At 67.6% G+C, this 57671-nt stretch carries 44 protein-coding genes, 3 tRNA genes, 1 other RNA gene and 1 pseudogene (1 of these 49 running past the window's edge); 23 read left to right on the forward strand and 26 right to left on the reverse strand.

The annotated features are described in order from the left end of the window. Positions 1 to 106: 106 nt before the first annotated feature. Together recR and ACFWPH_RS12475 are read right to left on the reverse strand one after the other, a co-directional pair. Entirely contained in the window at positions 107 to 715 is a 609-nt protein-coding gene (gene recR / locus ACFWPH_RS12470; RefSeq protein ID WP_033243904.1) for a recombination mediator RecR, read from the reverse strand. 19 nt (positions 716 to 734) lie between these two features. Next, entirely contained in the window at positions 735 to 1067 is a 333-nt protein-coding gene (locus tag ACFWPH_RS12475; RefSeq protein ID WP_378750276.1) for a YbaB/EbfC family nucleoid-associated protein, read from the reverse strand. Positions 1068 to 1358: 291 nt separating this feature from the next. Between ACFWPH_RS12475 and ACFWPH_RS12480 the strand changes: the two genes are divergently transcribed. Next, on the forward strand, positions 1359 to 1712 hold the full coding sequence (locus ACFWPH_RS12480) for a VOC family protein (protein ID WP_378750278.1): 354 nt from the start codon (positions 1359 to 1361) through the stop codon (positions 1710 to 1712). A 162-nt stretch (positions 1713 to 1874) separates the two neighbouring features. Here the strand turns inward: ACFWPH_RS12480 and ACFWPH_RS12485 are convergent, their stop codons facing one another. Beyond that, positions 1875 to 2309 carry an SRPBCC family protein gene (locus tag ACFWPH_RS12485; RefSeq protein WP_068046139.1) on the reverse strand — a complete coding sequence of 145 codons (435 nt, stop codon included), beginning with the start codon at positions 2307 to 2309 and terminating at the stop codon, positions 1875 to 1877. A 300-nt stretch (positions 2310 to 2609) separates the two neighbouring features. Here ACFWPH_RS12485 and ACFWPH_RS12490 point away from each other — a divergent pair, with 300 nt between their 5' ends. Next, the gene (locus ACFWPH_RS12490; protein ID WP_378750721.1) at positions 2610 to 4046 is read left to right on the forward strand and encodes an FAD-binding oxidoreductase; all 1437 of its coding nucleotides are present in this window, start codon (positions 2610 to 2612) and stop codon (positions 4044 to 4046) included. Beyond that, positions 4043 to 5359, forward strand: a complete 1317-nt coding sequence (locus tag ACFWPH_RS12495) for a class I SAM-dependent methyltransferase (RefSeq protein ID WP_378750280.1) — start codon at positions 4043 to 4045, stop codon at positions 5357 to 5359. The genes ACFWPH_RS12490 and ACFWPH_RS12495 overlap by 4 nt, the downstream gene beginning before the upstream one ends. Positions 5360 to 5446: 87 nt before the next feature. On the opposite strand, the gene ACFWPH_RS12500 is transcribed toward ACFWPH_RS12495, so the two are convergent. Next, positions 5447 to 6043: a TetR/AcrR family transcriptional regulator gene (locus tag ACFWPH_RS12500; protein ID WP_378750282.1), complete on the reverse strand. Its 597-nt coding sequence runs from the start codon at positions 6041 to 6043 to the stop codon at positions 5447 to 5449. Positions 6044 to 6150: 107 nt separating this feature from the next. Between ACFWPH_RS12500 and ACFWPH_RS12505 the strand changes: the two genes are divergently transcribed. Further along, positions 6151 to 6609, forward strand: a complete 459-nt coding sequence (locus ACFWPH_RS12505; protein WP_378750284.1) for a hypothetical protein — start codon at positions 6151 to 6153, stop codon at positions 6607 to 6609. A 51-nt stretch (positions 6610 to 6660) separates the two neighbouring features. On the opposite strand, the gene ACFWPH_RS12510 is transcribed toward ACFWPH_RS12505, so the two are convergent. From ACFWPH_RS12510 to ACFWPH_RS12525, 4 genes and pseudogenes are all read right to left on the reverse strand, one after another. Next, positions 6661 to 10539 carry a protein kinase gene (locus ACFWPH_RS12510; RefSeq protein WP_378750286.1) on the reverse strand — a complete coding sequence of 1293 codons (3879 nt, stop codon included), beginning with the start codon at positions 10537 to 10539 and terminating at the stop codon, positions 6661 to 6663. A gap of 747 nt (positions 10540 to 11286) precedes the next feature. After that, positions 11287 to 13437 carry a 3-hydroxyacyl-CoA dehydrogenase NAD-binding domain-containing protein gene (locus ACFWPH_RS12515; protein WP_378750288.1) on the reverse strand — a complete coding sequence of 717 codons (2151 nt, stop codon included), beginning with the start codon at positions 13435 to 13437 and terminating at the stop codon, positions 11287 to 11289. 40 nt (positions 13438 to 13477) lie between these two features. Then, positions 13478 to 14689, reverse strand: coding sequence for an acetyl-CoA C-acetyltransferase (locus ACFWPH_RS12520; RefSeq protein ID WP_378750290.1), 1212 nt, complete (start codon positions 14687 to 14689; stop codon positions 13478 to 13480). A 1905-nt stretch (positions 14690 to 16594) separates the two neighbouring features. Beyond that, a pseudogene (locus ACFWPH_RS12525) lies at positions 16595 to 18178 on the reverse strand (DNA polymerase III subunit gamma and tau); the annotation flags it as partial. A gap of 136 nt (positions 18179 to 18314) precedes the next feature. On the opposite strand from ACFWPH_RS12525, the gene ACFWPH_RS12530 reads away from it, so the two are divergent. Together ACFWPH_RS12530 and ACFWPH_RS12535 are read left to right on the forward strand one after the other, a co-directional pair. Continuing rightward, entirely contained in the window at positions 18315 to 20591 is a 2277-nt protein-coding gene (locus tag ACFWPH_RS12530) for an MMPL family transporter (RefSeq protein WP_378750292.1), read from the forward strand. Next, positions 20588 to 21283, forward strand: coding sequence for a TetR/AcrR family transcriptional regulator (locus tag ACFWPH_RS12535; RefSeq protein ID WP_378750294.1), 696 nt, complete (start codon positions 20588 to 20590; stop codon positions 21281 to 21283). The genes ACFWPH_RS12530 and ACFWPH_RS12535 overlap by 4 nt, the downstream gene beginning before the upstream one ends. 1 nt (position 21284) lies before the next feature. Here ACFWPH_RS12535 and ACFWPH_RS12540 read toward each other — a convergent pair whose 3' ends face one another. After that, positions 21285 to 22196, reverse strand: coding sequence for a neutral zinc metallopeptidase (locus ACFWPH_RS12540; protein WP_378750296.1), 912 nt, complete (start codon positions 22194 to 22196; stop codon positions 21285 to 21287). 320 nt (positions 22197 to 22516) lie between these two features. Between ACFWPH_RS12540 and ACFWPH_RS12545 the strand changes: the two genes are divergently transcribed. Further along, positions 22517 to 24115, forward strand: coding sequence for a DUF2207 family protein (locus ACFWPH_RS12545; protein WP_378750298.1), 1599 nt, complete (start codon positions 22517 to 22519; stop codon positions 24113 to 24115). A 319-nt stretch (positions 24116 to 24434) separates the two neighbouring features. Here ACFWPH_RS12545 and ACFWPH_RS12550 read toward each other — a convergent pair whose 3' ends face one another. Further along, positions 24435 to 25715, reverse strand: coding sequence for an ROK family protein (locus ACFWPH_RS12550; protein ID WP_378750300.1), 1281 nt, complete (start codon positions 25713 to 25715; stop codon positions 24435 to 24437). 650 nt (positions 25716 to 26365) lie between these two features. Between ACFWPH_RS12550 and ACFWPH_RS12555 the strand changes: the two genes are divergently transcribed. The 3 genes from ACFWPH_RS12555 to ACFWPH_RS12565 all read left to right on the forward strand — a co-directional run bounded on the left by ACFWPH_RS12555 (position 26366) and on the right by ACFWPH_RS12565 (position 29254). After that, positions 26366 to 26740 (forward strand): hypothetical protein, encoded by a 375-nt coding sequence (locus tag ACFWPH_RS12555; protein ID WP_378750302.1) that lies wholly within the window; start codon positions 26366 to 26368, stop codon positions 26738 to 26740. A 103-nt stretch (positions 26741 to 26843) separates the two neighbouring features. After that, complete coding sequence (locus ACFWPH_RS12560) at positions 26844 to 28538, forward strand: hypothetical protein (RefSeq protein ID WP_378750304.1); 1695 nt, start codon at positions 26844 to 26846, stop codon at positions 28536 to 28538. Then, on the forward strand, positions 28538 to 29254 hold the full coding sequence (locus tag ACFWPH_RS12565; protein WP_378750306.1) for an ESX secretion-associated protein EspG: 717 nt from the start codon (positions 28538 to 28540) through the stop codon (positions 29252 to 29254). The genes ACFWPH_RS12560 and ACFWPH_RS12565 overlap by 1 nt, the downstream gene beginning before the upstream one ends. 119 nt (positions 29255 to 29373) lie before the next feature. Here ACFWPH_RS12565 and ACFWPH_RS12570 read toward each other — a convergent pair whose 3' ends face one another. Beyond that, positions 29374 to 29946 (reverse strand): HhH-GPD-type base excision DNA repair protein, encoded by a 573-nt coding sequence (locus tag ACFWPH_RS12570; protein WP_378750308.1) that lies wholly within the window; start codon positions 29944 to 29946, stop codon positions 29374 to 29376. A 255-nt stretch (positions 29947 to 30201) separates the two neighbouring features. Here ACFWPH_RS12570 and ACFWPH_RS12575 point away from each other — a divergent pair, with 255 nt between their 5' ends. Further along, complete coding sequence (locus ACFWPH_RS12575; protein WP_378750310.1) at positions 30202 to 31008, forward strand: methyltransferase domain-containing protein; 807 nt, start codon at positions 30202 to 30204, stop codon at positions 31006 to 31008. 4 nt (positions 31009 to 31012) lie between these two features. Here the strand turns inward: ACFWPH_RS12575 and ACFWPH_RS12580 are convergent, their stop codons facing one another. From ACFWPH_RS12580 to ACFWPH_RS12590, 3 genes are all read right to left on the reverse strand, one after another. Then, on the reverse strand, positions 31013 to 32299 hold the full coding sequence (locus tag ACFWPH_RS12580; protein ID WP_378750312.1) for an aminotransferase class I/II-fold pyridoxal phosphate-dependent enzyme: 1287 nt from the start codon (positions 32297 to 32299) through the stop codon (positions 31013 to 31015). Positions 32300 to 32482: 183 nt separating this feature from the next. Beyond that, positions 32483 to 32577, reverse strand: an RNA gene (gene ffs, locus ACFWPH_RS12585) — signal recognition particle sRNA small type. 129 nt (positions 32578 to 32706) lie between these two features. Then, a tRNA-Ser gene (locus ACFWPH_RS12590) sits at positions 32707 to 32792 on the reverse strand. Between the two features lie 216 nt (positions 32793 to 33008). Here ACFWPH_RS12590 and ACFWPH_RS12595 point away from each other — a divergent pair. Next, entirely contained in the window at positions 33009 to 33686 is a 678-nt protein-coding gene (locus tag ACFWPH_RS12595) for a hypothetical protein (protein WP_378750314.1), read from the forward strand. A gap of 60 nt (positions 33687 to 33746) precedes the next feature. Here ACFWPH_RS12595 and ACFWPH_RS12600 read toward each other — a convergent pair whose 3' ends face one another. Then, a complete protein-coding gene (locus tag ACFWPH_RS12600) occupies positions 33747 to 35249 on the reverse strand; it encodes a wax ester/triacylglycerol synthase domain-containing protein (protein ID WP_378750316.1) in 1503 nt (500 codons plus the stop codon). A gap of 115 nt (positions 35250 to 35364) precedes the next feature. Then, entirely contained in the window at positions 35365 to 35562 is a 198-nt protein-coding gene (locus ACFWPH_RS12605; RefSeq protein ID WP_280414180.1) for a DUF397 domain-containing protein, read from the reverse strand. Between the two features lie 474 nt (positions 35563 to 36036). On the opposite strand from ACFWPH_RS12605, the gene ACFWPH_RS12610 reads away from it, so the two are divergent. Genes ACFWPH_RS12610 through ACFWPH_RS12620 form a run of 3 tightly spaced genes read left to right on the forward strand, consistent with a single transcriptional unit; the run spans position 36037 to position 38252 of the window. Further along, complete coding sequence (locus tag ACFWPH_RS12610) at positions 36037 to 36570, forward strand: DUF309 domain-containing protein (protein ID WP_280414174.1); 534 nt, start codon at positions 36037 to 36039, stop codon at positions 36568 to 36570. Beyond that, positions 36567 to 37517, forward strand: coding sequence for a tRNA glutamyl-Q(34) synthetase GluQRS (gene gluQRS / locus ACFWPH_RS12615; RefSeq protein ID WP_378750318.1), 951 nt, complete (start codon positions 36567 to 36569; stop codon positions 37515 to 37517). Before ACFWPH_RS12610 ends, gluQRS begins: the two co-directional genes overlap by 4 nt. 33 nt (positions 37518 to 37550) lie before the next feature. After that, positions 37551 to 38252: an RDD family protein gene (locus ACFWPH_RS12620; protein WP_378750320.1), complete on the forward strand. Its 702-nt coding sequence runs from the start codon at positions 37551 to 37553 to the stop codon at positions 38250 to 38252. 9 nt (positions 38253 to 38261) lie between these two features. Here the strand turns inward: ACFWPH_RS12620 and ACFWPH_RS12625 are convergent, their stop codons facing one another. Next, complete coding sequence (locus ACFWPH_RS12625) at positions 38262 to 38816, reverse strand: DUF4190 domain-containing protein (protein WP_378750322.1); 555 nt, start codon at positions 38814 to 38816, stop codon at positions 38262 to 38264. A gap of 37 nt (positions 38817 to 38853) precedes the next feature. Between ACFWPH_RS12625 and ACFWPH_RS12630 the strand changes: the two genes are divergently transcribed. Further along, entirely contained in the window at positions 38854 to 39627 is a 774-nt protein-coding gene (locus tag ACFWPH_RS12630) for a queuosine precursor transporter (protein WP_378750324.1), read from the forward strand. A 111-nt stretch (positions 39628 to 39738) separates the two neighbouring features. Here ACFWPH_RS12630 and tgt read toward each other — a convergent pair whose 3' ends face one another. From tgt to ACFWPH_RS12655, 5 genes are all read right to left on the reverse strand, one after another. Continuing rightward, positions 39739 to 40983, reverse strand: a complete 1245-nt coding sequence (gene tgt / locus ACFWPH_RS12635; RefSeq protein WP_378750326.1) for a tRNA guanosine(34) transglycosylase Tgt — start codon at positions 40981 to 40983, stop codon at positions 39739 to 39741. A 93-nt stretch (positions 40984 to 41076) separates the two neighbouring features. Further along, a complete protein-coding gene (locus tag ACFWPH_RS12640; RefSeq protein ID WP_378750328.1) occupies positions 41077 to 42984 on the reverse strand; it encodes an ABC transporter ATP-binding protein in 1908 nt (635 codons plus the stop codon). Next, entirely contained in the window at positions 42981 to 44714 is a 1734-nt protein-coding gene (locus ACFWPH_RS12645) for an ABC transporter ATP-binding protein (RefSeq protein ID WP_378750330.1), read from the reverse strand. Before ACFWPH_RS12645 ends, ACFWPH_RS12640 begins: the two co-directional genes overlap by 4 nt. After that, positions 44708 to 45250, reverse strand: coding sequence for an RrF2 family transcriptional regulator (locus ACFWPH_RS12650; protein WP_378750332.1), 543 nt, complete (start codon positions 45248 to 45250; stop codon positions 44708 to 44710). Before ACFWPH_RS12650 ends, ACFWPH_RS12645 begins: the two co-directional genes overlap by 7 nt. 15 nt (positions 45251 to 45265) lie before the next feature. Then, a complete protein-coding gene (locus tag ACFWPH_RS12655) occupies positions 45266 to 45850 on the reverse strand; it encodes a TetR/AcrR family transcriptional regulator (protein WP_378750334.1) in 585 nt (194 codons plus the stop codon). Between the two features lie 266 nt (positions 45851 to 46116). On the opposite strand from ACFWPH_RS12655, the gene ACFWPH_RS12660 reads away from it, so the two are divergent. Continuing rightward, positions 46117 to 48501 (forward strand): MMPL family transporter, encoded by a 2385-nt coding sequence (locus ACFWPH_RS12660; protein ID WP_378750336.1) that lies wholly within the window; start codon positions 46117 to 46119, stop codon positions 48499 to 48501. Between the two features lie 67 nt (positions 48502 to 48568). Here ACFWPH_RS12660 and ACFWPH_RS12665 read toward each other — a convergent pair whose 3' ends face one another. The 3 genes from ACFWPH_RS12665 to ACFWPH_RS12675 all read right to left on the reverse strand — a co-directional run bounded on the left by ACFWPH_RS12665 (position 48569) and on the right by ACFWPH_RS12675 (position 51075). Then, a complete protein-coding gene (locus ACFWPH_RS12665) occupies positions 48569 to 49288 on the reverse strand; it encodes a maleylpyruvate isomerase family mycothiol-dependent enzyme (protein ID WP_378750338.1) in 720 nt (239 codons plus the stop codon). 225 nt (positions 49289 to 49513) lie between these two features. Then, positions 49514 to 49945 carry a very short patch repair endonuclease gene (locus tag ACFWPH_RS12670; protein ID WP_378750340.1) on the reverse strand — a complete coding sequence of 144 codons (432 nt, stop codon included), beginning with the start codon at positions 49943 to 49945 and terminating at the stop codon, positions 49514 to 49516. Next, a complete protein-coding gene (locus ACFWPH_RS12675) occupies positions 49942 to 51075 on the reverse strand; it encodes a DNA cytosine methyltransferase (protein WP_378750723.1) in 1134 nt (377 codons plus the stop codon). The genes ACFWPH_RS12670 and ACFWPH_RS12675 overlap by 4 nt, the downstream gene beginning before the upstream one ends. A gap of 279 nt (positions 51076 to 51354) precedes the next feature. Between ACFWPH_RS12675 and ACFWPH_RS12680 the strand changes: the two genes are divergently transcribed. Continuing rightward, positions 51355 to 52419, forward strand: a complete 1065-nt coding sequence (locus ACFWPH_RS12680; protein WP_378750342.1) for an alpha/beta hydrolase — start codon at positions 51355 to 51357, stop codon at positions 52417 to 52419. A 40-nt stretch (positions 52420 to 52459) separates the two neighbouring features. Here ACFWPH_RS12680 and hisC read toward each other — a convergent pair whose 3' ends face one another. Next, on the reverse strand, positions 52460 to 53548 hold the full coding sequence (hisC, locus tag ACFWPH_RS12685; protein ID WP_378750344.1) for a histidinol-phosphate transaminase: 1089 nt from the start codon (positions 53546 to 53548) through the stop codon (positions 52460 to 52462). A gap of 94 nt (positions 53549 to 53642) precedes the next feature. On the opposite strand from hisC, the gene ACFWPH_RS12690 reads away from it, so the two are divergent. The 5 genes from ACFWPH_RS12690 to ACFWPH_RS12710 form a co-directional block, all read left to right on the forward strand. Continuing rightward, complete coding sequence (locus tag ACFWPH_RS12690) at positions 53643 to 54383, forward strand: dienelactone hydrolase family protein (protein ID WP_378750346.1); 741 nt, start codon at positions 53643 to 53645, stop codon at positions 54381 to 54383. Between the two features lie 92 nt (positions 54384 to 54475). Then, positions 54476 to 54565 (forward strand) — tRNA-Ser (locus ACFWPH_RS12695). A 37-nt stretch (positions 54566 to 54602) separates the two neighbouring features. Then, positions 54603 to 54675, forward strand: a tRNA-Arg gene (locus ACFWPH_RS12700). A 365-nt stretch (positions 54676 to 55040) separates the two neighbouring features. After that, a complete protein-coding gene (locus ACFWPH_RS12705) occupies positions 55041 to 57260 on the forward strand; it encodes an MMPL family transporter (RefSeq protein WP_378750348.1) in 2220 nt (739 codons plus the stop codon). Between the two features lie 4 nt (positions 57261 to 57264). Further along, on the forward strand, positions 57265 to 57671 hold the 5' portion of the coding sequence (locus tag ACFWPH_RS12710; protein ID WP_378750350.1) for a TetR/AcrR family transcriptional regulator. It continues 175 nt past the right edge of the window; 407 of the gene's 582 nt are visible here — the first part of the coding sequence; the start codon lies at positions 57265 to 57267; its stop codon lies beyond the right edge, outside the window.

Below are 57671 nucleotides of genomic sequence, written 5' to 3' on the forward strand. Positions count from 1 at the left end.
CCTCTCCCCCCCCTCTCCCCACCTCTCCCCACCCCTCACTCCCCTCCCCCCCCCCCCCCACGCCAAGGGGGGCCAAAACCCCGCGCCGCCGAAGGCGGCGCCAAAATTACAGCCTGCGGCGGCCGGAGAATGCGCGGCCGAGTGTCAGTTCGTCGGCGAACTCGAGGTCGCCGCCCATAGGGAGGCCGGAGGCGAGACGTGTGACGGTGAGTCCCGGGAAGTCGCGCAGCATTCGCACCAGGTAGGTCGCGGTGGCTTCGCCTTCGGTATTCGGGTCGGTGGCGATGATGACCTCGGTGACGTCCACGCCGTCGTCCTGGTTGCCGATCCGGGTGAGCAGCTCCCGGATCCGTAACTGTTCGGGCCCCACGCCACTGAGTGGGTCCAGCGCACCGCCCAGCACGTGGTAGCGGCCGCGGAATTCGCGGGTGCGTTCGATGGCCGGTACGTCCTTGGGTTCCTCGACCACGCAGATCATGCTGCGGTCGCGGCGGGGGTCTGCGCAGATCCGGCACAGTTCGCCGTCGGCGACGGTGCCGCATTGCACGCAGAACCGCACACCGTCGCGGATCTTCTGCAGTACCGCCTGTAGCCGGTCGATTTCCGGCGGTTCCACCTGCAGCAGGTGGAAGGCGATCCGCTGGGCGCTCTTGGGGCCGACGCCGGGTAGTTTGCCCAGTTCGTCGATGAGATCCTGAACCGGACCTTCGTACACCGCGATACCTCGGTACGGCTCAGAAGCCGGGCAGGCGCGGCGCACCGCCGCCGCCGGCCAGCGGGCCCAGGCGCTCGGCCGCGAGCTGCTGGGCGTTGGCCATCGCCTGGTTGATGGCGCCGATCACCAGATCCTGCAGCGTCTCCACATCCTCGGGATCCACCGCCTTGGGGTCGATGTTCAGCGACAACACTTCACCGGTCGCTTTGATCGTCACCTTGACCAGGCCGTTTCCCGCCTGCCCCTCGACTTCGGCAGCGGCGATCTCGGCCTGCGCCGCCATCATCTGCTCCTGCATCTGCTGGGCCTGCTGGAGCAACTGCTGCATATCGAACTGACCATCGGGCTGCACGGCATTCCTCTCTACGGACGAGTCGTGATTCAGCCTAGTGGGCGCGGCTCCGCATCCGCTCAGGCCATGCGCTGGATCGCACCGGCGCGCCGACCATGCGACGCCGACCATGCGACCCGGCACCGGACGTGGGCGGCCGACCGGCATCATCCGGAGTCCGCACACGGCCGAGGCGTAGGTAGGGCTTGCGATGATTACGCCACGCCGTACGCCTGGATCGGGGATCGGCCGTTCTTGTCGGTGGGCCGGTGAATGATGCGGGCAAACATCCGTTCGAGGACAGGAAGAATCATGGCACCGACGATTGCCGCCACCACCTACGACTGCGCGGACGCCGCCGCACTGGCGGATTTCTACGCGCGTCTGCTGGACCACCCGGTCGACCCGGAAGCCAGCGAATTCGTCGCCACCGTCGGACGCGAATCCGGGCTCACCCCACCGCTGTTCTTCCTGCAGGTGCCCGATAGGACACCGGGCAAGAATGCGGTCCACCTGGATCTCCTGGCCACCGATCTGGCGGCCGAGGTCGAGCGGGCCGTAGCGCTGGGCGCGAAGCATATCGGCGATTTCGACGAGCACGGCTTCCGGTGGGCCACGCTGGCCGATCCGGAGGGCAATCTCTTCGATATCGCCGTCCATTCCTGAGCCGGTTCTCCTGCTTCGACCGCAACCGCGGTCGAAGCAGACTCGTAGCGGTGGGCCGGCGCTGCCCGGCCCGCGGGCCCGGCACGATTCCCGGCGAGGTCCGGCCCGCGAGTGGCGGTCACGGTCCGTCCGTGCGGCCACCCGTGGGCCGGATCGGCTGTATCAGCCGAGTTCGCGATTCAGGTTGGCCAGCACCTCGGCCTGGATCTTGCGCAGACCCAGCGGGGCGAAAATCCCCTCGAAGATGCCGGCGATCCCACCGGCGCCCTGCCAGGTGGTTTCCAGGGTCACTGTCGACCCGGCGCCGGACGGGGTGACCTTCCAGGTGTTGACCAGCGTGGAGTTGGCGTCCTTCTCGGTGACCACGGTATCGGCCACGGAGACCTGGGCGCGGATATTGCGGACTCGTTTCTCGGTGGCCTGCAGGGTCCACTCGGCCACCGTGCCGTCGCCCTGGCCCCCCTCCACCACCTTGTAGTCGCGATAGTGCGCGGAGAGAATCTTCGGCCGCATCTCCGTGTAGTCGGTGATGGCCGCCAGCGTGCGCTGCGGATCCGCCCCCACCTCGATCGAACTGCCGGCCTTGACCTGTCCCACTTGAACACTCCTTATACGGATGGGTTCTGACAGCACCATCCTGCCCTGTGCTCACCGGGCACGCCGCGCCAGCCCGGTAATTACGGACAAATGTCATAAAGCCGACTATTCAACAAACGCGCCCGAAACGGCTACACAATGGATAACACAGCGGCCGATTCCGGCCCACCCGAACCGAACGCGACCGAACTCCCGCGCGCGGGCGCGGCCCCAATGACACAAATATGTGACATTTCAATCTTGATGATCCCCCCGCGCTGGCCGACCAAGACCATGTAGGACTAGCGTCTAGACGTGGCAATGAGTCTGTTGGGGAAGGCCGGCCACGGTCCGGCCGCATATGAATCCGGGTTCGCCGCATATCGGGCAGGTGTCGACCGCCTGCTCGCGAGCTACCATGCGATCCCGGCCGATGCCGATGTCCGATTGGCCAAGAAGACCTCCAATCTGTTCCGCGCGCGGGCGAAGAACACCGCACCGGGGCTGGACGTCTCGGGGCTGACCCGGGTGATCGAGGTGGATCCGCAGGCGAAAACCGCCGAGGTCGCGGGAATGACCACCTACGAGGATCTGGTGGCCGCCACCCTGCCGTACGGGTTGGCCCCGCTGGTGGTGCCGCAGCTCAAGACGATCACCCTGGGCGGCGCGGTTACTGGGCTCGGGATCGAATCCAGTTCCTTCCGTAACGGCCTGCCGCACGAATCGGTGCTGGAGATGGAGGTGCTCACCGGCGCGGGAGAAATCGTCACCATCACCCCGGACGGCCCGGATGCCGAGCTGTTCCGCGGGTTCCCGAACTCCTACGGCACCCTGGGTTACACCACCCGCCTGAAGATCGAACTGGAATCGGTGCCCCCCTATGTGGCGTTGCGGCATCTGCGATTCCACGATCTGCGCGAGCTCGAAGCCGCGCTGGATCGGATCGTGCTGGAGCGCAGCCACGACGGGGAAGCGGTCGATTACCTCGACGGTGTGGTGTTCAGCGCCGGGGAGAGCTACCTGACGCTGGGGCGGCAGACCGATGAACCCGGCCCGGTCAGCGATTACACCGATATGGATATCTACTACCGGTCCATCCAGCACGACGGCCCGGAGCCGAACCGGGACCGTCTCACCATCCACGATTACCTGTGGCGCTGGGATACCGACTGGTTCTGGTGCTCGCGCGCGTTCGGTACACAGAACCCGAACATCCGCCGCTTCTGGCCGAAACAGTACCGCCGCAGCAGTTTCTACTGGAAACTGATCGCCCTCGATCACCGCTACAACATCGGCGACAAACTCGAAGCGCGTAAAGGAAACCCACCGCAGGAGCGTGTGGTGCAGGATATCGAGGTCCCGGTGGAACGCACCGCGGATTTCATGGAATGGTTCCTGCGCGAAATCCCCATCGAACCCATCTGGCTGTGCCCGCTGCGGCTGCGCGATACCGGCGCCGCGACCGGAACTCAGCCGTGGCCGCTGTATCCGCTGAGGACCGGCCGCACGTACGTGAACATAGGCTTCTGGTCGGCGGTGCCGAAATCGCCCGGCCGGATAGATGGTGCGGCAAATCGTGCCATCGAGAAAACCGTCACCGAATTCGACGGACACAAATCCCTGTACTCGGATTCATATTACGAACCCGAGGAGTTTGCCGCCCTGTACGGCGGTGAGAGATACAAAGAATTGAAGAAACGCTACGATCCCGGCCAGCGCCTGCTGGATCTGTATTCGAAGGCGGTGCAACGCAGATGACGACATTCAAGGATAGATCCGATGCTTTTGCGGATCTGGGCACGCGGCTCAGTATCGCCGAAGTCGTCGAGACCTTGGTCGACGGCGATGTTCCCATCAAGCTGACCGCCTACGACGGCAGCACCACCGGCCCGGTGGATTCCGATTTCGCGCTGGAGATCCGCAATCCACGCGGTATCAACTATCTCGCCAACGCGCCGGGTGATCTCGGCCTGGCCCGCGCCTACATCTCCGGGGATATGGACGCCGCGGGAGTCCACCCCGGCGACCCCTACGACATCCTCGCGGCGATGACGGACCTGAAGTTCAAACGTCCGTCGGCGCTTTCGCTGGTGGCGATCGCCCGCTCGCTGGGCTGGGAGCGGTTGCGCCCGGTACCACCGCCGCCGCAGGAGACGGTGCCGCGGTGGCGCCGGATCGCGATGGAGGGTCTGCGGCATTCCAAGGCCCGCGATGCCGAGGTCATCCACCATCACTACGACGTCTCGAACACCTTCTACGAGTACGTGCTGGGTCCCTCCATGACCTACACCTGCGCGTGTTACGGCGAACGGGATTGGACGCTGGAGCAGGCCCAGGAGAACAAGTACCGGCTGGTCTTCGAGAAGCTCCGGCTGAAGGAGGGCGACCGGCTGCTCGATATCGGCTGCGGCTGGGGTGGCATGGTGCGCTACGCCGCCAAGCGCGGAGTCCGCGTCATCGGCGCGACCCTCTCGGCCGAACAGGCCGCGTGGGCGCAGAAGAAGATCGCCAAAGAAGGACTGAGCGATCTCGCCGAGGTGCGGTATTCGGATTACCGCGATGTGCCCGAGGGCCAGTTCGACGCGCTGTCCTCGATCGGGCTCACCGAACATATCGGGGTCCACAACTACCCGTCCTATTTCCGGTTCATCCAGAGCAAACTGCGCGACGGCGGCTTGTTCCTGAACCACTGCATCACCCGGCCGGACAACACCCGCACCACGAAGGCCGGAGATTTCATCGACCGCTATGTCTTCCCCGACGGGGAGCTCATCGGCTCGGGTCGCATCATCAGCGATATCCAGAATGTCGGACTCGAGGTTCTGCACGAGGAGAACCTGCGCGAACACTACGCGCTGACCCTCACGGAATGGTGCAAGAACCTGGTGGCCAACTGGGATGCCTGTGTCGCCGAAGCCGGCGAGGGCACCGCGAAGGTGTGGGGCCTGTACATGGCGGGCAGCCGGTTGGGTTTCGAGCGCAATGTGGTGCAGCTGCACCAGGTGCTCGGGGTCAAACTGGGCAGCTCCGGTAAACCGGAGGTACCGCTGCGGCCCTGGTGGCAGCCCTAGGGGTTGATCAACCGAGAGGTGGCGGGCCTGGCCGGCCCACCACCTCTTCCAGCGGCAGCGTCGGTCGATCGGCCCTGAGCGCAGCCGTCAGGTACGGATTGCCAATCCGTCGACGAGGGTGCTCACGAGCCGGTCCACCCACTCGTCGTCGACGGCGGCGGCGCCCCGGAGCACCACCGCCGCCAGCGTCGTCCCGAAAACTGTTTCCACGCAGAGCGAGATGTCGAGATCGGGACGCGCCTCGCCACGCTCGATCGGTCCGGCGAACTGGTCGGCGAGATCGCCCCAGACACCGGCGCGCAGACGTGTCGAGAGTTCCTTTTCCAGGACTGGGTCGACCATCAGTTCGCTGATCAGCCCAGGTGTGGCACGACGCCCCGCCGGGGATCCGACCACGGCGACGCATCTGTTCACCATGGTGCGGAGCACGCCCGCCAAGCTGTCGTCTCCGACTGGACCGGCAGCGACGTCGATCGGGAAGACGGCCTCGTGCACGAGGTGCGCTTTGGACTTCCAGCGCCGGCGGATCGCGGGGACCGATGTTCCCGCCCGCTCGGCGATGGCCCGGAAAGTGAGGTCGGCGTATCCGGCCTCGGCCACCAGCTCTCGCGTCGCGGCCAGTACGGCACCGTCGATCTGTGTGTTTCGGGGCCGGCCGGTGGCAGCCGGAGCAGCATCGGACACTGGGTCACCTCCATCAGGGCGGTGGTCTGTCGCCGCCGAGGGCCATTATTTCCACCGAACGCCTGGCGAGCACCGAACAGCCACGCCGGCGCACCATGCTCGAACGGATGCGCGTGCACGCCGCCGCCGAACGCGACGGCGACCTGGATACGCTCGCCGGCACCCTCGGCGCTGCCACCAACTACCACTTCTGGGGGCTCAGCGGAGATATCGGTCCCAAGACCCGCGAGGGAGTCACCGACTACTACCGCAACCTGGTCGAGAGCAACGGTCATGTGCTCGAGTTCTACTGCGAGCGGATGGTCGTCGACGACCAGTGCATTGTCATCGAAGGCCGGCTCACCATGATCCAGCCGGGTGCACTGTTGGCCCGGCACCCCCTCGCCGGCGGTATGGCCGAGGCCGGCAAGAACTATCTGGTCCGCATGCGGAACGTGATCTTCTGGTCGTTCGACGAGGATCTGATGATCATCGGCGAGGACTCCTACACCGGCGGCCCCGTCGAGATACGAGCACTCGAAGATCATGAGCTGCCCGCAGATTTCGCCGCCCTGCTGACGTCCTGACCTACCGGCGGCGCCGAGGTATGGCGCCCTGTTGGTGAGTGCGTCGCGGGATCAGCTGAGCAGCTCGTCCAGGAAACGGATCGGGACACGGTTCTCACCGAGCGTGCGAACCGTATCCGTCCCGTCCGGGGTGGACACCGGTAGATCGTCGCGCAGGACCCGCAGGATCTCGAGGACCGCCGGTCCCGCATCGAGGAGGGGCCTGGTCCAGCCGAGTTCCGCGCAGGTGGCGACCACCGGCGCCAGCAGCGCGGCGGCCTCGCCGACCCAGCCGGCCGCGGCCAGCGATTCGGCGAGCAGCAGCGAGAGGTCCAGCTCGGCGCGCGGCCGGCCCTGTTCCCGCGTGCGGCTTTGGAGGGCTCGCGCATGCCGGGCCGCGCGTTCGTGTTCCTGCCGGGTACCGCCGGCCAGCAGTGCCCGGATGGTGGCGATTTCGCCGGCCTCCATATCCAGGACCGACGGGACCGCCGGGTGCTCGGGTTCGCGGCGGGGTTCGGCGAAGTCGCCGGCGACAGCCGCAGTGCTTTCGGGGGCACGATCGGGCGCGATCACGCCCAGCCGGAACTGTTCGGCCTGGATCTGCGTGGCCAGCCGGGTCAGCTGATGGTCCGCGGCGATCCGCGCACCCTCCCCCAGCCGCACCGCGGCCGCCGGTAGATCACCGAGTAGTGCCTTCACCCGGGCGCCGGTCACGATGGTGGCGATCAGGGATTCGATCGGCCCGACCCGCGCGACCAGTTGGTAGGACTCGTCGAACAATTCCTCGGCGGCGGCCAGATCACCGCGCCGGTATTCGAGTTCGCCCAGCAGCCCGGCGGCGGTCCGGACCCCGTGCGAGCGCGGACCCGACCTCATCTGAGCCGTTTTGTACGCCTGCCGGTAGGCACTCAACGCCACCGCGATATCCAGCTGCTCGTAGGCGATGATTCCGCGGCCGCACCAGGCGAAGATCTCACCGAGCGGCTCCCGGGAACGTTCCTGATACGGTCGCGCCCATTCCAGCATTTCGCTCGCCGCCCGATAGTCGAATTCGCAAATTCGCACGTAGGCGTGGATATTGGCCGCTGTGGCGACGGTCCAGGCGGGCAGTTCGCCGGGGTGGCGCAGCGATTCGGCGACCTGTTCGAGTACACCCGCGGAGCGGTCGTGCGAGATCTCGTCGGCCGCGGCCAGTACATCGGCCTGACAGCGCTGTTTGCGCACCTCCCCGTCGCCCTCCGGACTGCGGGACAGCACATTCGACAGCCGATTCAGCGCCGAACGGGCCGCAGTGGACTGTTGGAGGTTCACATTCGCCCGCGCGACCGCCATCAGCAGCTTCGAACGCGAGGCCACCTGCTGGACGGGGAGTTTGGACACCGAACCGAGCAGTGTCGCGACCCGCGAACCGTCGACCAGATCCATCCCGCCGTTCTCGAGTAGGTCCAGCGCCGTCTTGAAATCGGTCCCGGCCAGCGAATGGTCCACCGCGCGGCGCAGCAGCTGGTGTTCGGCATACCACCGCGCGGCCCGGCGGTGCAGAGTTTTCACCCGGCCCGGATCCGTCCGGTCCAGGCGGGCCCGCAGATATTCGGCGAACAACGGCTGCATCTGGAACCATTCCGGTTCGTCATCGGCGCGCCGCAGGAACAACTCGCGCCGTTCGGCCTGCTCCAGCAGCCGCGGCGCCTCGGAATTACCGGTGAGCGCGATGGCCAGCGAACCGTTCGCCTGCTCGGCCACCGCGATCACGGCGAGGAAGTCGAGCATCTCGGGTTCGAGGGCGTCCAGCACGTTCTCGGCCAGATATTCACGGATACCGTGCCCGCCCTCGGACAGGCGTTCCACCAGGACAGCCGCATCTGGGTCGTCGCGCAGCGCGAGGCTGATCAGCTGGATCGCGGCGGGCCAGCCGTCGGTGGCGGTGTACAGCCGGTCCAGCTGTTCGTCGTCGAGAGCGAAACCGTTGCGGCGTACCAGGATCTCCCCGACCTCGGCGCGGGTGAGCCGCAGCTGCGCGGAATCGACCTGCACCAGTTCGTCGTTCATTCGCATCCGGCCGATGGGCAGTTCCGAGGGATCGCGGCTGGTCACCACGAGCCGCAGATGGTGGCAGCCGCTGTCCAGCAAGCCCGACAGCACCCGTTTCGCACCGGGATCGGAAAGCCGATGCCAATCGTCGATGATCACCACGACCGGTTCTCCGCTGGTGTGTAGTTCGGTGATCAGGCTGGATACCGCGATGGTGACCGAATCCGCGGGCCGCTCCTCGAGCATCTGGCCCAAACCTGCCCCGATATCGGGCCGCACCCGATGAATGGCCTCGATGAGGTGGGCGAGGAACCAGACCTCGTGGTCGTCGCCGCTGTCGATCCCGATCCAGGCGACCGGTAGTCCGAGCCCCTCCAGTTCGTCGCGCCACTGCGCCGCCAGCACGCTCTTACCGAAACCGGCGGGGGCGTGGATCACGGTGAGCCGGCGTTCCACACCGGTGCGCAGGACATCCAGCAGCCGTGGCCGGCGCACCGGCTCCCGGGGTGGCGTCGGTGGCCGGAACTTCGTGGCCGGGCTCGGCGGCAGGGTGGCCGGTGACCGCCGTCGTGCGTCCGCCGCAGCATCGCGCCGGGCGGAAGTGCTGCCGCGCGGACCGGTCTCGCCGCTGGTCCGCCCAGGACGTGCGCCGGTGCCGCTCATCCAGCCGGCCGCCGTCGGCGGCAGCAGCGGCCAGCTGCGGCGGGCGGTCACCGCGGGCGGCTGCCGGTCGTGTGCCGGTGGCCCGGTTTCCACCGCGGTGATCTCCGGGTCCAGTAACGCCATATCGTCCGGGACCTGCCCGTGCGCTATCTGTACCTCCCGCAACGTCTCACCGAACTCGTAGGCGGAGGCCGGGCGGTCCTGCGGGTCCTGCGCCATCGCCGCCTCGATCGCGGCGGCCACATCGGCCGGTATGTCCTGTTCACGGAGGTCCGGCACCGGCTGCGTGGTGATCCGCAGGAATTGCGCGACCACCCGCTCGCCGGCCTGCCGTTCGAATGCCGCATGCCCGGTGAGCAGAGCGAACAATGTCGCGCCCAGGCCGTACACATCGGATTGGACGGTGGGTTCCTCGCCCTTGAGTACCTCGGGCGCGGTGAACGCCGGGGACCCGGTGATCTGACTGTCCGAAGTGCGGAAACCGCCGGGCATCCGGGCGATCCCGAAATCGGTGAGCTGGGGTTCGCCGTACGAGCTGAGCAGCACATTGGCCGGTTTCACATCGCGGTGCAGGATCCGGGTCCGGTGTGCGCTCTCGATCGCCCCGGCGAGTTTCACTCCGGCACGGAGGGTATCGGCCCAGCTCAACGGGCCCAGATCATGGACGAGACGTTCCAGCGATCCGTGCGTGGCGAACGGCATCACGATGAACGGCAGGCCGGCGGCCGTCACATCCACCTGCAGGATGTCGACGATATTCGGATGCCCGGACAGCCGGCCCATGGCGTGCTCCTCACGCAGGAACCGTTCCCGGCTCTCCGGGTCCAGATCCGACGACAGCACCTTCACCGCGACCACTCGGTCCAGTGCCCGCTGAACACACCGGTATACGACGCCGAAGCCGCCGCGGCCGATCTCCTGCGCCTCGGTCAGCCCCATGGCGGCCAGGTCTTCGACGATGCGCTCCGGTTCGGCGCCCGCGGCCTCCGGGCCCGGTCCCGGAACTGCCATGGTGGCTTCGGGACCGCCGCTGTCGGGCTCGGCGCCGCTGGGCTCGTCGGGGCCGGACTCGGCACTGCCGGGAGCGGCGTCATCGGATTCCCGGGGCCCCTCGGCGCCGGGATGCGCCGCCCGTTCCGCGGCCCCCGGGCCGGACCTACCGCTTTCCACCCCAGCGCTTTCCGGTTCGGCGGCGGAAGTGACGTAGGAGTCCTCCGATTCGCGGCCCGGTGGGCCCGAACGCGTTCGTGGAATCATCTCACCACCTCGCACTCGTCACGAACCGGCTGCGGTGGGTACGCCGCCGCGGCGCCGTTCCGGTATCCACTTCCAACGTAGCGCGCGCAATACCCGGATGCGCGGCTTTCCTCCTTGCTCGCGTGTTGACTTCGCATCAAGGGCGTTCCCGCCCCGCGCGACCGTCGAATACACAGGTCGGCGATGGTCTGTATGCAGTTCTGAGCGAACCCTCGCCGTCGCGCTGTAAGCATCGGCGGCACATCTATCGGGCGGCCGCCGGACAAGCCGGCTGATAAAGGTATATCCCCGGCATCCGACAACAAACCGGCATCGCCGCCCCCTGCGCCTTCGGTTCCAGTAGATTTATCGGTCCCGCCCGCCCATCCGTTGCCGTTTTCCTGGCGAGCCCGCGAAGTTTCCGTCCGGCTCCCCCACCGAACGCTGCAACAACACGCCGAGGGCAACGGGACCCCTGGGCGTGTCGCCCACAGACGGCCGTGTACCCCGACGACGGGCCGACTTCGATCCCAGCGTGCCCAGCGGCGGTGCCGAGTCTTACGAGGCCCTGAGAGGTTTTGGCCCGTCCCTGCTGTCAGCGCTCGATGCGATGCGGCGCAGCCACGAGCATCGAGTGCTGACAGCAGGGACCAAGGGGGGCCAAAACCCGCGGCGCCGCAGGCGCCGCCAAAAAGCACAGCCCGCCCCACAGTCGAGTGGGGCGGGCTGTGCCGGCCGAACGGTCCGGACTATTCGTCCGGAACGGGACTACTTACGCAGCGAGGCCGGGACCTCGAAGCGCTTGCCGTACTTCTTCGCCAGTTCGTCGGCCCGGGCCACGAAGCCGGCCTGGCCGCCGGGGTAGCCGACGATGAACTGGTGCACGCCACCGGTCCAGGCCGGGTACCCGATACCGAAGATCGAGCCGATATTCGCATCCGCGGTGGACTCGAGCACGCCTTCGTCGAAGCACTTCTGGGTTTCGATGGCCTCGATGAACAGCATGCGGTCGATCAGGTCCTGCAGCGGCACCCCGAAACCGGTGGTGGTCTTGAAATGCTCGCGCAGCTGCGGCCAGATGTTGAGACGCTTGCCGTTTTCGTCGTACTCGTAGAAACCGGCCTTCTCCAGACGACCCGGGCGACCCTGCTCGACCATGTAATCGACCACGTCGATGGCCGGGTGCCGTTCTTTGCCCATGGCGGCGTCGCCGGCCTTGGCGGCCTCCTCGGTCTCCCGGGCGATCTTCTGCATGAGCTTCATGTTCAGCTCATCGGTCAGCTGCAGCGGCGGCGCCGGGTAGCCCGCCTGCGAACCGGCCTGCTCGATGGTGGCGGGCTCGATGCCCTCACCCAGCATGGCGATCGCCTCGTTGACGAAGGTGCCGATCACGCGGGAGGTGAAGAAGCCACGGCTGTCGTTGACGACGATCGGGGTCTTCTTGATGGCGAGGGTGTAGTCGAACACCCGGGCCAAGGCCTCGTCGGAGGTCTTCTCACCCTTGATGATCTCGACCAGCGGCATCTTGTCGACCGGCGAGAAGAAGTGGATACCGATGAAGTCCTGCTCGCGCTTGACACCCTCGGCCAGGCCGGTGATCGGCAGCGTGGAGGTGTTGGAGCCCAGCAGCGCGTCCGGGGTGACGATATCCTCGATCTCCTGGAACACCTTGTGCTTGAGCTCGGTGCTCTCGAAGACCGCCTCGATCACGAAGTCGACGCCCTCGAAATCGGCGGCATCGGCGCTCGGCTTGATCCGGTCGAGCAGCGTCTTGGACTTCTCCTCGGTGGTCTTGCCCCGGGACAGCGCCTTGGCCTCGATCTTCTCCGAGTAGCCCTTACCGCGTTCGGCCGCCTCGATGGTGACGTCCTTCAGCACGACCTCGTAGCCGGCCTTGGCGGAGACGTAGGCGATACCGGCGCCCATCATGCCCGCGCCGAGCACGCCGACCTTCTTGATCTCCCGCTTGGGCACGTCGTTCGGCCGCGAACCACCGTTGTTGATGGTCTGCAGGTCGAAGAAGAACGCCTGGATCATGTTCTTCGCGACCGGCCCGGTGAGCAGGTGCACGAAGTAGCGGGACTCGATCAGCGAGGCATCCTCGATGCCGACCTGCGAGCCCTCGACCGCCGCGGCCATGATGGCGCGCGGGGCAGGCATATTCGCGCCCTTGAGCTGCTTACGCAGGTTGGCCGGGAAGGCCGGGAGCTGAGCGGCGAACGCCGGGCTGGCGGGGGTGCCGCCCGGGATCTTGAAGCCCTTCTTGTCCCACGGCTGCACGCCGCCCTCGGGGTTGGCCTTGATCCACGCCTTGGCGGCGGGCACCAGTTCGTCGATCGAGCCGACCAGCTCGTCGACCAGGCCGATCTCCTTGGCCTTGGCAGGCTTGTTGCGCTGGCCCTGCAGCAGCACCTGCATCAGCGCGTTCTGCAGGCCGAGCATGCGCACGGTGCGGATGATGCCGCCACCGGCGGGCAGCAGGCCGAGGGTGGCCTCGGGCAGGCCGATCTGGCAGCCGGGGACGTCCGCCGCGATCCGGTGATGGGTCGCCAGCGCGATTTCCAGGCCACCGCCCAGCGCGGCGCCGTTGATGGCGGCCACGACGGGCTTGCCGAGGGTCTCCAGCCGGCGCAGCGCCGACTTGATCTCGCCCAGCTCTTCCATCAGCTCCGGACCGTTGTCCGGGCCGACCTGCATCATGTTCTTCAGATCGCCGCCGGCGAAGAACGTCTTCTTCGCGGAGGTCAGCACGACACCGGTGATGTCGTCCTTCTCGGCCTCCAGCCGGTCGATCGTCGCGGTCATCGACTTCTTGTAGAGGTCGTTCATCGTGTTGGCGCCCTGATTCGGGTCGTCCATCGTCAGTACGACGATGCCGTCCGAATCCTTCTCCCAACCGATCATGTTGGCTTCGCTCACGGTTTTTCTATCTCCTCGGGAAGTTATCGGTTGGGTCGCGTCAGACGCGCTCGATGATGGTGGCCACACCCATGCCGCCGCCGATGCACAGCGTGACGAGGGCACGACGGGCGCCGCGGCGCTCCAGTTCGTCGACCATGGTGCCGGTGATCATGGCACCGGTGGCGCCCAGCGGATGGCCCATGGCGATCGCGCCGCCGTTGACGTTCAGCTTCTCGTCCGGGATCTGCAGATCCTTCTGGAACTTCAGCACGACCGAGGCGAAGGCCTCGTTGATCTCGAACAGGTCGATATCGTCCATCGTCAGACCCGCCTTGGCCAGCACCTTCTTCGCGGCCGGGGTGGGCCCGGTGAGCATGATGGTGCTGTCGGCACCGCTGGTGGCGGTCGCGACGACGCGGGCTCGGGGGGTCAGGCCCGAGGCCTTACCGGCCTCTTCGCTGCCGATGAGCACCAGTGCGGCACCGTCGACGATGCCGGAGCTGTTGCCGCCGTGGTGGACGTGGTTGATCTTCTCGACGAAGTGGTACTTCTGCAGCGCCACCGCGTCGAAGCCGCCCATCTCACCGATACCGGCGAACGAGGGGTTCAGTTTGGCCAGATCCTCCACGGTGGTGCCGGGACGCATATGCTCGTCGCGGTCCAGCACGGTCAGGCCGTTGAGGTCCTTGACCGGGACGATGGATTTGGCGAAGTAGCCGCCGGTGGTCGCCTTGGCGGCCAGGTCCTGCGAGCGCACCGCGTAGGCGTCGACATCATCGCGGGAGAAGCCCTCGATGCTGGCGATCAGGTCGGCGCTGATGCCCTGCGGTACGACGTAGGTGTCGTAGTTGGTGGCCGGGTCGAGCATCCAGGCGCCGCCGTCGGAGCCCATGGGGACGCGCGACATGGATTCGACGCCACCGGCGATCACCAGATCGTCGAAGCCGGAACGGACCTTCTGGGCACCCAGGTTCACGGCTTCCAGGCCCGAAGCGCAGAAGCGGTTGAGCTGGAAACCACCAACGGTTTCGGGCAGACCGGCGGTGAGCACGGTGGTGCGGGCGATATCGGAGCCCTGGTCACCGACCGGCGAGACGACACCGAGGATCAGATCCGAGATACGGTCCTCGTCCAGGTTCGGGAAGCGGTTGCGCAGCTCCTGCACCAGGCCGGTGGTCAGATCGATCGGCTTGACCGAGTGCAGCGACCCCTTCTTGTTGCGGCCGCGCGGGGTGCGGATGGCCTCGTAGATGTAGGCCTCTGTGGTCATATCGGAGTGTTTCCTTCCTAGGAATACGCCCGCCCGCACCTGGCGGAGCAGACGCGAGTTACCTCGCCGACCGGCCGTTCGACCGACCGTCCGTATTCAGTTGGCATAGCTCCGGCGGGCCGGAGAACCCACGCGGGCATACGCTGTACAAACCACGGCACGAACCAGCGGACGGGTTTCCGGCGGCCCGCTCGTCAGGGCCCACCATAGAACCTCGTCTCGCGGAAGTCCGCAGCCACCCGCCCATAGTACCGCCGGATGCGAACTCCGGTTAACTTAACGTGGTCGAACCGGTGCTTGTCAACCATTCAACGGGGTGGCGCCCAGCTCACTCGCCAGCAATTCCAGAGCGACCTCGTCCGGATCGCGCCGCTGCCCCGGATCGACCGGCCGCGCGGCGTCGGCAAGCATCTCCTGCTCCTCCTCCGGAGTGGACGCCGGAACGGCACCGGATCCGTAGCCGTAATCGTCGGAACCCGGGTCGTCCGGGAGGTCCGGATAATCCGGCGGCGGTATGTCGTCGTAGGGATTCCCGGCACCGCCCGCGCCGGAATCACCGGGCTCCGCCGCACCGGGATCTCCGGCGGCCGAACCGGCGGCGCGGGCCTGACTCGGCCGGGAAAACCGGGGAGGCGCGGCCCGCCGCCCGGACGCACCCGGCACCCGGTTCGGCCCGGCCTCCCCGTTACCGGCTCCGGCCGGCGCCGTTCCCCCCGCACCGGCGGCCTCCGCATCGCGGCCGGCAGCGGACTCCCCGCGGCCGGTATCGCTGTCACCGGCACCGGGCCGGCCGTTCCACGTCCGGCGTGGGCCGGCTCGACGGCCCCCTTCAGAATCTCCGGAATCGGTGTCGCCGGACCGCCGACCGCCCCGTTCCCGGCCCCCGGGGCCCCGCGAGACCTGCTGCCCGGCCACCACCCATCGCACCGGATGTTCGTGCCCGAGCACCGCCGCGACCGCCGACCGCACGGCCCCCATCGGCTGGGGCTGGGACAACCGCTGCACCAGCGCCGCATGGTGGGCGAGGACGATCTCGCCCTGCTCGACCCCGGCAACCGTCGCACCCGAGGTGAGCATCGCGCCGATGGTCGGCCCGAAGTCCCGGACCTTCACCTTGATATCGGCCCAGGCAGCCTCCACGGCCACCAGCAGCTCGGCGTCGGCATCCGCGCCGAGTTGCCCGGCGGGTGCGGTCGAGCCGCCATCGGGCCGGGGGGCGCCATCGTGATCCCCAGCGGGGGCGTCCGCGCCCGTCGCCGCAAGTTTCCGATCACCCGCGCCGCCACTCTCGGCTACGTCGGCACTGGCACTGTCCCGGCTGCCGGGCGCTACCTGAGCCCCCGCACGACCTTGCTCCCCGGCCCGCACCGCCGGACGATCCCGCTCACCAGCAGACGCCTGTGTTCCCGGCTGATCTCCCGCACCGGAGCCGGCATCCATACGGTCCCTGTCACCCGTCGCCTGCGCGCCCGCACGATCTTCCTCCCCGGCTCGGGCACCCTGATGATCCCGATCGCCGGCGCCCGCATGCGCCCCCGCACGGCCATCCGCGCCGACCTGGGTAGTCCGACCATCCCGCTCACCAGCGGATGCCCGAACTCCCGACGGGGGGTATCCCTCATCGGCGCCGGTCCTCGCACGGTCCTGGTCGCCGGGCGCCGCCTGAGCACCCACACGGTCGTCCGCACCGGCTCCCCCCGCTGGAGAAACCCGATGGTCAGCAGCCCCCGGAGCGCCCGGCCGGTTTTCCGGACCGGTGCCGGCACCCGGACTATCGCGGTCATCTGGCGCCGCCGGAACGCCGGCACGATCTCCCGAGCCGGTCTCCGCCGGCGAACCAGCTCCGCTGTCCGCGCCGATCGCCGCCCGCGTATCCGCACTGCCCGCATCGGCGGGGCCCGCCGCCGGACCGTTGTCTCCGGCTTGCGAAGCGCCTTGTGGATGCCCGGAACTGCCGGGTTCGGCGATATCGGTCCGCACCTCCCCCGGCGGCTGCGATGGTCCAGAGGGCCGGCCGACCGCGGGCGCGCGCTGTGCGCCACTTCCCGCCGATGCCACCGCTGCGTCGGCCGACTCCTGTGCCGCAGAGGCTGTTTCATTCCGAGGATCCGGTTCCCCCGGTCGCGGAGCGGGGCCCGCAGTGTGGCCGCCCGGCGGGGTAGCGGCGGGGGAACCGCCGGATGTGTGCGCAGTCTTGGATTCGCGCAGCGCCGCCAGCGCTTCGGCCCCACGTCGGCGCGACGGGTCCGCGGCCGGACGGGCGGGTGGCGGGGGCGCACCGCCGGACACCTGCCCGGGCTCCACAGCAGCACCGGCCGGAGCCGCCGCGACCCCGGAAGCCACCCGCCGCTCCAGCTGTTCCAGCCGCTGCAGAGTTGCGGCATCGGAAGTATCGGCCGCCGGGAGCAGCATGCGGGAACACACGACCTCGAGCAGCAGCCGCGGCGCTGTCGCGCCGCGCATCTCCCCCAGGCCGGTATGCAGCAGTTCGGCGCAGCGGGTGAGCGTCGCGGGACCCAGCCGGGCGGCTTGATCGCGCATCCGGTCCAGCAGATCGCCGGGTGCGGCGACGAGACCGCGTTCGGTGGCATCCGGTACGGCCTGCATCAGGATCAGGTCGCGTAGCCGTTCGAGCAGATCCACCGCGAAACGGCGCGGGTCGTGACCGGCTTCCATCACCCGGTCCACCGTGCGGAACAGCGCGGCACCGTCGCCGGCGGACAGCGCGTCGATCGCATCGTCGATCAACGCCACATCGGTCACCCCCAGCAGCGCGACGGCGCGCGTATAGGTGACGCCGTCACTGCCGGCGCCCGCGAGCAACTGGTCGAGAACACTCAAACTATCCCGCGGGGAACCACCGCCGGCCCGGATGACCAGCGGATACACCGCCTCGTCCACCGGTACGTGCTCCTGGGCGCAGATATCGCCGAGCAGTCCCCGCATAGTGGCGGGCGGTAGCAGCCGGAACGGGTAGTGGTGGGTGCGCGACCGAATGGTCGGCAGCACTTTTTCGGGCTCGGTGGTGGCGAATACGAAGATCAGATGTGCCGGCGGTTCTTCGACGATCTTGAGCAGCGCATTGAACCCGGCGGTGGTCACCATATGCGCCTCGTCGACGATGAACACCCGGTAGCGGGACTCGGCAGGCGCATAGAAGGCGCGGTCGCGCAGTTCCCGGGTGTCGTCCACACCGCCGTGGCTGGCCGCGTCGAGTTCGATCACATCGAGGTTCCCGCCGCCGCCCGGAGCGAGGGATACGCAGGAGGCGCAGGTACCACACGGGGTCGAGGTGGGGCCTTCCACGCAGTTCAGCGACCGCGCCAGGATCCGGGCGGACGAGGTCTTGCCGCATCCGCGCGGACCGGAGAACAGGTACGCATGACTGATCCGCCCGGTATCGAGCGCAGTACACAGCGGGTCGGTGACATGCTCCTGGCCCACGACGTCAGCGAACGTTGCCGGTCGGTACTTCCGGTACAGAGCCACGCGGAGAGTGTAGGGCGCGACTACGACGTGTGGGGGCTCGGCCCGTCGGCGGACCACTCGAGAGGAAAGGTCTTCCATCGATGAGTTAACAGCGTTACGCTAACGCCACTAACCTATCGACGCGGGGGCCCTGCACATGCTGATCCGAATCGCACAACTCGTCACGAGATCTCCGCGGGCGATACTCGTCGGCGCACTGGCCGTCGCGCTGCTGTGCGGCGTCTTCGGCGCCACCGCGGCGTCGGGACTGAAATCGGGTGGATTCGTCTCCTCCGATGCGGAATCGACGCAGGCCACGGAGTTGCTCGCGGAGAATTTCGAAGGCGCCGCACCCAACTACATCCTGCTGGTCGACTCCCCGGAAGGTGTCGATACACCCGCTGCACAGGCCCGGGCACAGGCGGCCGTCGATACGATTCGCGCGCATCCCGGCACCACCAGCGTCCAGTCGTACTGGACCGCACCCTCGCCCGCGGTGGCCTCGGCACTACGCAGCACCGACGGCAATTCCGGGCTCATCGCCGTACATCTGGCCGGCGACGAAACCCAGATGCAGGAAGCGGCGGGTGAGATCAGCGCCCAGGTGACCGGCACAACCGACGGGGTCACTATCCGGGCAGGTGGCGCGGCCGCCACCTTCCACGAGGTCAACGAGCAGATCACCCACGATCTGGCGGTCGCCGAGGCCGCGGCCATACCGCTGACCCTGGTCGTGCTGATATTGGTGTTCGGCAGCCTGGTCGCGGCGTCGCTGCCACTGTTGGTCGGCTTGTTCGCGATCGCCGCCACATTGGCGATTCTGCGGCTGTTCACGCTGTTCACCGATGTGTCCATCTACGCGATGAACCTCACCACCGCACTCGGCCTGGCGCTGGCGATCGACTACAGCCTGTTCATCGTGAGCCGGTTCCGGGAGGAACTCGCGGGCGGCCTGGACCCCCGCGCCGCGACCGTGCGCGCCTTGCAGACAGCGGGCCGCACCGTACTGTTCTCCGCCCTCACCGTGGCACTGTCGCTTTCGGCGATGCTGGTGTTCGACCTGTACTTCCTGCGTTCGTTCGCCTACTCCGGTGTGGCGGTCGTGGTGGCCGCCGCGGCGGCGTCGGTGATCGTGCTGCCGGCAGCGCTGGTACTGCTGGGTCACCGGGTGAACGCCCTGGACCTGCGCGCACCGCTGCTGCGTTTGTTCGGACGCGAGCCGGCGCCGCTGGGCGCCATGGTCCCGGAACAGACGGGCTGGTACCGGCTGGTGCTACGGGTGATGCGGTTCGCGATCCCGGTATCCGTGGTGATCGTGGCGCTGCTGCTCGCGCTGGGATCACCGTTCCTGTCCGTGAAATTCGGCTACCCCGACGAGCGCGTACTCCCGGAGACCGCCGCCAGCCGGCAGGTGGGTGACGAGGTGCGCGCCGAATTCCCGCGCGCCGATCCGGGCGGCAACACCACGATCGTGCTGGACGGCTACCAGGACGAACAGGGTGTCGGCGCCTACGCGGCCCGGCTGTCCGAAGTCGACGATGTCACGGGCGTGCTGTCCAGCGCGGGCGTCTATGTCTCCGGTAACCGGCTCGCGCCCACCCCACCGGGAATGGCCAACGACACCGGCACCTATCTGACCGTGAACACCTCCCTCGACCCGTTCTCCCCCGCCGGGGGCGATCAACTGACGGAGCTCCGGGCGGTACCGGCACCGGCGCCCCCGCTGTTCTCCGGCGCCGCCGCGATGAACGAAGATTCCCTCGACGCACTCGCCGACCGGCTCCCCCTGGCGGCACTTCTCATCGTGCTGGCCACGTTCGCCGTGCTGTTCCTGTTCACCGGCAGCGTGATCCTGCCACTGAAAGCGCTGCTGTTGAACACCCTTTCGCTGACCGCCGCATTCGGCGCCATGGTGTGGATATTCCAGGACGGGCACCTCGAGGGCCTGCTCGGCTTCACCGCCGTCGGCTACCTGGTGCCGACCATGCCGATCCTCATGTTCTGCCTGGCCTTCGGCCTATCCATGGATTACGAGGTATTCCTGCTGTCGCGGATCCGGGAGGAATGGCTGCGCCGTCGCGCCGGCCGCACCGGTAGCGAACTCGCGGCGGAGGACAACACCGCATCCGTCGCCATCGGCGTAGCCCGCACCGGCCGGATCTTCACCGCCGCCGCCGTGCTGATGGCCATTGTGATCGGCGCACTGGCCACCTCGCAGGTCTCGTTCATCCAGCTGATGGGGTTGGGTTTGACGTTGACGGTGCTGGCCGACGCCACCATCATCCGGGCGCTGCTGGTGCCGGCGCTGATGCGGTTGATGGGCCCGCTCAACTGGTGGGCCCCGAAACCGCTGGCCCGCCTGCACGACCGGTTCGGGCTCGGCGAGGAAACCGAACCGCGGCCGGCCGCCGCCGAACCACCGGTGCGGGTATGACCGGGCGGCCGCGGTCACCGCGCGGAACCGGTGGCCGTTTACGGGCGGAGATCATCGCCGCCACCCGCGAACTGCTCGAACGGACGGGCAGTGTCGAGGCCGTATCCATCCGCGCGGTCGCGGGGATGGTGGGTGTCAGCGCACCGTCGATCTATCGGCATTTCGCCGATAAGGACGCACTGATCGAGGCCGCGGTGGCCGAGGTCTTCGAGGCATTGAACACCGCGATGCAGGCCGCGGTGGACCCGGCCGATCCGCCGCCACTGCGGCTGCGGCGGCTCGGCCTTGCCTATATCCGTTTCGCCCTCGACCATCCCGAGCAGTACCGGCTGGCCACCATCCCCACCCATAGCCACGGCGCGGTGGATCTCGTCCTGACCAGTGGCGCCTTCCGGTTCTTCGCGGCCACGGTCGAAGAGGCCATGGCGGACGGGTTGATCGACCGCGGCGACCCGACCCCGCTGGTTCTGGAACTCTGGGCCGCCGCGCACGGTATCGCTTCCCTGCTGCTGGCGAAACCATTCCTGCCGTGGGGGGATCCGATGGCCGTGGCGGCCCGCGTGCTCGACGCGGCCTGCGCCGGACACGTTGTCACCGAATTGATCGGCCCCGAGGCAGGTCCGGAAGAAATGACGGACTGGCTGACCCGTTTACGACATCGAGTGCGCGGCACCGGAACAGCCGCGGACTGATTCAGCTCACCGCATCATCCGGCGCGGTGAACGTATTGCACTGGGCCGTCCGGTTGTGCTCCACGCCGAGCCCGAACCAGCGGCCACCGTTCTCCGGCGTGCCGTGATCGCGCATATCGCCGCTTTGATCACCACGGTTGTCGGCGTCGGTGCGCGCCTGCGACATCTGCTCGGCGGTCAGCGAACCACCGTCGGCCGAGGACACCAGGTACATACCGTCGAAACAGTTGGCCTGCAGTTCGACCCGCCGCGACAGTTCCAGGCCGTCCGGGCTCTGCGCACCCACATCGACACGTTCACCATTGGCCGCGAGCAGGATGCCGGACAGGTTCTGGATGTGGTGGCCGTATTCGTGCGCGAACACCGACAGGTAGACCACCCAGTTGTCCCCGTAGTAATCGGTCTGCAGCTGGCTGATCGGCATATAGACGGTGCGATTGGCGGGACAGTAGAAGGCGGCGAAATTACTGGTCGAGCCGGTGCAGGGGGTGGATATGCCGTCGGTGGTGGCCGATACCTCGACAGTCGGCGGTTCGAACGGCAACCCCGCGGCTTCCAGTACCGGCTGCCACGCCGCCTCCAGGCATTTTTCGGCGCTGCCGAAGAAGGCGCGCGCCGTTTCCTCGTCGGTCGACCACTCGGTGTAGGGGCAGTTGGCGGGGATGAGGGTCGCGCCGGTATCGATGAGCAGCGGGTTGGTTCCGGTTTCGGACGGTCCGGTCACGCCCGTGTCGTACCCGCGGTCGGGTTGCGGTCCGAGCACGCTCAGGCCACCCGAATCCAGCGCTCCGCGAACCAATGCCGCCACCACGAAAGCGATGACCGCCAGAAGTATCCACAGCGTCCGTGCGCCACCACGCCGCGGCCGGGGCGCACGGCCACGCGGCGGCCGCTGCGGGACGGGCGGTGGCATGGGCGGGGCGACGATCGGCCGGTATCCCGGTATCGGACCACGCTGCGGCGGCGGACCGGGCCGCGGCGGATAACCGGGCCGCTGCTGCGGCGGATACCCCGGTGCGGCCGGGTATCCCGGGCGCATACCGTGCGGCGGCTGCTGCGGCCGGCCCGGCGGCGGTCCGTACGGCGGACGCCCGTGTGGTGGGATCGGCTGTCTACCAGGAGGAACCGGTCCACGTTCATAAGGTGGTCGAGTCACTCCCCCGGTCCCTCTCGAATTCTCGGAACGCCAACAGCCGCTGACGCAGGATAGCAAGCTGTCTAAAGTTACGGACCATGCTCACTTTTCGGGGGGGCGCCGCGGCGCTACTACTCGCACTGACCGGATTGTTCACCCTGTTCACGCCCACCGCCCGGGCACAGGAACCCGCCGGTGTGATTCTGAACTTGGACATGACACTCAGCCGCGAGGGCGTCCTCGAGGTGACCGAGCGGGTGACCGTCCCGCCCGGTGAACAATTCACCATGTCCCTGCCGCTGCGGGTGCAGATCAGTGAGGATTCCGAACGCCGGTTCACGGTCACCGATATCGAAACGACCGGTCCCGGAACCGCACAGGTGGCCGATGACCTGTTCACCATCGAGGCCGGGCCCGGCGAATCGACCTTCCGCTACTCGGTGCAGAACACGGTCAGCGACGCCGAGGGCAGCCAGGTTTTCCGCTGGTTCGGGGTGCTCAACGTCGATATCGCCGAGATCCACGCCAGCCTGATCAGCCCGAGTTTCGAAATGGGCATCGTGGAATGCCTACTGGGGCCGATCGGTAACACGCGGCCCTGCGCCCAGGTGCGCATCGAACCCGACGGTGTGCTGTACCTGGACCAGACAAACCTGCGCAAGGGCGAATCGGTCGATCTGACGCTGCAGATCCCGCCCGGCACCGTACCGTCGAACGCCGATATCAGCGGTCCCGGAAACTCGCCGTTCGCGATCACCGGTCCAGTCCTCGCCGCTTTCGCCCTGCTGCTGGCCACATTGGCCGCACTCGCCGGCTATATCGTCTGGGCACGCCGGCAGACCGGTGCCGCCGAACCGATGCAGCCGCTGGTCCACGCCGAGGGCCGCACCCAGTTCAGCTCCCCCGCGGGCATCCTGCCCGGCGAAGCGGGAGTTCTGCTCGACGGGCACGCCGATACCACCGATATCGCCGCGACCGTCGTCGACCTGGCGGTGCGCAACTACCTCTGGATCGGGCGCATCGGCGAAACCCAGTGGCGGATGATCCGGGTCAACCCGGCCGACGAACAGCTCCGGGCCTACGAGCGAGCGGTCTACGACGCCCTGCTCCCCGCGGGTACGGACGAGGTCGCGATCGCCGATCTGGGTGCCCCGGGCCGGCTCGCGACCGAACCACTACGCGGCACGATGCTCGCCGACGCGGTGGATCGTGGCGCGTTCATCGACCCGGCGCGCCGTCGCATCCCACTCTGGCTCGGCGCCGCCCTGATCGTGCTCGGCGCCGGGGTAACCGTCGCCGCGGCCCTGCTTTCCGGCCATGCGCTGGTGGGCGTCGCGATCGCACTGGCCGGCGCCGGACTGTTCGCCGCCCAGCGTTTCCTGCCCACCCGCACCGCCTACGGGCGCGCACTCACCGGCCAGGTACGCGGACTGCAACAGGGCCTGGAACAAGTGAACAGCGCGCAGATCCCCGCCGGCGACAGGGAACTGGTGTTCTCCCGCGGACTGCCCTACATGATCGTCTGGAGCCGCGCCGACAACTGGGTGCGCACGTTCCGCGATATCGACCCGTCCGCCGACGACGATCCCGGTCTGTACTGGTTCGGCGGTTTCGAGGGCGACCGGGACCTGCACCGGTTCGCCGGACACTTCCCGTACTTCATCACCGCGGTGGAAGGCGTGTTCTCGGCGCACTGACGTTCGGGCCCTGTCCTTCCGGCCCCCACTTCGAACTCCACCCTCGGAGCCCCGATCGCGGGTGTGATCGCGAACTCGGATCCACCCGAGACCGGGTAGAGCCCCGAGCGTTGGATGCCGTGATCACCGACCGGATCGCGGCCCGTCCGGCCGGCGTGTCTGTCCGGCCGGGAAGGTGCTGACTTGCACCCTGTCGGTGCCGGTGAAACCGTCCCGGATGACGCGGGGAACCGAGGTGCACACCCCGGGTCGGGGTATGCACCGACAACGCCCGAAAACGGCGGTGTCCGATAACCCGTGCGAGTTATCGGACACGCTGTCAGGCCTGGATACGACGCAACGCAGCAACAGGGTCGGCGTACAGAGCGCTCAGCGAAGTGACCACGGCCGCGAACTCCTGCACCTTCGAGGCGTAGCCGGTGACACGGATATCGGTGGGCGGCAGTACCGTCGCCTCGTTGAACGAGCGCGCCACATGCGCCAGGCCGGGACGATAGGTGGTGAAGGCCTGTCCGCCGAGCACCACGCGGTCCGGGTTGAGCATATCCCGGACCAGGGCGACCGTCTGCCCCAGCACGGTGGCGCGTTCGGCGAGCAACTCGCGTGCCGGTTCCGAACCATTTACCGCGGCGCGGTAGAGATCGCCGATGGTCGAACTGGCTTTTCCGTTGTATGCGGGAATGATTCCGCGGCCCACCGCACGGGCGTGTAGCGCGCGATCGCTGACGGTGGCCTCCAAGCAGCCGCGCCGGCCGCACTGGCATTCGACATCGGAGCCGGTCGGTAGGTGCGCAATCGAACCCGGACCGTTGTTCGGGGTGTGCACGCGACCGTCCAGGGTTACCGAAATCCCCACCATCTCACGGACATAGAAGTACAGGCTGCTGCCGTGCGCAGGCGCTTGTTCCGGCACCGCGGCCGAATCCTGCTGTACGCCGGGCAACAAGAGCTCCGCGGCGGCCATCGCCTCGACATGGGGCGCCACCGAGATCGGCAGCCCGAGCACCTCGCTGAACACCGCACCCACCGGTGCCGCCTGCCAGCCGAGTTTCGGATGGTCGACCACTCCGGTACTCGGATCGACCCGGCCGCCGATCGCCACACCCACCCATAGCGGTGTGCGCCGATACCAGCGCTGCAGAAAGGATTTCGCGCTGTGCGCGACAGTTTTGACCGCGAATTCCTGACCGGTTTGCGGAGTGGCGATGGTGAGCCCGCCGAGGATGCGCCCCCGTAGATCGGCGATCACGATACGGGTGGTCGCGGAGCCGATATGGATACCCAGGGTGCCGAAGGTGTCGATATCCACCTCGAACGGAACGCGAGGCCGCCCCACCGCACCGGAGGCGGTCAGATCGGCACGTTCGCGCAGCAGTCCGGCGGTGAGCAGCGCGGAAACCTGGCGATTGACGGTGGCGATACTCAATCCGGTGGCGCGGGCAGTTTTGTCACGGAACACCGGCCCGGTGGCGGCCGACCGCAGCACGGCGGCGGCGGGGTTATCGGAGATCCGCAGGTCCGGGGGCACGACGGGGCGGGGAACACGGGTACGGGTGGTGGAAGCCTGCGACGCAATGCGTTCGGCGGTGCGGACAGCCATATGATTTCCTCGATTATTCCGGCTACGCCGGTATATGCCTACAGATGCTGCAACGAGGCGGCGAGTGGATCGGAATCGCTCAACCGCGGCGGCGGGAGCAACACAACTCACGGGTGAGCGGCAAGCGCAGACCGAGCGCGGCGGTCACATATGTGACCGGCTTCGGTGCGGTGCCGCTGGTAGACATAACAAATAAATTAACATCCGGTACGGCGCCGCACCAAGAGGTTCGTTCGTGCCGCATCCGGCATCCGGGCGTTTCTCCAGCTCAGGGACTGATTCTCGGCGAGTCTTCCGGCCGTGGCACATCGGTCGCCCACCCGGGCCGGCGACCAAAGAATGTGTATTGGGGAGGCCTGGCCGGACGACCGTATGCGCCGGTTGCCCGATATCCGCAAACACCGGGTGAATCACGGCGTCCGGCGCTCGGATATTCCCCGAGAGTTTCCGGAGAATATTCTTCCGGTGCGGATGCGGAATTATTGTCCGGAATTATCCGGGGAATATTCTCCCCGATGGCGCGGAGAATCGGCGCGGGCGCCCGGCCGGGGCCGGCACAATTCCGCACCCGGGGTACATCGACCCTGGTCCGGGGCCTTTCCCGCTGCTATGCTCCGACCACGAGGCGGGGAGTCCGAAGGGGGAAGACGATGTCCGTACCAGATCTGGGGCAGCAGGCGGGGATTCGGCTGTACGAATCGGCCCGGGCCGGGGAATTCCATATGTCGGCGGATGCGGCCCGCGAACTCGCCGCCTCCTGTGATCGGCTCGTCGAACGAGTGCAGCAGGCCAGAACCGGCGCCGCGGACCTCACCCAGGTGTCCGGATTTCCGGACCTTCCCTCGGGACGGGCGCTGACCGTGGGGTTCGACGCGAAGGGCCGGGAGGTCCTCGAGGTACTCGACGCTTTCGAACAGGCCACCCTCCGCCACAAGGCGGCCTACCTGGCCGCGGCGGCACTGTTCGAAGAGGCCGATGCGGCGAACGCCGCTGCTCTGGCCGCTGCGCTGGCGGATACCCCCTGAAGTACGGCATCATATCGAATCACGCAGGGGTGCAAAAGAATTGAAACCACACGGTCCGGATCACGTTTTCGGTGTTCAGGACCGACAGGCAAGGGGGCCGACCGTGACCTATCAGGGGCAGACCGGTACGACGAGTACCGGCACCGATCCGGCCTACGTACCGGATCGTGAAGTATTCGACGCCTATACCCATCAGCAGATCTGGGACCTCGCACGCGAGCGACTGGCACCGGCCGAGCTACGCCGGGTCGCCGACGCGTGGGGTCGTACCGCCGACGCATTGGAATCGGCATTCGACGAGCACGCCCGCGAACTCACCCGGCTGTCCGCCGAATGGTCCGGTATCGCGGCAGCCGCGGCGATGCAGGCCGCAACCGCCCTGGTACAGGCCGGTGACGATACCGTCGAAGTCTGCCGCGCGGTCCGGCATCTCATGACGGCGAATTCCGATGCCGCCGAATCGGTCCGGGCCGCCATCCCACCGCCACCGGAACCGTACCGGCCGGATCCGGATTCGGCTGTGGAGGCAGCCACCGGAGGGCAGCGGCGTACGACCTACAACCTCGCGGCGGCCGCGGCGACAGCGACCGCACAGGACGCCATGGCCTTCGGGTACAACCCGACCATCCCGGCGAGCGGCGACAGCGTTCCCCGGTTTCCCGCCGTGGTCGCCACGGCACCGGAAGGTCCGGGTATACCAGCGGTTTCGCGCCGAGACCCGGGCACGGACACCGGAGCGACCCCCGGAGCGCCGGAGACCGATCCGCCGGAATCCGCGCCTTCGCATATCGACGGGGCTACTGCCCCCGTGTCCGACCGAGTCGGCGATGGGCCGCAACCGTCGCCCGGCAACGATGCGGCGCCCATGCCGACCGTTGCGGAAAACGAATCGCAATCGGCGGGTGCCCGCTCCGACTCGTCACCGGAAGCAGGCTCCCCGGCGGACGCCTCAGGGCCTCCGGCCGAATCTCCACAGCCGGACAACACTCCGGCCCCCGACTCATCCCGGCATCCGGACGCGCCTGCGGCCGATACAGCACCCGCTGCCTCGTCCGCGCCGGGCGCCGAACCCACACGCTCGGAGCCCGCCGTGCAACCCTCCGCGGCACCGGTCGACCGGGGAACAGGCACGACCGGCAACCCGGGCGTCACCGACCTTTCGCCGCGCTCACCGGCGAGTCCAACCACCACCGGCGCAGCGGCCCCGCCCCTGGCCGGGCCCGGCGCAGCCACCCCGATCCCGGCCGTACCCGGCCCGGCAGGCCCAGCCCCGGCCGGACCTGTTCCCACCTCGCCGCCCGGCCCCACAGGTGGTGGCGCCGGGCCCGGCCACGGTTCGGCCGGCGGGCCCCCGGGCCCCGCACCCGGCTCCAATACGCCACAACACCGTTCGGCGTCGGCAATCCCGCCCGCCGGCTCCGGGCCGGCGGCTGCCCCCTATTCCCACGCCCCCTCCGTCCGGACCCCGGCCGGCCATCCCGAACCGGTTCATCCACCGCTGCCCGGGCAACGCGAAGCGCTCGGCCCCGCCGGAACGGGCCCGAACAGTTCAACGGCGGAAGGACACGACCATCCCGGGCAGCGGCCGATACGGCTGGTCCCGACAGGCATGCCCCTGCCATCGACCGCCGGTGCGCCTCCCGCCCGCCCGCCCGATTCCGAGCGGACCAGCCCCGACTACCTGCACACGGCAAACGAAGAACTGACCGCGACCGAGCCCAGGGTGCCACCGGTTCTCGGCGAATACACCGAAACCGAGCGAGCCGAACGCGGCGATCCGGGTGCCGGGAACCGCTGATGGAATGGGTGTTCACGCCGGACGAGTTCAGCTACATCTGGCAGACCGAGACCGGACTCGACCGGCGGCCCCATCCCATCGATCTCGCGCCGCGAGCCACCGCCGCCACCGAAAGCGCGCGGTCGGCACTGGGGTTGGAACACCGGTTTCCGTCCAACGGCGACCCAGACCTCACCGGAACTCTGCGGTTTCTCGCCCGGACCGATGTCACGCGGGTGACCATATTCGGGGATGATTTCGACGGTTCCGGCCGGCGCGGCGATCCTGTGCTCGCGGTGGCGGTCGGGTTCGGCAATTGGGGCGCGCTGCTACGCGCGCGGAACGGGGAGATCACCCTGATCGCCTGTCATGCGCGCGCCGTGGGCAAACATCTGGTCAGCACCTTGGGCCCGGCCCGGCCCGGCCGATTACCCGCTATGCGCGAACCACGCGCGGCGGTGCTCTGCCCGGAGCAGGGCCCCGCCGCGCCCGGCCCCGCGGAGATCCGGGCGCGCCGGCTGCGGGAGGCGCTGCACCGGCCGATCGACGCTCGCGGGTTCTTCACCATCACCATCGCACCGGAGAATCCGATGTCGCCGCCCCCGATCCACCGCACCTGGCTGGATTTCACCGGCGACGGACGCTATCTGCTGGCCGCCGGTGCCGATCTGTCGCTCACCCCGGCCGGCGATTCCGGTCTGGCCGCCGAACTCACCCGGCTCGCGCGCCTCCGCTGAAATTTTGGAGCCGCTCCGCGTCTCGAGGGATGGGGCCCTTATAGGCCCGGTTCTTCACTCCTCCGCTTCGCTCCCCCGCTCCGTCGCTCCAGAACCGGGCGGGCCCCACCCCGGGGGGATTATTTCTGTTTTGCCGCGGCCTTCATCTGTTTCTTGAAGGCGCGGACCTCGAGCAGGGTCTCCCCGTCGACGATATCGGCCGCCGATCGGCGCGATCCCGGCTCGGCGTAGTCACCGGCCGCCGCCTCCCAGCCGGTCGGCCGGATATCGAGCTGTTTGCCCAGCAGGGCGAGAAAGATCCGGGCCTTCTGGTCGCCGTAGCCCGGCAGCGCCTTCAACCGCCGCAGTACCTCTTTGCCGTCCGGGTTTCCGGCGGTCCAGATCGCCGTCACATCGCCGTCGTAGTGTTCGATCACATATCGCGCCAAATCCTGGATCCGCCGCGCCATGGACCGGCCGTAGCGGTGAATGGCGGGTGGGGTCGCCGCCATCTCCTCGAACTCGGCCTGATCCGCCGCCGCGATCGCGTGGATATCCAGCCCGCCCATCCGGTCGGCGATCTTCTTCGGACCGCGGAAAGCGTGTTCGAGCGGGTACTGCTGGTCGAGAAGCATCCCGATCAGCAGCGCCGGCGGACTCTCCGACAACAGTTGGTCCGCCTCGGGTTCCTGCGCGAGACACAACTTGACCATGGCCTGCTCTCCTCACTGCGGCTGTTGAGCATGGTCGGGGCCCTACCGGTTACGGCCGCCTCCGGCCTGACCCACGCACGCTGCGCTTGTCGAGCATGAGGGCGGGGCCCTGCGTGGTTACGCTTCGCTACCGCCTCCGGGCCTGACTCCCTCACGCTGTGTACTACCAGCGATCATCCCACGCTCCCGAGTTAGGCTCACCACATGCCACACACGGCGATACACCCACCCAACACACTGGATGGACACGGACCCATGGACAGTTTCGGGTTACGCCCCGACCGATTCGACGCCGCCGGCCAGGATCAGCTGGTCGATATCCGCGACCTACAGGCGGCGCTCCCCGGACTCGACCGGTTGCGCGACTGGGCGCACGAGGCGCTCGCGCTGCAGCCGGGTGAAAAAGCCGTCGATATCGGCTCCGGCACCGGCTCCGAGGTGATCACCTTCGCGGCGGCGGTCGGCCCCACCGGTGTCGCCGCCGGGGTGGAGCCCGATCCCAACCTGCTGGCCGCTGCCGAGCGGCGGGCAGCCGCCGCACATTCCACCGCGACCTTCCACTCCGGCGATGCCTACGGTGTGCCCTTCGGTCCCGGAACCTTCGACGCCGTACTGTGCGAGCGCGTGTTCCAGCACCTCACGGCACCCGCGCGCGCCGCCCGCGAGATCGCGCGTGTTCTGCGGCCGGGTGGCCGGGCCGTGGTGATGGATGCCGACTGGGGTTCGGCGATCGTGCATCCCGGTAACACCCGGGTGGTGCGTGAGGTCGTGGACACCCTGATCTCGGCGACCACCAATCCCTATTCAGGCCGCCGGTTGCCGGGCCTGCTCGCCGGCGCGGGCCTGGAGGCCGAAAGCACCGGGTCGCATGCGCTGGTCCAGGAGCGGACGGTGGGAGCCGGCGCGCTGGTCAGCAGGGTTTCCGCCATGGCGGTAACGCGCCGGGTGATCACCGAGGCCGAACGTGAACAGCTGCTCGCGGACCTGGCCGCGGGCGCCGCGAGCGGCGATATCCACCTCTCGGTGACGATGTTCGCCGTGCACGCCCGCAAACCGGCCTGATTCCCTACTTCTGCAGTTTCTCGGTCGCTGCCAGCAGCACGCAGGTCGCCAATCCGTCCATGGCCTGCTCCAGCTCCGGCAGCGCCGGGAAACTGGGCGCGATCCGGATGTTCTTGTCCTCCGGATCCTTCTTGTACGGGAAGGCCGACCCGGCCGCGGTCAATGCGATACCGGCGTCCTTCGCCAGTTCGATGACCCGCGCCGCGGTGCCCTCGAGCACATCGAGGCTGACGAAATAACCGCCCTTGGGTTCGGTCCAGGAGGCCACCTTGGACGGGCCGAGGCGGTCCTCGAGGATCCGCAGCACCAGCGCGAACTTCGGTTCCAGGATGGCGCGGTGCTTCTGCATATGGGCCCGCACGCCGGCGGCATCGCTGAAGAAACGCAGATGCCGCAGCTGGTTGATCTTGTCCGGGCCGATGCTCTTCTTCGACGCGTGCCCCAGATACCAGTTCAGGTTCTCGGTCGAGGCGCCGAGGAAGCTCACCCCCGAACCGGCGAAGGTGATCTTCGAGGTGGAGGCGAAAACGAAGGGACGGTGCGGGTTTCCTGCCACCGCTGCGAGCCCGAGCACATCGGCCACCGGCGCGGCGGTATCGGTGAGCGGGTGCACGGCATAGGCGTTGTCCCAGAACAACCGGAAATCCGGCGCCGCGGCCGGCAGCGAAACCAGTTCCCGCACGACCTCTTCGGAGAACACCGCGCCGGTCGGGTTGGAGTAGTTGGGAACCGCCCACAAACCCTTGATCTGCGGATCGGCGGCCAGCAGTTCGGCGATCATCCGGGTATCGGGCCCGTTGGGGCCCATCGGCACCGTGATCATCTCGAAGCCCAGCGATTCGGTGATCGCGAAATGGCGGTCGTAGCCGGGGCTGGGGCACAGGAACTTCACCACGGGCTCGTCGGCCCACCGGCGCGGCGAATCGGGTAGGCCGTGCAGGGTGGCGTAGACGATGGTGTCATGCATCAGCTCGAGGCTGGCGTTGTTACCGGCGATCAGGTTGTCGACGCCGATACCGAGCAGTTCACCGAAGATGGCGCGTAGCTCCGGAAGCCCGTGCAGACCACCGTAGTTGCGGCAGTCGGTGCCGGTGCCGTCGCGGAAATCGCCGTCGCCGGGCAGCGACAGCATCGCGGAGGAGAGGGCGAGTTGTTCCGGCGAAGGCTTTCCCCGGGTCAGATCGAGGGTGAGCGCAGCGGCCTGCAGTGTCGCGTAGTTCGCGGACTGGAGTTCGTGCTCGGCGGCGAGTTCCTCGGGACTCATCAAACCGATCTGGGTTTGCCGGGGCATCCTGGACAGCCTTTCCAACGACCTGGTGGGTGAATGCACTTACGGGCGCCGGTGGTGCCGGGCGCCCCGGGCCACGTTACCCGGACGTCCACGACGGCTGGGAGGTGTTGGGATTCTCGGTGCCGATCGGGGAACATCACCGCGGCGGGCTCTCGTCCGGATATCCGATGAGCACGGTCCGGATTAAGGGGACCCCGCGCACCCGGCAGAGCCCGTTGACCCTTGCTGCCTTCCGGCCCTGGGGGAGTTCACAGGATGCGCGCCGCGCGGGATCCGTGGGCCAGTGTAGCCGCATCCGCCGACACCGCGCAGCGGGGGCCTCATCGCCGGAACGGGGCAGGAAGGCGACCCGGACCGGAACAGAAAACGGCCCCGCCGGTGGAATACTCCACGGACGGGGCCGGCTGCGGAGGATGCGGGATTCGAACCCGCGAGGGCTGTTAACCCAACCCGCGTTCCAGGCGAGCGCCATAGGCCACTAGGCGAATCCTCCGCCGAGCAGCATACCTGCCACCCCGGCGCATCGTGAAAACGCCCGCTCATTCCGGCCGCCACGCACGGTCCGCCACCACGACCACCCGGCCGATATAGCATGAATCACCTTACCCTGCAAGATATCCAATGCCCGAGCCCCGCTGAGCACCCAATTGTGACGGCCGTCGCGCCCGACCGCGGCGACGGTGCCATTATGGGCGCCGTGGATCCCCAGGTGATCGAGATCGTTCAGAGTTCCCCGGCCTGGTGGCAGTCGTGGCTGCCGCTGCTCGGTTCGCTCGCGCTCGGTGGTGCGGCTGTGATCGCCGTACTGGTCAACAATCGGACGAGCCGGGATGCGATCGCCGCCGCCGACGAGCGGGCTCAGCGGACCCTGTCCATCGCGGCCCAGCATCAGACCGCCAGCGCCGCGCAGCAGGCCGATTCCACCCGGCTACAGCTCGACGCGGCCCACTCCCAGGTGGAATCCGCCCATGCCGTGGCCCTGGTCCAGGCGAGCGAACACTGGCGCCGGGACGCTGTCGCCGGCGCGGTGGCCGATTCGCTGGGTATGTCCAGCCGTATCTGTCAAGCACTGCGCCGCGACGAGGACTGGACCGACGAACTGATCGGTGATCTGATCCATAACCTGGAAGCCGGCTCCGACCGGGCCAATGTGCTGCGGCTGGTCGGTTCGGATACGCACTACAAACAGTGGCGCCGGCTGGCCGATACGCTCTCCGACGTCCTGCTGTCGGCCCTCACCCTGCAGCGTAAGAAGCTGCAGGACGCCCCGCCGGAGGAGATCCGCGCGGCGCGGGACCACAAGACCCAGATGCTGGGCGAGGTACGCGTCGCCGAGCGCGACCTCATCGTCGCCACCCGCGAAGAACTGGGTATCGACCCGAACTGACCGGCCCATCAGGCCGGCATGCGCGCTACCACGAGGGCCGCGCCGGGCGGCGGTCACTCGTCAGTCCCGCAGTCGAGGCAGTTCACGCACGGCATCCCGTAGATGGCCGGCATAAGTGTCCGGATCCACAACCCCCGGGTCGGCGTGCACCGACAGCGTGACCGTTTCGCTCAGCCCGTGGATCCCATGGGTGAGATGCATCACCGAACCGAGCGCCGGGAATCCACCGGTGAACCGCACCGGCGCGCCACCGAAGGTCAGATCGGCCGGTCCCCGGTTCACGCTGGACACCACGGTATGCCCGGTGATCTGCTCGGGCGTGCTGTCGATCGGATAATCGCGCACGTCGCGGCGCAACAGCAGCGGCGGTAACACCGCATCGACGGCGTCCTGCGCATCGTGTAGCGGATGCCGGGCGCGTTCGCGGCGAGCGGCCAGTTCCGCCGCGATGGCCGCGGCCCGGCGCCGTAGGTCGGGTTCACCGGCGGCGAGGTCGACACCGAGGCCGCGATAGTTGTTCCGGACCCCGCGGCGCGGCGGCAGGGCCATCGGCACCTGCGCTCCCAGCCGCGTGACCTGCTCGCCCCGCCCCAGCAGATACCGCTCGAGTGCGATCGATACCGCCGTCAGACCGACCACCGTGACGCTGAATCCGGGCACACGGAAGGCCTCCGCCGGGCACACCAGCATCCGCACCGTATGCCCGGCCACCTCGGTGGGCCTGTTCAGCGGCCCGGGCGGATATCCGGGGCCCGGCGGCGGAACCCGGCCGGCAGCGGTGAGGGCCGCGAGTTCGTTCCGCGCCCGCGCGGCGGTTATGCCGCGCCGGACCGTCCGGGCGACACCTACCGGCAACGTCACGGCGGCCCGCAACGGAGCGAGACAGACCGCTGAAATCGCCGACAGCTTCGCGCCATGGAGCGTGGGCACCCGATCGGCGCAGGGCACCGCCGCGGGTTCGTTGTCGCCCGGGGAGGCGGACTCCGGAATTGCGTCACCGGCGGGATACTCGGGCCCGCCTCCGGTAGGCCGTGGGCGACCGGTCTCCGGCACCGGCTTGCTCCCGGATGCCGCGGGCGCGGGCTCCGGTGGCGTGAGGCCGGCGAAGAGGCCGCGGGCGATCCGCGAAGCACCGCGACCGTCGACCAGTGCGTGCGATATCTGAAGCACGACCACTGTCACCTGCGGGTCGGATACCGGACTGTCGCGGATACCGCGGAACATGTGCAGTCGCCAGGGAGCAACCTGCGCGTCGACACCGGTGCCGGTCAGTCGCCCGAGGGCGGCGAGTAGTTCCGGCCAATGGCGCGTGGGGAGCCGGTGCTGTCGGATGTGCGCCGCGGTGGGCTCGGCGGGTATCCACATCGGATAGGCCAGGCCCGTGGGATCGTCGTGTAATCGCAGCCGTAGTTCCGGAACGGCGGCGCACCGTTGCAGGATCTCGGCGTGTAATGCGCTGTCCGTGCGGGTGGACTCCGCGAAGCAGTAGAGCAGGAACTGGTCGTTGCGGGTACGCCGGGACAGCCAGTACATGGTGGCGTCGGGAGCTGCCAGCGAGATCACCGGCCCGACCCTAGACGCCACCGCGCCCCCTATCGCGGCCAGGCAACGGTTGCAGACAGGCAAAGGCCCCGGGCCGACCGGACCCGGGGCCGTACTGCCTGATATCGGGATAACCTCAGGCGCCGCGGCGATCTCCCGCCGACACGCCGGACAGGAACTCGGCCCATTCGCCGGGCGCGAAGGCCAGCACCGGCCCGTTGCCACGATCCTTGGTATCGCGGACCGCCACGTTGCCGTCTACGAGAAATGCCACCTCCACGCAGTTCCCGTCCGGGCCACTGTATGAGCTTTTCCGCCACACAGCACCCGTCATATCCACCTTCACGGCACTGCACTCCTTCGCTGCGTCGATAACGATATTGATTCCTGCATAGTTCTCGAACTAGCTGGTATCCGGTGGTGACACCGAATACTTCCGATGCACGCGCAGATAGCGAGCAAATTTCCGGTTTGCCGGGTTCGGTCTATCGGACTCGCACTGTCCGCGAACACACCTGACGCGGTGACTCAAACCCCTTGTGAGCGGCCCCGCATCCGGAAGACTAGCACCTCCATGGCTAATTTGCCCATATCTTGCCAACGGAGCCAATAGTCTTGTCAATTCCGCTAAGATGCGCCATTGCCATGCAATTGCGGACTTATAAGGATGACTTTGCTCGAAAATATCTGAAATGGTCTGGACGAATGATCGGGAAACGGCCGATGTGATTGTTACGTGATCGCTTATTCATCCTACGTCAATCCCCCTGGCGCACACTCCGCGCGCATGGAGCGCAATGATGGCCGCATGCCCGAACGCGATCGCGACGATCAGGGACGCGCCACCAACGCCCGGCCGCGCGACCGGCTGGGACGTCCACTACCACCGGGTTCGCCCGGAGTTCCGCGCATCCCCGACGATCTGGACCTGCCGCCCGGCGAGGCACTCGCCTACGCACAGCAACTCCTGGACCAGGGTCTGGCCTTCAACGCCCATGAGGTCCTGGAATCGGTCTGGAAGAACGGCCCGGCCGCCGAGCGCATGCTGTGGCAGGGCCTCGCGCAGTACGCGGTCGGATTGACCCATATCCAGCGCGGCAACCCCAAGGGCGCCCGGACACTGCTGAACCGCGCGATCGAGCGTATCCGGGCATTCGACCCCGCCGCCGCCGGCCATCCCGCCGGGGCACTCCCCTACGGTCTCGACGGACCGGGGCTCATCGCCCATGCCGAAGCGCTGCTGGCCGAACTGGACGAACAGATCCCGGCGCGACCGGGCACACCCACCGCGCTCGCCGAACGCGCCGGGCTCATGCCCCGGCTCACCGGCGACCTACCATGACAGCGATGCCCACCGACCCCGCGCCCAGTACGCCCACCGCCGGCGCCGGCCGGTACGCCCCGAGCCCCTCGGGGGATCTGCATCTCGGCAACCTGCGCACCGCCCTGCTGGCGTGGCTGTTCGCCCGCAGCACCGGCCGTCGCTTCGTACTCCGCGTCGACGACCTGGACCGGGTACGGCCGGGCGCCGAAGAACGCCAGCTCGGTGATCTCGCCGCCCTCGGCATCGACTGGGACGGCCCGGTACTGCACCAATCGGATCGACTGGGGCGCTACGACGCGGCCGTCGGCCGGCTCACCGAAGCGGGCCTGACCTACGAATGCTTCTGCACCAGGAAAGAGATCCAGCAGGCCGCCACTGCCCCGCACGGCCCCCAGGGCGCCTACCCGGGCACCTGCCGCGATCTCACCCCGGCCGAACGCGACGCCCGTCGCGCCGCCGGCCGCCCGGCCGCGCTCCGGTTGCGGGCGGCCCGCCGCGATTTCGAGATCACCGATCGCCTGCACGGAAAGTACCGCGGGCCGGTGGACGATCTGGTGCTCCGTCGCGGCGACGGGATCCCCGCATACAACCTGACGGTCGTGGTCGACGACGCCGAACACGGTATCGACCAGGTGGTGCGCGGTGACGATCTGCTGCCCTCCACTCCGCGGCAGGCCTATCTCGCCACCCTGCTCGGCCTACCGGTGCCCGAGTACGCGCACGTCCCGCTGGTGCTGAACACGACCGGACAGCGGCTGGCCAAACGTGACGGCGCGGTCACCCTCGCCGATCGGCGCCACCGCGGCGACTCGACGCGCGCGGTGGTCGCGATGTTGGCTGCCTCACTGGGCTTGTCGGGCGGCAGCGCGGACGAACTGCTCACCGGATTCGATCCCGGCCGACTGCCCCGAACGCCGTGGATACTGGACCCCGACAGCTTGGTGTGCGCGGCCGGCGGTCCGTAATCTGGCCTGCGACCGGGTCTTGATGATTTTCGAGTGCAGGCAGGCGAAATGACCAGTGGCGGGTACGACCCCAGCAACCATCCCCAGGCCGGGCAGCCGTACGGGCAGCCGCGGCAGTACGGCGCTCCCGGCCCGTACGCACCGCCGCCGGGCCCGGCCGGGCAGCAGCCGCCGCCTCCACAGCCCTACGGACAGCAGCCCCCGCCCCCGCCGCCGAATGAGCGGCCGCTGTATCAGCAGACCGTGCACCCGCAACCGCAGTACGGCGGCCACCGATACGGTCAGTTCGATCCCGCCTTCGGTGTACCGAGCAAGGTGTGGCCTCGATTCACCGCCCGGCTGATCGACAACCTGATCGTCGGGCTCCCGCTGGCGATCCTGCTGAATTTCGTCATCATGCCGAATATGAGTGGTCTGTCCGGTATGTCGGTCAGCTATGCGATCGTCTTCGCCGCCATCCTGCTGTACTTCGTGCTGATGGAGAGCCGGACCGGCGCGACACTGGGCAAAAGGATCATCGGCCTGAAGGTCGTGGCCCCCAACGGCGCACCCACCGTACCGCCGCTGGCGTCCCTGAAACGCAATGTCTACCTGGCCGTATCGATCATCCCGTGCCTCGGCTGGGTGGCCGGGCTCGCGCTGATGATCTACATGGCCGCCACCATGGACAAGGACCCCAACAAACAGGGCTGGCACGACAAACTCGCGGGCGGAACCCAGGTCCTGGAGGCCTGAGCGGAGCGGCTACGCAGACGCGGCGAAAATCAACACGACGTACAGCACCCACAGCACGATCCAGGCGACACCGACCCAGATCCCGCCCAGCGCCATACCGCGCCCCTGCTGACCGTTTTCCCGGATCTGGCCGAGCGCGATCACGCCCATGATGATTCCGGCGATGGCCCCGATACCGCAGCCGATACCCACCAGCGAGGCGATCAGCGAGGCGATCGCCAGCCCGTTGGTGCCGCCCTGGGCCGCCGGATAACCGTAGGGCTGATAGCCCATCGGATATCCCGGCCCCGGGGGCGTGCCGGGATACGACGGGTTCGCCGGATACGACGGGTTCGCAGGGTAGGCGGGCATCGCCGGGTAGGGGTTGGCCTGCGGGGCCGGCGTGGGCGGCACACCGTACGTCGGGGAGGCGGGCGGCGGCATGGGAGCGGGCGCCGGCGACGAGGGATACGACGGGTAACTGGACGGTTCGCCCGCGGACGGTTGTGCGTTCGCGGGATCCGACGATACGCCCGACCCCCCGTACTGCTTCCACCATTCGTCGGAGTTGCCGGGGTTCGTCATGTCTACACCCTATTCGAGAGTTTGATTGGATAGCCGGGTGGAAGACTCCAACAAACCCCCGTTACCCGGCAAGTCTGGACACCCCGCGCCCGTTCACGTGGCATTCGCCCAGGTGGCGCGGGGGTACTACACGCCGATCGTCGTATTCTTCACCGCCACACTGCTCATCTCCAATATCTGCGCGACCAAGGGCGTGCAGTTCTTCTCCGGTAGTTCGCTGAGCCTGGGCCCCCTCGAGGTCCTGCCCATCACCACCGACGCCGCCTTCTTCCTGTTCCCCCTGGCCTACGTTCTCGGTGATGTGCTGAGCGAGGTCTACGGTTTCCGGGCCACCCGGCACGCCGTGTTCTACGGTTTCACCGCCCTGCTCGTCATGGTGGTGTGCTTCGCCGTCGCGATCCATTTGCCGCCGGCGGTGTTCTACGAGAACCAGGAGGCGTTCCGCAGCGTTATCGGCACCACCCCGCAGCTGGTGGCGGCCGGGCTCGCGGGCTATGTCGTGGGCCAGCTGCTCAACTCCGCGACCCTGGTACTGATCAAGGAACGCACCCGCGAGAAATACCTGTGGGCCCGCCTGATCGGGTCGACGGTGGTGGGTGAACTCGCCGACACTCTGATCTTCTGTTCCATCGCGGCCACCGCGATCGGGATCGACAGCTGGAGTCAGTTCGTCAACTACGTGATCATCGGTTTCCTGTGGAAAACCCTGGTCGAGGTCCTGATGCTCCCGGTGACCTACCAGGTCATCGGTCTACTCAAGAAACACGAACCCACCTACGCCCCTCGCGAGACCACCCCTCTGCGCTCCTGACCCGGATAGTCCAGTCCAGGGCGGGCCCGCCCTGGACTGGACTGACGGAGCAGGCGAAGCGGAGCAGGGAACAGGAGGGTTCGCCGGGACAGCAACCGGATCGAGCGCAGATCAAGGCGCCGTGATCCGCCCCTGCCAGCGCCCCATCGTCTCCGCCCGGAACTCATCGAAATACCCACCATCGATACTGGCCCGGATGCGGTCGACCAGCCGAATCGTGAACCGCTCGTTGTGAATCGTGCACAGCGTCGAAGCCAGCATCTCCTTGGCCTTGAACAGGTGGTGGATATAGGCGCGGGTGTAGTGCGCGCAGGTGTAGCAGTCGCAGGTGTCGTCGATCGGGGTGAAATCCCGTTTGAACCGCAGAGTATCGATGTTGAAGCGGCCGGCGTCCACATAGATTCCGCCGTTGCGTCCCACTCGGGAGGGGTTCACACAGTCGAAGGTGTCCGCGCCTGCCTCGATCGCGGCGAACATATCCTCCGGTTCGCTGATTCCCAGCATATGACGCGGTTTGTCCTCGGGCAGCTCGTCACAGCACCAGCCGACGATGGTGCCGAGATTGTGTTTCTCCAGCGCGCCGCCGATACCGTAGCCGTCGAATTCGGTGCCCGCGGCGCCGCGGATCTCGGCGAGATCGCGAGAAGCCTTACGCCGCAGGTCCTCGTACTGAGCACCCTGCACCACCGCGAACAGCGCCTGATAGGGCCGGTGGGTGCGGGCGGCGGTCAGCCGTTCGTGTTCATCGATACAGCGCTGCGCCCACTGATGGGTGCGCTGTACCGATTTCTCCTGGTAGCCGCGGGTGTTCATCAGGGTGGTGAGTTCGTCGAAGGCGAACATGATGTCGGCGCCCAGCTGATGCTGGATCCCCATGGACACTTCCGGCGTGAACCGGTGTTTCGACCCGTTCAGATGCGACCGGAAGGTGACTCCCTCGTCGTCCACGGTGGCCAGCCGTTCCTTGCCCTTGGCGATCACATCGTCGTTCTGTACGTCGACGGTTTCCATCGCCAGCACCTTTTTGAACCCGACGCCCAGCGACATCACCTGGAATCCGCCGCTGTCGGTGAAGGTGGGGCCGGGCCAGTTCATGAACGCCGCCAGCCCACCGGCCTCGTCGACGATATCCGGGCCGGGCTGCAGATACAGGTGATAGGCGTTGGCGAGCAGGGCCTGCGCCCCGAGGTCGCTCATCGCCTCGGGCAGCACGGCCTTCACCGTCGCCTTGGTCCCCACCGGGATGAAGGCGGGCGTGGCGACGGCACCGTGCGGGGTCTGGATAACTCCCGTCCGGCCGTGCCGGCCGTCGAGGCGGGTACCGATACTGAAGGAGAAGCCGGCGCTGTCGGACACGCCGATATCCTCGCAGGCAGCGTTCACCGGTCCTGAGCGAGGGCCTCCGTGGTTTCCTTCGCCACCCGGGCCTGACTCGGTCCAGGCCCGGGATCAAGCTTCGACCGCAGCCGCCGCGAACTGCGAGTTGTAGAGGCGGTAGTACGCGGCCTGCCGCGCCAGCAGTTCCTCGTGGGTGCCCTGTTCGACGATATGACCGTCCTCCATCACCACGATCAGGTCGGCGTCGCGGATGGTGGAGAGCCGGTGGGCGATGACGAAACTGGTGCGATCACGGCGCAGTTCCGCGGTGGCCTGCTGCACCAGTAGTTCGGTGCGGGTGTCCACGGAACTGGTGGCCTCGTCCAGTACCAGGATCGTGGGTTTGGCGAGGAACGCGCGGGCGATGGTGATCAGCTGTTTCTCGCCCGCGCTGACCCCGGTGCCCTCTTCGTCGATCACGGTGTCGTACCCGGCGGGCAGCGAATGCACGAAGCGATCCACGTAGGCGGCACGGGCGGCGTCGAGGATATCGGCCTCGCTCGCGTCCGGATCGCCGTAGGCGATGTTCTCCTTGATGGTGCCCTTGAACAGCCAGGTGTCCTGCAGCACCATGCCGATCCGGGAACGCAGCCTGTCGCGGCCGATATCGGTGATATCGACCCCGTCGATGCTGATCACGCCGGAATCCAGTTCGTAGAACCGCAGCAGCAGATTGACCAGCGTGGTCTTCCCGGCGCCCGTGGGTCCGACGATGGCCACCACGTGTCCCGGTTCGGCCACCAGTGAAAGGTCGTCGATCACCGGAGTCTGCGGTTCGTACCGGAACGAGACGTCGGCGAATTCCACGCGACCGCGCTCGGGTGGCGCGGCGGGTTCCCGAACCGGGTCCGGGCTCTGTTCCTCGGCGTCCAGGATTTCGAAGATCCGCTCCGCCGAGGCCACGCCCGACTGCAGCAGGTTCGCCATGGCCCCGATCTGAGTGAGCGGCTGGCTGAACTGGCGTGAGTACTGGATGAACGCCTGCACCTCCCCCAGCGACAGCTGGCCGGAGGCGACCCGCAGACCGCCGATGAGGGCGACCAGCACATAGTTCAGGTTCCCCAGGAACATCGACGACGGCATGATCAGCCCGGAGATGAACTGTGCCTTGAAGCTGGACTGGTACAGATGCTCGTTGCGCTCGTCGAACTCCGCGCCGACCTGCTTGCTGCGACCGAACGCGGTGACCACCTCGTGCCCGGTGTAGGCCTCCTCCACCTGGGCGTTCACGAGTCCGGTGTACTTCCACTGGTCCACGAAATGCGGTTTGGACCGTTTGGCGATCTGCGCCGTCACGATGATCACCGCGGGCACCGTCAGCAGGGCGATGAGCGCGAGCAGCCATGAAATCCAGAACATCATCCCGAGAATGCCGAGCACGGTGAGCAGCGAGATCAGCAGCTGGCTCATCGTCTGCTGCAGGCTCTGCGAAATGTTGTCGACATCGTTGGTGACCCGGCTGAGCACATCGCCGCGGGGTGCGGAATCGAAGTAGCTCAGCGGCAGCCGGTGGATCTTGTCCTCCACATCGGCGCGCAACCGTTTGATGATGCGGTTGATCAGGTTGTTGAGCAGATAGGCCTGCAACCAGCCGAAAAGTGCGGCGCCCAGATACAACACCAGCACCAGGGTCAGTACCCGGCCGACGGCGTCGAAGTCGATTCCGGCACCCGGTACGACCGCCATCCCCGACAGCATGTCGGCGAAGGTGTCCTGGCCCTGCGCCCGCAGGCCGGCGATGGCTTCTTCCTTGCTCAGCCCCGCGGGCAGCTGCCGGCCGACCACACCGTCGAAGATCAGGTTGGTGGCCTTGCCCAGCAGGTAGGGGCCCGCAATATTGAGCACCACGGAGACGACGCCGAGCGCGACGATGACCGCCACCAGCATGCGTTCCGGTGCGAGCCTGCCCACCAGCCGTTTCAGCGAGGGTTTGAACGATTTCGGTTTCGCATCGGGGGCGCCCGGCGTACCCGGTCTCATCGCGCTTCCTCCACACTCAGCTGGGATTCCACGATCTCCCGGTATTCGGCGCAGTCGCGGACCAGCTGATCGTGGGTGCCGAGACCGACCATGGCGCCGTCCTCGAGTACCACGATCTGGTCGGCGTCGCGGATGGTGGCGATCCGCTGGGCGACGATGATCACCGCGGCGTTCGCCGTTTCCGGCCGCAGGGCCGCCCGCAGCCGCGCGTCGGTGGCGACGTCGAGTGCGGAGAAGGAATCGTCGAACAGGTAAACCCGCGGCCGGCGCACGAGGGCGCGGGCGATGGCCAGCCGCTGCCGCTGCCCGCCAGAGACCGTGGTGCCGCCCTGCGCCACCGGTGTGTCCAGGCCCTGCGGCATGGCCCGGACGAAATCGGCGGCCTGGGCGATCTCCAGGCAGCGCCACAGTTCCTCGTCGCTTGCCTCCGGATCGCCGTAGCGCAGATTGCTCGCCACGGTGCCGGAGAACAGGTAACCCTTCTGCGGTACCAGCGCGATCCGGGTCCGCAGCTCGTTCAGGTCGAGGTCGCGGACGTCGGTGCCGCCGAGCAGGACGGCGCCTTCGGTGGCGTCCATGAGCCGCGGAATCAGGTTCAACAGGGTGGTTTTACCCGCGCCGGTCGATCCGACGACGGCGGTGGTCTGCCCGGGTTCCACCCGGAAGTCGATGGCGCGCAGCACCGGCTGTTCGGCGCCCGGGTAACTGAACCCGGCGTCGCGGACCTGCACCTGGGCGGGGTCGCCCTGGAAGGGCTGCGGGTGCTCGGGTGAGCGCACCGACGATTCGGTGTTCAATACCTCGGAGATCCGGTCCGCCGAGACCGCGGCGCGCGGCGCCATCATGGCCAGGAACGAAGCCATCATGACCGCCATCAGGATCTGCATGATGTAGGACAGCAGCGCCGTCAGCGATCCGATCTGCATCTCGCCGGCGTCGATCGCCTTTCCGCCGAACCAGATCACGGCAACCGAGGTGACATTGCTGATCAGCATGACCGTCGGGAACATCAGCGCCATCAACCGCCCGACCCGCACCGAGATATCGGTGAGTTCGGTATTGGCCACCTCGAAACGCCAGACCTCGAGCCGTTCGCGGACGAACGCGCGCACCACCCGGATACCGGTGATCTGCTCGCGCAGCACCCGGTTGACCTCGTCGAGCCGGGTCTGCATCAGGCGGAACGCGGGCACCATCCGGGCGATGATCAAACCCATGCTCAGCGCCAGCGCGGGCACCGCGATCAGCAGCAACCAGGACAGGCCCAGATCCTCGCGCAGCGCCATCACGACGCCGCCGATGCACATGATCGGCGCCATCACCGCCACCGTCGAGGCCATGACGACGAGCAACTGCACCTGCTGCACATCGTTGGTGTTGCGGGTGATCAGCGACGGCGCACCGAACATTCCCACCTCACGGGCCGAGAAGGTGTTCACCCGGTGCAGCAGCGCGGCGCGCAGATCGCGCCCCGCACCCATCGCGGCCTGCGCGGCGAGAAGAACCGAGGAGGCCGAGGCGACGATCTGGACTCCCGAAACGGCCAGCATCCGCAGGCCCGCGGTCCAGATATAGCCGATATCGCCCTTGGTGATGCCCTCGTCGATCAGGTCGGCGTTCAGGCTGGGCAGGTACAGCATGGCGATCACCGAGATCAGCTGCAGTACCACGATCCCGGCCAGCTGTTTCCGGTACGGGACGAGGAAGTCGCGGAGCAGTCTGATCAGCATGATGACCGAACGCTACCGTCTGGTTTTGCGGATCGCCCGGCAATTTCCGGCGGGTCCGGCGGGGCCGGATCGCCGGGTTCGCGGCGGGCCCAGGCGCCGGGGTCGGCGGTGAGGGCCGCCACGAAATCCGGTAGCGCGCCGCCGGCGATATCGGCCAGCGTCACGTTCTCCAGGACGGCCCGGATATTCACCCGCAACGCGATCCACACCTGCTGCAGCGGTTCGGCCGCCCTCGGATACCGCACCTCCTCGGGACGCAGCCCGCGTACCGACGCGAGGGGTCCCTCGATCGCCCGGATCACATCGGCGATCGAGATGGCGTGCGCCGGGCGGGCCAGCCGATAGCCGCCGTCGGGCCCGCGCCGGCTCGTCACCAGTCCCGCCCGGCGCAGCTCGGCGAGGACGCTCTCCAACACTTTGGGCGCGATCTGCTGGCCGGCCGCGATGGCCTCCGCCTTCACGGCCGCGGCCTGATCGGCTGCCGTGATCTCGAGCAGTGTGCGCACGGCATGGTCCACCCTCGCGGTGATGTGCACGACCAACCTGACCTTTCACTCCGCCAGCGCTGCGAGCGCGGCGTCCAGCAGCGTCGACTCCACCACATCATCCCCCGCGTCCGGTGCTATCTCGTTCGAAACCAGGGCGACGGTCACCACCTCCAAGGCCGCACCGGCCCGCAGCAGCCGTACCGGTGTGGGCTCCGGGCCGGCCAGCCAGTTGCGAACGACCTTGTGGGCGTCCACGATCACCGGGTACTGATCGGCCACCGCGTTGATGATGGCCACCGCGTTGCGGACCATCATTTCCCCGGCATCCCGGTTCCGGATCATGGCCCGGATATAACTGCGCAACACCGCGCGGCGGCTCTCGGCGTCGGGCGCCGGCATCGCTTCGACCTCGTCGGCCAATGCCCGTAATTCGTCCAGCAGTGGATTGATGACGGCGACCAGAAGGTCGAGTTTGGACGAATAGTGATAGTAGAGCGATGGTTTTGTGATTCCGACCGCATCTGCTACTTCCCGCAGGCTGGCCTGTTCGAAACCCTTGTTCACGAACAGGCGCACGGCGGCGTCCAGGATCGCCTTCTTGGTGTCCCGACCTGCGGTAACGTGGTCGCCGGTACGCCGATTCGCCATGCTCGATCCTCTCGTTCTCCCGGCCCTCACACGCGGCAGGCCGCCGGAAGTCGAGCTTGTTCCTCCGTTTAACCTACCGGTAGTCTACCTACCGTACGGTAGATAAAAGGCGTCCACCGTGTAGGCGGATCCATACCGATTACGCGACCCGAGGCCGAAGCCTCCCCCGCGCGATCCGGTCCGCGAAAACGACGCCGGCCGTCAGTTCGTCACAGCAGAAGCACATACGACCAAACCGTTTCGGCCTCGCCAAGGAGAAATCCCTCGTGTCCGTATTCCTGTACAGATGGGGAAAGTTCGCTTTCCGCCGGAAGTGGATAGTGCTGCCCATATGGGCGCTGATACTGGTCCTACTCGGCGGGGCGGCAGGTGCGCTGGCCAAACCGTTCCAGGACAGCTTCGAGATGCCGGGTCTGCCCTCGGAACGGGCCACGGCGATCCTCGAAGAACATATGCCGCAGATGGCCTCGATGTTCAGCATCGACGCCGTCACCGGTCAATATGTCATCGCCGCACCGAACGGCACGCTGACCGACGAACCCAATATGGCAGCGCTGGACGCGCTGGTCCAGCGGCTGAACGAACTCGATATCGTCGACCACAGCGAACCGGTCGTCAACCCGGTCACCGCGACCGCGATGATGCCGGCCAGCCAGGAGGCCGCGGCGGAACAGGCCGCGGCAGCGGCGACCCTCGAACCCGGCCGGGCCCCGCCCATGCCGGAACCGAACTGCCTCGACGGTCAGAGCTCACCTGACTTCAAGGCACTGTGTGGTGGCGCCCCGCTGAACGTGCTCAGCGAAGACCGGCCGCAAACGGTCGCCGTGATCGATGTGAAGTTCACGATGCCGACCTTCGCCGATATCACCGAGGAACACCGGCAGACCGCCGAGGCCATCGCCCAGGAGGGCCGCAACGCCGGACTCACCGTCGAGATGAGCGGCGCCATCGCGCAGACCCAGCCCGAGACGGGGCAGGCCGAGATGATCGGTATCGGGGTCGCGCTGATCGTCATGATCATCGCCTTCGGCGCCATCGTGGCCGCGTTCGTCCCGATCATCACCGGAATCGTCGGCGTCGCCTGCGCGGGCGCACTCATCCTGACCGGAACCTCGCTCACCGAGGTCCCGACCTTCACCCCGATCCTGGCGTCGATGATCGGCCTGGCGCTGTCCATCGACTACGCCCTGTTCATCGTCTCGCGCTACAAACACGAACTCGTCGTCCAGGATTCGCCGGAGGAAGCCGCGGGTGTCGCGGTGGGCACCGCCGGTTCGGCCGTTGTCTTCGCCGGGCTCACCGTGGTGGTCGCGCTACTCGGCCTGTCTGTGGTCGGTATCAGCTTCCTCACCGCCATGGGTATCGGCGGCGCCATAGCGGCCGGGTTCGCCGTACTCGCGGCCACCACCCTGATGCCGGCCCTGCTCGGCGCGCTCGGTAAATCACTGTTCAAACCGAAACTGCCGCTGATCGCCCAGCACGATCCCGAAGACGACACCTCGGTCACCAACGGGATGCGTTTCGCGCGGCTCATCGCCCGGGTACCGGTGCTCACGCTGATCATCAGTGCGATCGTCCTCGGCGCGCTGGCCGCCCCGGCGGCCCAGCTCAGCCTCGGCCTGCCCGGCGGCGACAGCATGCCGGAGGACTCCTCGGTCCGGAAGGCCTACGAACTGCAGACCGCGGGCTTCGGCGAAGGCAAGAACGGCATGCTCGTGGTGGCGGTCGATCTCTCCGAAACCCCCGCCGACCAGCGCGATGCCGCACTGACCGCACTGCGCGATCAACTGGCGGGCTATGACGGCGTGGATTACCTCAGCGTCGCGCAGCCGAGCCAGGACGGGCAGGCCGCGCTGTTCCAGGTGGTTCCCGAATCCGGGCCCAACAGTGCGGAAACACAGGATCTGGTCGAACACGCCCGCGATGCCGAGGCCGCGCTGCAGGATCAGTACGGCATGGAATACGGCATCACCGGCCAGACGGCCATCTACGCCGATGTCAACAGCGTGCTGCTCGACAGCATCATCCCGTACATGGCCATCGTCGCGGTGGCGGCATTCATCCTGCTGCTACTGGTGTTCCGGTCGATCCTGGTACCGCTCACCGCCGCGCTCGGCTTCCTGCTCTCGATGGCCGCGACCTTCGGTGTCACGGTGCTGATCTTCCAGGAGGGTGCCTTCGGCCTGGTCGACGACACCCATCCGATCATCAGCTTCCTACCCATCGTGCTGATCGGCCTGGTGTTCGGCCTGGCCATGGACTACCAGGTGTTCCTGGTGACCCGGATGCGCGAGGAATACGTGCACGGCAAGGAACCGAAACAGGCGATGGTCGACGGCTACCATCACGGCGCCCGCGTGGTCGCCGCGGCGGCCGTCATCATGATCTCGGTCTTCGGCGGTTTCATGCTCTCGCCCGATATCACCTCCAAATCCATGGGCTTCGCACTGGCAGCGGGCGTTTTCTTCGACGCCTTCCTGGTGCGGATGGTGCTGATCCCGTCACTGCTGGTACTGCTCGGCAAATGGGCCTGGTGGATGCCGGCCTGGCTGGACCGGATCCTGCCCGATATCGACGTCGAAGGGACGAAGCTGCGCGAACTACAGGAACGCGCCAAGACGAAGTCCGTCGAGGAACCCGCCGGGGTCTGATCCAGGCGATACGCAACCGGCCGGCACCTGCACGGGTGCCGGCCGGTTCCGCTTTGTGTACGCCGGGTCAGCGCCAAGCGGGCAGCTGCGGCAGATCCGCGGGCAAGGTCTCGTCCGCACCACGCCCCAGCAGCCAGGCCAGCAGCGATGCGGCCGGTGCCGCCACCTTCCGGTCCGGGTCGCCGGCTCCGACGGTCGCGCCGAAACCGGTATCGGTCGCCTGTATTTCGAACGGCTGCGCGTCCGGGCGCGCGCCCAGATCGGCGGCGACCTCCGCGAGCAGTTCCGCTACGAAATCCGCCGGCCACTGCGCGGGGGTATAGCCGGCATTCAGATCCACATGGTGGATCCGCAACTCCTGCAACCGCATCCACGGAATCCGGTACGCCGGAAGCGGCCGCCCCTGCCTGGTGCGCACCTCCACCTGCCACTGCTCGGCCGTCGGCACCCGCGCCATCCCGATCAACCGCTCCGCCGATTCCACCAGGTCGGCCCGCTGTTCGGCGAGTGGACGCGGCGCGCCCAGCTCGATATCGGCATCGCGCAGCGCGGTACTCGCGTACTGCGGTGTCTCCACTCCGGTATGCGCCCAGAGCAGCAGATTGACCAGGCTGTCGGCATTACGCGAGATATGCGTCAGCACATGCCCCCTGGCCCAGCCGGGGAGCGCGGAAGCGGCGGTGAGCCCCGCATCGTCGAGTGTGTCGACAGTGGCGAGCAATTCGGTGGTCGCCGCGGCAACCTGCTCCATCCGAGTGGTGAGCGATTCGATCAGATCCCTGGGCACGACACCGACCCTAATGCCGCCGCCCCGGCCTTCCACCAGAGTCTCGGACCTGGACCACCAGACCGCGGGATCCAGGCGTGGGGGTGCGCCCCGCGATCAAGCACCTCTGGGCGCTGCGGGCCGCGGTTCCTCTGGTCGGCACGGTCGTCCGAGTCCCCATTCTGCGCACCTACACCCGATCGGCCGCGTCCATACGTACCGACCTCAGCGGCGGGGACATTCCGCTCAGCGGTCCAAGACCGTCTGAACCCGGTCTGCCGCGCTGACCGGATCCTCGTGTTCCCATATCCGCACCACCTGCCAGCCCGCCGCGACCAACGCCGCGTCGGTGGCCCGGTCGCGCGCGACATTGCCCGTCAGTTTCTCCGCCCACCAGTCCGCGTTGTTCTTCGGATCGGTCGCATGGACCGGGCAGCGATGCCAGAAACAGCCGTCCACATACACCGCGACCCGGCGCCGCGGGAACACCAGATCCGCCCGCCGCCGCTGGCCTCGGATCGGGGCCCGGTCCACGAAGTAGCGGATACCGCGCCGGTGCAGTTCGCGCCGCAATGCCAGTTCCGGCGCCGTATGCGCCCGCCGCTGCCGCGACATCCGCGCGCTGGTCACCGGATCGGTGGCCGGGCGGTGGCTGCTGCGGGCCGGGTCGCCGGTCATGCCGCCGAACCACCCATCCGCACCAGATGCGCCTGCACATCGTCGAGGAAACCGGGCGGGAAACGCAGTGTGCCCATACCGGTCCGGCGCAGGAAACCGGCTGTCGCCCGGGCCGAGAGCAACCGGGTGTCGGCGAGGAAGAACCGCAGGTCCTCATAGGGTTCGTGCACCGGCCACGGCGACAGCGGCACCTCGAACACCTGCCCGGAATGCCCCCACGCCGCCCCGGGCCACGGACTTCCGGAGGGGAGCGGAATATGGCCGGGTATCGGTTCACCCGGAGTTCGCAGCCGCGACCCCACCCACGATGCCATCCGCACACTCACCGCATTACCCACCAGCCGCCAGCGCTGACCGGGCCGGAAACCGGGCACCGCCAGCGCCGGCTCCGTCCAGCCGGGATCGAACCCCTGGAGTCGTTCGCCGTCGGTGATCCCCGGCGTGACGATCTCCCCGGACGGCAGCCGCACCGCCGGTGCACTCGGAATCCCCAGCCCGGACCCGCCCTTGAGTGTGGGCACGGCGTTGACCACCCAGCCCAGGCCGCGCACACCCTCGGTCCAGTAGAAACCGCACGGGTCGCTCTCGACACATCCCAGCAGTCGCGGCCCGGCGTCGTCGGCGAACAGTACCGTGCGCGGATCCTCGGTCCGCGAGGCCAGCATGAGCACCCGGTTACGCCGCTGCGGCAGGCCGAACGCCCGCGCATCCACCACCCGGTAGGCCCAGGTGTAACCGAGTTCATCGAGAGCATCGGTGATATGGCGCATGGCCGCACCGCGACCGAGTTGCAGCATGAACGGCACGTTCTCGATCAGCAACCAGCGCGGCCCGCGTTTACGCCGGACCAGGCGGAACACATGATCGACCAGACTGGATTTGGTGCCGGTGATCCCGGCGGTGCGCCCGGCCTGGGACAGGTCCTGGCACGGGAATCCCGCTGCCACCAGTTCGGTTTCCGGCGGCAGCGCCCGCAACCGGGTGATATCGGTGTGGAGTTCGGCATCGGGAAACCGCGCCCCCAGTACCGCGCGCGCACCGGGATCGATCTCGCACAGTAGTGTGCTGTGCCAGCCGTGCGCCGCCAGCCCGAGCTCCAGCCCTCCGATCCCGGCGAAAAGCCCCACCATCCGCGCGCCCGTCACGAGGTCCTCTCTCCATCCGGTCCGGCTCCCGAAGCGAGATTACTCCGCGCGTCCGCCGGGTCCGCCGGGTCCGGGTGAGCACCGGCACATCGACCGGACAAACCGCGGTGACCGGTGCGAACGATAAGGCCCGCGTCCGCGAGTCGATCGTCACCACCCGAGATCCATTCCGCGGCAATACCATCGAAAGTGCTGGTCAGAGCATATAAATTGGCTTCTTTCGGTGCCCGGGTGCACGCCATGAGGTCTGGCAGTATGGGCGCCATGAGGTATCGCGTCGGCCTGGCCACCGTCGTATCGGGCGCCGTCGCCCTGTGCGGTGCTGTCGCGCCGGGCGCTGCGCAGGCAGACCCCGAGGGACTGCACACCGCGCCCGCTCAGCCCGGTACCGGCTCGGCCGAGGATCCCGGGCCGGTCGAACGCCCGGAGGCGGTCCGGGCGCCGCGGGCCGCCATCGTGGGCATCCAGCCGGTGCACGAACGCCTGATGCGGGTATTCGTCGACTCCCCGGCCATGCACCGCACGGTGCAGGTCCTGGTCCTGCTCCCGGCCGACCGCAGCAAACCCCGCCCCACCATCTACATGCTCGACGGCCGCAGCACCCAGATCGACAGCAACAACTGGCTCGACCGCGGCGGCGCCGCCCAGTTCTATGCCGACAAACCGGTGAACGTCGTCTTCACTGTCGGCGGTCCCGCCAGTTTCTACACCGACTGGCAGCGCCCGGACCCGGTGCTGGGGATCAACAAATGGGAGACATTTCTCACCGAGGAACTACCGCCACTACTCGACGCCGAATTCGCCGGCAACGGCCGTAACGCCGTGGTCGGAACCTCCATGGGAGCCGAAGGGGCCATGATGCTGGCCATCCGGAAACCCGAACTCTATTCCGCCGTCGGCGCCCACAGCGGCTGCTTCTCCACCGGTACCGACCTGGGCCAGGCGCAGGCCCGCATGGTCGTCACGACCTTCAAAGGCAACCCCGAGAACATGTTCGGCGGCCCCGAGGACCCGGCCTGGCTGGCCCACGATGTGACCCTGCACGCGGAAGCCCTGCGCGGTAAGAAGCTCTACCTCTCCGCCGGTAGCGGACGGCCGGGTGTGCACGATGTGCTGACCAATCCCGAGACCCCGGTGAGCGTGCTGATGGGTGGCCCGCTGGAGGCCGCCACCGATTTCTGCACCCGCCGGCTCGCCCAGCGCCTCGACACCCTCGATATCGACTACACCGCCCACTTCCGTCCACAGGGCACGCACTCCTGGCCGTACTGGGCCGACGAACTGGTCACCTCCTGGCCAACCATCTCCGAAGGCCTCGGTATCGACTGAACCGACGCTCATCACTCGGCTCGGCCGCGGCACGCTCCGACTACCGGTTGTCGCCGGCGCCGGCGAAGCGCGCAACCGTTTCCGCGGCCGTGGCGAATCGCAGGAACAGATCATTCTCGTGCGGGTCGCCCGCGGTGACCCGCACTCCTTCGCCCGCGAACGGCCGGATCAGCACCCCTGCCTCCGCGCTCGCCTCGGCGAATTCGGTTGTCACCGCGCCCAGGTCGATCCAGAAGAAATTCGCTTCGCTCGGCGGCACCCGGTAGCCCGCGGCCAGCAGCTCGGCGCGCATTCGTTCCCGTTCGGCAATCACCGTGCCGGTGCGGTCCAGCAGTTCGTGCCGGGCCTCCAGCGATGCCATGGCCGCCGCCTGCGCCACCCGGCTCACACTGAACGGTATATGCACCTTCAGCAGCGCGGCGATCACCTCCGGTGCGCCGACCGCGTATCCGACCCGCAGGCCGGCCAATCCGTAGGCCTTCGAGAAGGTCCGCAGCACAACGACGTTCGGCCGGGTCCGGCCCAGTTCCACACCGTCGGGGTGATCGCCGGGAATCCGCAGGTACTCGTAGTACGCCTCGTCCAGCGCCACCAGCACATCGGCGGGCACCCGGTCCAGGAAACGGGCCAGCTCCGCCGCGCCGACCGCGGTACCGGTCGGGTTGTTCGGATTGCAGACGAACACCAGGCGCGTCCGCTCGGTGATCGCGGCCGCCAGGGCGTCCAGATCGTGGACGTGATCGTTCAGCGGCACCGTCACCGCGGTCGCGTTACCGACCTGGGTGATGATCGGGTACGCCTCGAACGAACGCCATGCGAAGAGCACCTCGTCGGACGGATCCGCGCAGGTGATCTGTACCAGCTCCTGGCACAGCGCCACACTCCCGCAGCCGACCGCGACGTTGCCCGGCGTGACGCCGAGAAATTCCGCGAGCGCTGCTCGTAGTTCGCCGGACTGATTGTCCGGATAACGGTTGGCCAGCTCCACCGCCGCGGCGACGGCCTTGCTCGCGGCGGGCAGCGGACCGAGGGTCGTTTCGTTGCTCGCCAGTTTGACCGCGCCGGGATGGCTGCGGCCGGGAACGTACGCCGGAATGGAATCGAGGTCCGGCCGGATGTGCGCGGTCACGTATCGAGCTTAGTTCCGATCTCGATCGCGCCACGTTCGGGCTGTTCACCTGCCAATTCTTCCCGCTCCGCCGATATCGCCCTACGCTGGGAACATGTCGGGCACTTATGACGATATTGCGCCCCTGCGGCGCCACGAGCCGGAAGACACCGGACCGGATCAGGAGCCGACAGCGGCCGCCACCAGGCCCGCCACCGACGAACACGTCCCCATCACGGTGATCGAACCGGAGGGTTACGCCCGTGGCGGAATCGTGCTGCTCCACGAGTCCCGCGAGTTCACCGGATCGTTGCTGGAATTCATGCGCGCCCTCGCCGGCGAGGGCTGGCTGGTGGTCGCGCCGAACCTCTTCCACCGGGCGACCGCCTCGTCGGCCGGGGTCTACGGCGACGAACTGTTCGAGGATTTCGACGCCTGCTTCGATTGGCTCACCCACCGCGGAGTCTTCCCCGACTGCATCGGCGCCCTCGGTTTCGACACCGCCGGCACCGCGGCGTTCCTGGTGGCGACCAACCGGCCGATAGGCGCCGCGATCAGTGTGGCCGCCCCCGGTATCACCGCGCCCCTGGCCGAACAGGCCGAAGCCCTCGTCACCGCCGCCCCCCGGCTGCAGGCCCCGTGGCTCGGCCTGTTCGGCGCGGAATCGAGCACTCCCACCGACGAGATAGACCAACTCCGCGACGCCACCGCCCGCGCCGCGGTGGCAAGTCTGGTGGTGACCTATCCGGGCCTGCTGCACCGCGCCGACCAACCCGGCGACGACGAGGACGACGCCGACGAACTCATCGACTCACAAACCCGCATCTTCGACTGGTTCGACAGCCACTTACGCTGATCAACCAGCCGTTTTGCAGTTTCACACCAAGCTCGGGTAGCCTTTCTGCTCGGCGGTTCGAAAGGACCGGTGCCCTCGAAGAGAAGGCTCCAGGAGGCGTGCCAGAGCGGCCGAATGGGACTCACTGCTAATGAGTTGTCCCTTCACGGGGACCGGAGGTTCAAATCCTCTCGCCTCCGCCACACCCGGTTCACCGGTTGACAACTGAATAACGCGTATGCGCCCGTAGCTCAACGGATAGAGCATCTGACTACGGATCAGAAGGTTAGGGGTTCGAATCCCTTCGGGCGCACTCCACTCGATGCAAGGCCCATGCCCACCTACGGCATGGGCCTTGTCTCGTTTCGTCGTGTTTTGTGGGGGCGTAGCCCCCACACCCCACCCGGCGGGGCTTCGCCCCCGGACCTCCTGCGGATGGTTGCGTTGGGTGGGGCCGGTCGCGGCGAAGCGTAATCCGTTCGGACGCACAAAGCACGACAATCCTCATCTGCACAGGCTGACGTGCGATCTGAGCTGGGCCGCCCGCGCCGGGCGTGACGACGACGTCCCTTTCGATGGTGGCGCGGAATTCTTGCGACCGACTCAGGAAGGTCTTGCGGCGGCCTAAAGTGGCAGTTACTCTCAAAAAACAGTGACTACCAATAAAGAGAGGCTGTCATGTCGGCCCTGCTCTATCGGATCGGGCGGTTCAGTTTTCGCGCTCGACGACTCGTTCTCCTGTCCTGGGTTCTCCTCGTTGCCGTCCTAGGGGTGGGCGCCGCCACCCTGGCCGCGCCCTCCGCGACGACCTTCAACCTGCCGGGTACGCAATCTCAGGAAGCTTTCGACCTGCTCGAGGAACGGTTCGCCGAGCTTCCGCTCGACGGCGGGTCGGCCCAGATCGTGTTCATCGCCGAGAACGGCTCGGTGACCGATCTCGCCCAGCGTCAGAAAATCGATGACGTGGTCCAGGCGGCGGCGGGGGCATCAGAGGTCGCCGCTGTCACAGGCCCCTTCCAGAACGGGCTGATCTCGGCGGACCAGCGGATCGCCGTCGCCGAGGTGACCTATGCGGTTTCCTTCGAAACGGTGCGTGATTCGAGCCGTCAGGAGCTGATGCAACTGGTCGAACGGAGCGGTTCGGCCGATCTGCGCATGGCGGTGGGCGGCGATGTGATGGAGCTGATGCCGGATGTGAGCAAAGAGCTCCTCGGACTGCTCGTGGCCGCCGTGGTGCTGGTGATAACTCTCGGATCGCTGGCCGCCGCGGGGATGTCGTTGATCGCCGGGATCACCGGCGTCATGGTCGGGCTCCTGGGCATTCTCACGGCGACGGCGTTCCTGGATCTCGGTGTCACCACGCCGATCCTGGCGCTCATGCTCGGGCTGGCCGTCGGTATCGACTACGCGCTGTTCATCGTCTCCCGCTACACCGACGAACTGTCCCGCAATCCCGACGCGGAGGACGCCATCGGCCGGGCGGTGGCCACGGCGGGATCCGCCGTGTTCTTCGCCGGTATGACCGTGGTGATCGCGCTGACCGGACTGAGCGTGGTCGGTATCGGGCTGCTCACCGAAATGGGTCTCGCCGCGGCGGTGACCGTAGCGGTCGCCGTGCTGGTGGCGATCACTCTGCTGCCGGCGCTCCTCGGATTCGCCGGGCGCCGGGTACTGCGGCGCGGGCGGCGCAACCGGTCTGCCGAGGCTGCACCGGAATCCACGGCGGGCCGCACCCTGGCATCGCGCTGGGCCTCGCTGACCACGCGGCGCCCGGTGACAACCCTGATGGTCGCGCTGCTCGGGCTCGGCATCCTGACCCTTCCGGCGCTGGATTTGCGTCTCGGCGTCCCGGACCAGGGGACCTACCCGGAACACACCACCCAGCGCCAGGCCTACGACGCGATCTCCGAAGGTTTCGGTCCGGGATTCAACGGGCCGCTGCTGGTCGTCGTCGACCTGGCCGGCGCGGCGCATCCGGCCGACACCGCACAGCGGGTTCATACGGAATTGGCCGGGACCGAAGGCGTCACCATGGCCGCGCCGCCGGAGTTCAACCCGGCTGGTGATACCGCGATCATCGGTGTCATCCCGCGGGGTGGTCCGGACAGCGAGGAAACCGAGCAGCTGGTGCAACTGCTGCGCGGCAGCGTCACGGACACCGTGGAGGAGTTCGGCGCCCGGATCGCCGTCACCGGAACCGCGGCCATCATCATCGATTTCAGCGACCGGATGGCCGATGCGCTGTTGACCTACCTCCTGGTGGTCATCGGGCTGTCGTTCGTACTGCTGATGACCGTGTTCCGCTCGGTCGTCGTACCGCTCAAGGCGACAGTGGGTTTCCTGCTCAGCCTGGGCGCGACCTTCGGCGTCATGGTGGCCGTATTCCAGTGGGGCTGGCTGGAATGGCTGGGTATCCACACCACCGACGTCGTGGTGAGCATGCTGCCGATCTTCATCATCGGTGTGGTGTTCGGACTCGCCATGGATTACGAAGTGTTCCTGGTGACCCGGATGCGGGAGGAGTACGTGCACGGCGCATCGGCGACCGCGTCGATCCGGGCCGGTTTCGGGCACGGGGCGCGGGTGGTTTCCGCTGCCGCGATCATCATGGTGAGCGTATTCGCCGGGTTCGCCTCCGGCGATGCCAGCGATATCGTGCAGATCGGTGTGGCGCTGGCGGCGGCGGTGGCCGTGGACGCCTTTGTGGTGCGGATGACCATCGTCCCGGCCGTTCTCGCGCTGGTCGGGGACAAAGCGTGGTGGCTGCCGAAATGGCTGGACCGGATACTGCCGGACCTGGACGTCGAGGGCCGCAATCTCGGCGGCGGACCCGAGCCGGATACCGGCGAGGAACTCGCCCATTCGTTTGGCCGGCCGGTCGAAGGTTCGGCAAAATGATCCTATGAGTACCGGTGGCCTGCGAGAACTGAAGAAGAAGCGCACGCGCGAAGCCATTCAGGATCACGCATTGCGCCTCTACCGGGAGCAGGGGTACGCGAACACCACGCTGGAGGAAGTGGCGGCGGCAGCGGAGGTCTCGCCGAGCACGCTGTTCCGCTACTTCCCCACCAAACCGGATACGGTGCTGTTCGACCGCGTGGACCCGATCTTCCTGGAGAAGTTCCTCGCCGAGCCCGCCGATCTCTCGCCGCTGCAGGCCGCCCGTAACGCCATTGTCGGTGTCCTGAACAGTACGGATGTCGATATGGCCGCGCTGGAAACCATCCGGATGAAGCTCATCGCCACCGTGCCGGAGCTCCGCGCGGCTGTGGTCACGAAGATCGAGACGGATATGCCGCCGTTCATCGA

Origin of the sequence: Nocardia sp. NPDC058499 (assembly GCF_042719915.1) — a bacterium.
Lineage (GTDB): Bacteria > Actinomycetota > Actinomycetes > Mycobacteriales > Mycobacteriaceae > Nocardia.

Excerpts from the sequence above, each read along its gene's own strand:
- ACFWPH_RS12480 (WP_378750278.1), top strand. The coding sequence starts at position 1,359 with ATGGCACCGACGATTGCCGCCACCACCTACGACTGCGCGGACGCCGCC.
- ACFWPH_RS12490 (WP_378750721.1), top strand. The coding sequence starts at position 2,610 with ATGAGTCTGTTGGGGAAGGCCGGCCACGGTCCGGCCGCATATGAATCC.
- ACFWPH_RS12495 (WP_378750280.1), top strand. The coding sequence starts at position 4,043 with ATGACGACATTCAAGGATAGATCCGATGCTTTTGCGGATCTGGGCACG.
- ACFWPH_RS12505 (WP_378750284.1), top strand. The coding sequence starts at position 6,151 with ATGCGCGTGCACGCCGCCGCCGAACGCGACGGCGACCTGGATACGCTC.
- ACFWPH_RS12510 (WP_378750286.1), bottom strand. The coding sequence starts at position 10,539 with ATGATTCCACGAACGCGTTCGGGCCCACCGGGCCGCGAATCGGAGGAC.
- ACFWPH_RS12520 (WP_378750290.1), bottom strand. The coding sequence starts at position 14,689 with ATGACCACAGAGGCCTACATCTACGAGGCCATCCGCACCCCGCGCGGC.
- ACFWPH_RS12530 (WP_378750292.1), top strand. The coding sequence starts at position 18,315 with ATGCTGATCCGAATCGCACAACTCGTCACGAGATCTCCGCGGGCGATA.
- ACFWPH_RS12535 (WP_378750294.1), top strand. The coding sequence starts at position 20,588 with ATGACCGGGCGGCCGCGGTCACCGCGCGGAACCGGTGGCCGTTTACGG.
- ACFWPH_RS12540 (WP_378750296.1), bottom strand. The coding sequence starts at position 22,196 with ATGCCACCGCCCGTCCCGCAGCGGCCGCCGCGTGGCCGTGCGCCCCGG.
- ACFWPH_RS12545 (WP_378750298.1), top strand. The coding sequence starts at position 22,517 with ATGCTCACTTTTCGGGGGGGCGCCGCGGCGCTACTACTCGCACTGACC.
- ACFWPH_RS12550 (WP_378750300.1), bottom strand. The coding sequence starts at position 25,715 with ATGGCTGTCCGCACCGCCGAACGCATTGCGTCGCAGGCTTCCACCACC.
- ACFWPH_RS12555 (WP_378750302.1), top strand. The coding sequence starts at position 26,366 with ATGTCCGTACCAGATCTGGGGCAGCAGGCGGGGATTCGGCTGTACGAA.
- ACFWPH_RS12565 (WP_378750306.1), top strand. The coding sequence starts at position 28,538 with ATGGAATGGGTGTTCACGCCGGACGAGTTCAGCTACATCTGGCAGACC.
- ACFWPH_RS12570 (WP_378750308.1), bottom strand. The coding sequence starts at position 29,946 with ATGGTCAAGTTGTGTCTCGCGCAGGAACCCGAGGCGGACCAACTGTTG.
- ACFWPH_RS12575 (WP_378750310.1), top strand. The coding sequence starts at position 30,202 with ATGGACAGTTTCGGGTTACGCCCCGACCGATTCGACGCCGCCGGCCAG.
- ACFWPH_RS12580 (WP_378750312.1), bottom strand. The coding sequence starts at position 32,299 with ATGCCCCGGCAAACCCAGATCGGTTTGATGAGTCCCGAGGAACTCGCC.
- ACFWPH_RS12605 (WP_280414180.1), bottom strand. The coding sequence starts at position 35,562 with ATGACGGGTGCTGTGTGGCGGAAAAGCTCATACAGTGGCCCGGACGGG.
- ACFWPH_RS12610 (WP_280414174.1), top strand. The coding sequence starts at position 36,037 with ATGCCCGAACGCGATCGCGACGATCAGGGACGCGCCACCAACGCCCGG.
- gluQRS (WP_378750318.1), top strand. The coding sequence starts at position 36,567 with ATGACAGCGATGCCCACCGACCCCGCGCCCAGTACGCCCACCGCCGGC.
- ACFWPH_RS12625 (WP_378750322.1), bottom strand. The coding sequence starts at position 38,816 with ATGACGAACCCCGGCAACTCCGACGAATGGTGGAAGCAGTACGGGGGG.
- ACFWPH_RS12640 (WP_378750328.1), bottom strand. The coding sequence starts at position 42,984 with ATGAGACCGGGTACGCCGGGCGCCCCCGATGCGAAACCGAAATCGTTC.
- ACFWPH_RS12645 (WP_378750330.1), bottom strand. The coding sequence starts at position 44,714 with ATGCTGATCAGACTGCTCCGCGACTTCCTCGTCCCGTACCGGAAACAG.
- ACFWPH_RS12655 (WP_378750334.1), bottom strand. The coding sequence starts at position 45,850 with ATGGCGAATCGGCGTACCGGCGACCACGTTACCGCAGGTCGGGACACC.
- ACFWPH_RS12670 (WP_378750340.1), bottom strand. The coding sequence starts at position 49,945 with ATGACCGGCGACCCGGCCCGCAGCAGCCACCGCCCGGCCACCGATCCG.
- ACFWPH_RS12675 (WP_378750723.1), bottom strand. The coding sequence starts at position 51,075 with ATGGTGGGGCTTTTCGCCGGGATCGGAGGGCTGGAGCTCGGGCTGGCG.
- ACFWPH_RS12680 (WP_378750342.1), top strand. The coding sequence starts at position 51,355 with ATGAGGTATCGCGTCGGCCTGGCCACCGTCGTATCGGGCGCCGTCGCC.
- ACFWPH_RS12690 (WP_378750346.1), top strand. The coding sequence starts at position 53,643 with ATGTCGGGCACTTATGACGATATTGCGCCCCTGCGGCGCCACGAGCCG.
- ACFWPH_RS12705 (WP_378750348.1), top strand. The coding sequence starts at position 55,041 with ATGTCGGCCCTGCTCTATCGGATCGGGCGGTTCAGTTTTCGCGCTCGA.